Annotated in this window: 55 protein-coding genes and 1 tRNA gene (2 of these 56 cut by a window edge); 28 read left to right on the top strand and 28 right to left on the bottom strand. The window is 66.8% G+C overall.

All coding sequences use genetic code 11. The annotated features are described in order from the left end of the window. On the bottom strand, window positions 1–242 hold the start of the coding sequence (locus tag C4N9_RS12130) for a LysR substrate-binding domain-containing protein (protein ID WP_109533583.1). 685 nt of this gene lie to the left of the window's left edge; 242 of the gene's 927 nt are visible here — the first part of the coding sequence; it begins with the start codon at window positions 240–242; its stop codon lies beyond the left edge, outside the window. 87 nt (window positions 243–329) lie between these two features. On the opposite strand from C4N9_RS12130, the gene C4N9_RS12125 reads away from it, so the two are divergent. Continuing rightward, on the top strand, window positions 330–518 hold the full coding sequence (locus C4N9_RS12125; RefSeq protein WP_109533582.1) for a hypothetical protein: 189 nt from the start codon (window positions 330–332) through the stop codon (window positions 516–518). On the opposite strand, the gene C4N9_RS12120 is transcribed toward C4N9_RS12125, so the two are convergent. The 8 genes from C4N9_RS12120 to C4N9_RS12085 all read right to left on the bottom strand — a co-directional run bounded on the left by C4N9_RS12120 (window position 503) and on the right by C4N9_RS12085 (window position 10,919). Beyond that, window positions 503–1,006, bottom strand: a complete 504-nt coding sequence (locus tag C4N9_RS12120; protein ID WP_109533581.1) for a type III secretion system chaperone family protein — start codon at window positions 1,004–1,006, stop codon at window positions 503–505. The two genes, C4N9_RS12125 and C4N9_RS12120, sit on opposite strands and share 16 nt — an antisense overlap. A 197-nt stretch (window positions 1,007–1,203) precedes the next feature. Continuing rightward, window positions 1,204–2,097, bottom strand: a complete 894-nt coding sequence (locus C4N9_RS12115) for a hypothetical protein (RefSeq protein ID WP_109533580.1) — start codon at window positions 2,095–2,097, stop codon at window positions 1,204–1,206. Window positions 2,098–2,113: 16 nt separating this feature from the next. Next, a complete protein-coding gene (locus tag C4N9_RS12110; protein WP_245902526.1) occupies window positions 2,114–3,613 on the bottom strand; it encodes a hypothetical protein in 1,500 nt (499 codons plus the stop codon). Continuing rightward, complete coding sequence (locus tag C4N9_RS12105) at window positions 3,598–4,689, bottom strand: family 8 glycosyl hydrolase (protein ID WP_109533579.1); 1,092 nt, start codon at window positions 4,687–4,689, stop codon at window positions 3,598–3,600. The genes C4N9_RS12110 and C4N9_RS12105 overlap by 16 nt, the downstream gene beginning before the upstream one ends. Next, the gene (locus C4N9_RS12100) at window positions 4,686–6,923 is read right to left on the bottom strand and encodes a cellulose biosynthesis cyclic di-GMP-binding regulatory protein BcsB (RefSeq protein WP_109533578.1); all 2,238 of its coding nucleotides are present in this window, start codon (window positions 6,921–6,923) and stop codon (window positions 4,686–4,688) included. Before C4N9_RS12100 ends, C4N9_RS12105 begins: the two co-directional genes overlap by 4 nt. Further along, window positions 6,923–9,340, bottom strand: coding sequence for a UDP-forming cellulose synthase catalytic subunit (gene bcsA, locus C4N9_RS12095; protein ID WP_109533577.1), 2,418 nt, complete (start codon window positions 9,338–9,340; stop codon window positions 6,923–6,925). The genes C4N9_RS12100 and bcsA overlap by 1 nt, the downstream gene beginning before the upstream one ends. A 56-nt stretch (window positions 9,341–9,396) precedes the next feature. After that, window positions 9,397–10,134, bottom strand: coding sequence for a hypothetical protein (locus tag C4N9_RS12090; protein WP_146195160.1), 738 nt, complete (start codon window positions 10,132–10,134; stop codon window positions 9,397–9,399). Window positions 10,135–10,460: 326 nt separating this feature from the next. After that, window positions 10,461–10,919: a nucleoside deaminase gene (locus C4N9_RS12085; RefSeq protein WP_245902525.1), complete on the bottom strand. Its 459-nt coding sequence runs from the start codon at window positions 10,917–10,919 to the stop codon at window positions 10,461–10,463. 142 nt (window positions 10,920–11,061) lie between these two features. Between C4N9_RS12085 and C4N9_RS12080 the strand changes: the two genes are divergently transcribed. The 7 genes from C4N9_RS12080 to dtd all read left to right on the top strand — a co-directional run bounded on the left by C4N9_RS12080 (window position 11,062) and on the right by dtd (window position 18,300). Continuing rightward, the gene (locus C4N9_RS12080) at window positions 11,062–12,147 is read left to right on the top strand and encodes a pseudouridine synthase (protein ID WP_109533575.1); all 1,086 of its coding nucleotides are present in this window, start codon (window positions 11,062–11,064) and stop codon (window positions 12,145–12,147) included. A gap of 339 nt (window positions 12,148–12,486) precedes the next feature. After that, the gene (locus C4N9_RS12075; protein WP_342748800.1) at window positions 12,487–13,284 is read left to right on the top strand and encodes a 5-bromo-4-chloroindolyl phosphate hydrolysis family protein; all 798 of its coding nucleotides are present in this window, start codon (window positions 12,487–12,489) and stop codon (window positions 13,282–13,284) included. 40 nt (window positions 13,285–13,324) lie between these two features. Beyond that, window positions 13,325–14,491 carry a toxic anion resistance protein gene (locus C4N9_RS12070; RefSeq protein ID WP_109533573.1) on the top strand — a complete coding sequence of 389 codons (1,167 nt, stop codon included), beginning with the start codon at window positions 13,325–13,327 and terminating at the stop codon, window positions 14,489–14,491. Beyond that, window positions 14,478–15,497 carry a DUF2927 domain-containing protein gene (locus C4N9_RS12065; RefSeq protein WP_146195159.1) on the top strand — a complete coding sequence of 340 codons (1,020 nt, stop codon included), beginning with the start codon at window positions 14,478–14,480 and terminating at the stop codon, window positions 15,495–15,497. Before C4N9_RS12070 ends, C4N9_RS12065 begins: the two co-directional genes overlap by 14 nt. Before the next feature lie 35 nt (window positions 15,498–15,532). Continuing rightward, the gene (locus C4N9_RS12060) at window positions 15,533–16,666 is read left to right on the top strand and encodes an SPFH domain-containing protein (RefSeq protein WP_109533571.1); all 1,134 of its coding nucleotides are present in this window, start codon (window positions 15,533–15,535) and stop codon (window positions 16,664–16,666) included. A gap of 6 nt (window positions 16,667–16,672) precedes the next feature. Further along, window positions 16,673–17,863: a TFIIB-type zinc ribbon-containing protein gene (locus C4N9_RS12055; protein ID WP_245902524.1), complete on the top strand. Its 1,191-nt coding sequence runs from the start codon at window positions 16,673–16,675 to the stop codon at window positions 17,861–17,863. Beyond that, on the top strand, window positions 17,863–18,300 hold the full coding sequence (dtd, locus tag C4N9_RS12050) for a D-aminoacyl-tRNA deacylase (protein WP_109533570.1): 438 nt from the start codon (window positions 17,863–17,865) through the stop codon (window positions 18,298–18,300). The genes C4N9_RS12055 and dtd overlap by 1 nt, the downstream gene beginning before the upstream one ends. Window positions 18,301–19,279: 979 nt before the next feature. On the opposite strand, the gene C4N9_RS12045 is transcribed toward dtd, so the two are convergent. The 4 genes from C4N9_RS12045 to C4N9_RS12030 all read right to left on the bottom strand — a co-directional run bounded on the left by C4N9_RS12045 (window position 19,280) and on the right by C4N9_RS12030 (window position 22,025). After that, window positions 19,280–20,329, bottom strand: a complete 1,050-nt coding sequence (locus C4N9_RS12045) for a GGDEF domain-containing protein (RefSeq protein WP_109533569.1) — start codon at window positions 20,327–20,329, stop codon at window positions 19,280–19,282. After that, the gene (locus C4N9_RS12040; protein ID WP_109533568.1) at window positions 20,329–20,955 is read right to left on the bottom strand and encodes a heme NO-binding domain-containing protein; all 627 of its coding nucleotides are present in this window, start codon (window positions 20,953–20,955) and stop codon (window positions 20,329–20,331) included. Before C4N9_RS12040 ends, C4N9_RS12045 begins: the two co-directional genes overlap by 1 nt. A 96-nt stretch (window positions 20,956–21,051) precedes the next feature. Further along, window positions 21,052–21,744 (bottom strand): HAD family hydrolase, encoded by a 693-nt coding sequence (locus C4N9_RS12035; RefSeq protein ID WP_109533567.1) that lies wholly within the window; start codon window positions 21,742–21,744, stop codon window positions 21,052–21,054. Then, complete coding sequence (locus C4N9_RS12030; RefSeq protein ID WP_109533566.1) at window positions 21,741–22,025, bottom strand: DUF3572 domain-containing protein; 285 nt, start codon at window positions 22,023–22,025, stop codon at window positions 21,741–21,743. Before C4N9_RS12030 ends, C4N9_RS12035 begins: the two co-directional genes overlap by 4 nt. Before the next feature lie 165 nt (window positions 22,026–22,190). Here C4N9_RS12030 and C4N9_RS12025 point away from each other — a divergent pair, with 165 nt between their 5' ends. After that, window positions 22,191–23,579, top strand: coding sequence for a diguanylate cyclase domain-containing protein (locus tag C4N9_RS12025; protein WP_109533565.1), 1,389 nt, complete (start codon window positions 22,191–22,193; stop codon window positions 23,577–23,579). 39 nt (window positions 23,580–23,618) lie between these two features. Here the strand turns inward: C4N9_RS12025 and C4N9_RS12020 are convergent, their stop codons facing one another. The 4 genes from C4N9_RS12020 to C4N9_RS12005 all read right to left on the bottom strand — a co-directional run bounded on the left by C4N9_RS12020 (window position 23,619) and on the right by C4N9_RS12005 (window position 25,996). After that, complete coding sequence (locus C4N9_RS12020; RefSeq protein WP_109533564.1) at window positions 23,619–24,140, bottom strand: periplasmic heavy metal sensor; 522 nt, start codon at window positions 24,138–24,140, stop codon at window positions 23,619–23,621. A gap of 7 nt (window positions 24,141–24,147) precedes the next feature. Continuing rightward, entirely contained in the window at window positions 24,148–24,588 is a 441-nt protein-coding gene (locus tag C4N9_RS12015; protein WP_109533563.1) for a hypothetical protein, read from the bottom strand. Next, window positions 24,585–25,184 carry an RNA polymerase sigma factor gene (locus tag C4N9_RS12010; protein ID WP_109533562.1) on the bottom strand — a complete coding sequence of 200 codons (600 nt, stop codon included), beginning with the start codon at window positions 25,182–25,184 and terminating at the stop codon, window positions 24,585–24,587. The genes C4N9_RS12015 and C4N9_RS12010 overlap by 4 nt, the downstream gene beginning before the upstream one ends. 122 nt (window positions 25,185–25,306) lie before the next feature. Next, on the bottom strand, window positions 25,307–25,996 hold the full coding sequence (locus C4N9_RS12005; protein WP_109533561.1) for an EF-hand domain-containing protein: 690 nt from the start codon (window positions 25,994–25,996) through the stop codon (window positions 25,307–25,309). A 239-nt stretch (window positions 25,997–26,235) separates the two neighbouring features. Here C4N9_RS12005 and C4N9_RS12000 point away from each other — a divergent pair, with 239 nt between their 5' ends. Together C4N9_RS12000 and C4N9_RS11995 are read left to right on the top strand one after the other, a co-directional pair. Then, a complete protein-coding gene (locus C4N9_RS12000; protein ID WP_109533560.1) occupies window positions 26,236–26,634 on the top strand; it encodes a DUF983 domain-containing protein in 399 nt (132 codons plus the stop codon). After that, the gene (locus tag C4N9_RS11995; protein WP_109533559.1) at window positions 26,631–27,350 is read left to right on the top strand and encodes an NUDIX hydrolase; all 720 of its coding nucleotides are present in this window, start codon (window positions 26,631–26,633) and stop codon (window positions 27,348–27,350) included. Before C4N9_RS12000 ends, C4N9_RS11995 begins: the two co-directional genes overlap by 4 nt. 123 nt (window positions 27,351–27,473) lie before the next feature. Here the strand turns inward: C4N9_RS11995 and gltX are convergent, their stop codons facing one another. Both gltX and C4N9_RS11985 read right to left on the bottom strand, forming a co-directional pair. Then, window positions 27,474–28,799: a glutamate--tRNA ligase gene (gene gltX / locus C4N9_RS11990; RefSeq protein WP_109533558.1), complete on the bottom strand. Its 1,326-nt coding sequence runs from the start codon at window positions 28,797–28,799 to the stop codon at window positions 27,474–27,476. Between the two features lie 74 nt (window positions 28,800–28,873). Further along, window positions 28,874–29,599, bottom strand: coding sequence for an alpha/beta hydrolase (locus C4N9_RS11985; protein ID WP_109533557.1), 726 nt, complete (start codon window positions 29,597–29,599; stop codon window positions 28,874–28,876). 60 nt (window positions 29,600–29,659) lie between these two features. On the opposite strand from C4N9_RS11985, the gene C4N9_RS11980 reads away from it, so the two are divergent. Beyond that, window positions 29,660–30,637 (top strand): helix-turn-helix domain-containing protein, encoded by a 978-nt coding sequence (locus C4N9_RS11980; RefSeq protein WP_168192216.1) that lies wholly within the window; start codon window positions 29,660–29,662, stop codon window positions 30,635–30,637. A gap of 35 nt (window positions 30,638–30,672) precedes the next feature. Continuing rightward, window positions 30,673–31,089 (top strand): metallopeptidase family protein, encoded by a 417-nt coding sequence (locus C4N9_RS11975; RefSeq protein WP_109533555.1) that lies wholly within the window; start codon window positions 30,673–30,675, stop codon window positions 31,087–31,089. A gap of 1,227 nt (window positions 31,090–32,316) precedes the next feature. Here the strand turns inward: C4N9_RS11975 and C4N9_RS11970 are convergent. Then, a complete protein-coding gene (locus C4N9_RS11970; RefSeq protein WP_245902523.1) occupies window positions 32,317–32,787 on the bottom strand; it encodes a hypothetical protein in 471 nt (156 codons plus the stop codon). Window positions 32,788–32,864: 77 nt separating this feature from the next. Then, window positions 32,865–33,935, bottom strand: a complete 1,071-nt coding sequence (gene recA, locus C4N9_RS11965; RefSeq protein ID WP_109533553.1) for a recombinase RecA — start codon at window positions 33,933–33,935, stop codon at window positions 32,865–32,867. A gap of 173 nt (window positions 33,936–34,108) precedes the next feature. Between recA and C4N9_RS11960 the strand changes: the two genes are divergently transcribed. Continuing rightward, window positions 34,109–34,705 carry a sulfotransferase family 2 domain-containing protein gene (locus C4N9_RS11960; protein WP_109533552.1) on the top strand — a complete coding sequence of 199 codons (597 nt, stop codon included), beginning with the start codon at window positions 34,109–34,111 and terminating at the stop codon, window positions 34,703–34,705. A gap of 28 nt (window positions 34,706–34,733) precedes the next feature. On the opposite strand, the gene C4N9_RS11955 is transcribed toward C4N9_RS11960, so the two are convergent. After that, window positions 34,734–34,807 (bottom strand) — tRNA-Gly (locus tag C4N9_RS11955). 125 nt (window positions 34,808–34,932) lie between these two features. On the opposite strand from C4N9_RS11955, the gene C4N9_RS11950 reads away from it, so the two are divergent. From C4N9_RS11950 to C4N9_RS11930, 5 genes are read left to right on the top strand one after another with little or no spacing between them, the layout of a single operon-like run. Further along, window positions 34,933–35,382 carry an Lrp/AsnC family transcriptional regulator gene (locus tag C4N9_RS11950; RefSeq protein WP_109533551.1) on the top strand — a complete coding sequence of 150 codons (450 nt, stop codon included), beginning with the start codon at window positions 34,933–34,935 and terminating at the stop codon, window positions 35,380–35,382. A gap of 1 nt (window position 35,383) precedes the next feature. Then, window positions 35,384–35,989 (top strand): LysE family transporter, encoded by a 606-nt coding sequence (locus tag C4N9_RS11945; protein ID WP_109533550.1) that lies wholly within the window; start codon window positions 35,384–35,386, stop codon window positions 35,987–35,989. Between the two features lie 49 nt (window positions 35,990–36,038). After that, window positions 36,039–36,761 carry a polysaccharide deacetylase family protein gene (locus C4N9_RS11940; RefSeq protein WP_109533549.1) on the top strand — a complete coding sequence of 241 codons (723 nt, stop codon included), beginning with the start codon at window positions 36,039–36,041 and terminating at the stop codon, window positions 36,759–36,761. A 33-nt stretch (window positions 36,762–36,794) separates the two neighbouring features. Continuing rightward, on the top strand, window positions 36,795–37,937 hold the full coding sequence (locus C4N9_RS11935; protein WP_109533548.1) for an aminotransferase class V-fold PLP-dependent enzyme: 1,143 nt from the start codon (window positions 36,795–36,797) through the stop codon (window positions 37,935–37,937). A gap of 12 nt (window positions 37,938–37,949) precedes the next feature. Further along, the gene (locus C4N9_RS11930) at window positions 37,950–38,795 is read left to right on the top strand and encodes a DMT family transporter (RefSeq protein ID WP_109533547.1); all 846 of its coding nucleotides are present in this window, start codon (window positions 37,950–37,952) and stop codon (window positions 38,793–38,795) included. A 160-nt stretch (window positions 38,796–38,955) separates the two neighbouring features. On the opposite strand, the gene pobA is transcribed toward C4N9_RS11930, so the two are convergent. Next, window positions 38,956–40,131 (bottom strand): 4-hydroxybenzoate 3-monooxygenase, encoded by a 1,176-nt coding sequence (pobA, locus tag C4N9_RS11925; protein ID WP_109533546.1) that lies wholly within the window; start codon window positions 40,129–40,131, stop codon window positions 38,956–38,958. Window positions 40,132–40,244: 113 nt separating this feature from the next. Between pobA and C4N9_RS11920 the strand changes: the two genes are divergently transcribed. Then, a complete protein-coding gene (locus tag C4N9_RS11920; protein ID WP_210404022.1) occupies window positions 40,245–41,108 on the top strand; it encodes a helix-turn-helix domain-containing protein in 864 nt (287 codons plus the stop codon). A 181-nt stretch (window positions 41,109–41,289) separates the two neighbouring features. Here C4N9_RS11920 and C4N9_RS11915 read toward each other — a convergent pair whose 3' ends face one another. The 3 genes from C4N9_RS11915 to C4N9_RS11905 form a co-directional block, all read right to left on the bottom strand. Further along, entirely contained in the window at window positions 41,290–42,135 is an 846-nt protein-coding gene (locus tag C4N9_RS11915; protein ID WP_109533544.1) for a class III extradiol dioxygenase family protein, read from the bottom strand. 15 nt (window positions 42,136–42,150) lie between these two features. Continuing rightward, complete coding sequence (locus tag C4N9_RS11910) at window positions 42,151–42,510, bottom strand: protocatechuate 4,5-dioxygenase subunit alpha (RefSeq protein WP_109533543.1); 360 nt, start codon at window positions 42,508–42,510, stop codon at window positions 42,151–42,153. A 196-nt stretch (window positions 42,511–42,706) separates the two neighbouring features. Further along, the gene (locus C4N9_RS11905; RefSeq protein ID WP_245902522.1) at window positions 42,707–43,600 is read right to left on the bottom strand and encodes an amidohydrolase family protein; all 894 of its coding nucleotides are present in this window, start codon (window positions 43,598–43,600) and stop codon (window positions 42,707–42,709) included. A gap of 118 nt (window positions 43,601–43,718) precedes the next feature. Here C4N9_RS11905 and C4N9_RS11900 point away from each other — a divergent pair, with 118 nt between their 5' ends. The 7 genes from C4N9_RS11900 (at window position 43,719) to galE (ending at window position 51,051) form a co-directional block, all read left to right on the top strand. Continuing rightward, window positions 43,719–45,005, top strand: coding sequence for a LysR family transcriptional regulator (locus tag C4N9_RS11900; protein ID WP_109533541.1), 1,287 nt, complete (start codon window positions 43,719–43,721; stop codon window positions 45,003–45,005). 149 nt (window positions 45,006–45,154) lie between these two features. Continuing rightward, window positions 45,155–45,544 (top strand): protocatechuate 4,5-dioxygenase subunit alpha, encoded by a 390-nt coding sequence (gene ligA, locus C4N9_RS11895; RefSeq protein ID WP_109533540.1) that lies wholly within the window; start codon window positions 45,155–45,157, stop codon window positions 45,542–45,544. Then, window positions 45,544–46,428 (top strand): class III extradiol dioxygenase subunit beta, encoded by an 885-nt coding sequence (locus C4N9_RS11890; protein ID WP_109533539.1) that lies wholly within the window; start codon window positions 45,544–45,546, stop codon window positions 46,426–46,428. Before ligA ends, C4N9_RS11890 begins: the two co-directional genes overlap by 1 nt. 18 nt (window positions 46,429–46,446) lie before the next feature. Further along, window positions 46,447–47,391 carry a Gfo/Idh/MocA family oxidoreductase gene (locus tag C4N9_RS11885; protein ID WP_109533538.1) on the top strand — a complete coding sequence of 315 codons (945 nt, stop codon included), beginning with the start codon at window positions 46,447–46,449 and terminating at the stop codon, window positions 47,389–47,391. Window positions 47,392–47,480: 89 nt separating this feature from the next. Continuing rightward, window positions 47,481–48,890 (top strand): MFS transporter, encoded by a 1,410-nt coding sequence (locus tag C4N9_RS11880; protein ID WP_146195158.1) that lies wholly within the window; start codon window positions 47,481–47,483, stop codon window positions 48,888–48,890. Between the two features lie 228 nt (window positions 48,891–49,118). Then, window positions 49,119–50,039, top strand: coding sequence for a UTP--glucose-1-phosphate uridylyltransferase GalU (galU, locus tag C4N9_RS11875; protein ID WP_109533536.1), 921 nt, complete (start codon window positions 49,119–49,121; stop codon window positions 50,037–50,039). A 25-nt stretch (window positions 50,040–50,064) separates the two neighbouring features. Then, window positions 50,065–51,051: a UDP-glucose 4-epimerase GalE gene (galE, locus tag C4N9_RS11870; RefSeq protein WP_109533535.1), complete on the top strand. Its 987-nt coding sequence runs from the start codon at window positions 50,065–50,067 to the stop codon at window positions 51,049–51,051. A gap of 84 nt (window positions 51,052–51,135) precedes the next feature. On the opposite strand, the gene katG is transcribed toward galE, so the two are convergent. Then, window positions 51,136–53,301 (bottom strand): catalase/peroxidase HPI, encoded by a 2,166-nt coding sequence (gene katG, locus C4N9_RS11865; RefSeq protein WP_109533534.1) that lies wholly within the window; start codon window positions 53,299–53,301, stop codon window positions 51,136–51,138. Between the two features lie 171 nt (window positions 53,302–53,472). On the opposite strand from katG, the gene C4N9_RS11860 reads away from it, so the two are divergent. Beyond that, window positions 53,473–54,399, top strand: coding sequence for a LysR substrate-binding domain-containing protein (locus C4N9_RS11860; protein ID WP_109533533.1), 927 nt, complete (start codon window positions 53,473–53,475; stop codon window positions 54,397–54,399). 73 nt (window positions 54,400–54,472) lie between these two features. Here C4N9_RS11860 and C4N9_RS11855 read toward each other — a convergent pair whose 3' ends face one another. Then, on the bottom strand, window positions 54,473–54,565 hold the 3' end of the coding sequence (locus tag C4N9_RS11855) for a TonB-dependent receptor domain-containing protein (protein ID WP_109533532.1). It continues 1,998 nt past the right edge of the window; only the last 93 of its 2,091 coding nucleotides appear in the window; its start codon lies off the right edge, out of view — the gene reads right to left on this strand; it ends in the stop codon at window positions 54,473–54,475.

Here is a 54,565-nt window from a genome sequence, read left to right as displayed (position 1 = left end):
AGACCCGCCATGTGCTGCGTGAGACGCGGCAGGAGTTCCGCCAGCGCCTCGGTCGGGGTCAGGCCGTCGGGCTGGCGGATGAAGAGCGGGCGGCCCAGCGCCTCTTCGGCCTTGCGCAGCCGCTGGCTCAGCGCGCCGGGGGTGACGCCCAGCTCGGACGCGGCGGCGGTGAGGCTGCCTGAACGCCCGGCGGCTTCGATCACGCGCAAAGCGGAGAGAGGCAGGGCGTTGAGATGGCGCATTCAGAAAACCTAAAGGCCAGCGCTCGATTCGTCAATTTATGTGCGGCACGGCGTGAGGCAATCTGACAGCATAGACAGGAGAGCAAGATGTTCGGAAAAACCCGTATCAGCCCGCAACGCCCCTGGTTGTGCGACCCGCTCAGCCATCCCGATATCGCGCGGATGACCGAGCGCGAACGCGCGGACCTGCCCTGGGACGCCGCGCGGATCTGCCCCGCGCCGGTCGAGCGACCGGCAGGCAGCGCGCCTGCGCTTCCCTGTCAGGCGCGTCCGTAAGCCTTGGTGATCGCCAGTTTCAGCGCGTCTTCGGGCGCGCGGTCGGCCCAGGCGACAAGCTGGAAGGCCGGGTAGAACCGCTCGCAGGCATTGACGGCGCATTGGATCATCTGGTCGATCTGCTCGCTCGAGGCAATCTGCCCGCCGGTCAGCATCAGTCCATAGCGCCAGACCATCAGGTTCTGTTCGTCCCAATGGGTGAAACCGCCCGACCAGACCAGATCGTTGGCGCGGTTGATGACCTCGTAGAAAGCGGGCATCCGGGCCTCGGGCGGGTCCATCTCGAACGTGCAGATCAACCGCAGCGTTTCTTCGCCGGGTTGCCAGGCGAGCGTCAGGGAATAGCTGCGCCACTGCCCCTCGACCGCCATGGCGATCTGGTCGTCGCCGACGCGGTCGAAGTCCCACGCGCGATGCTCGGCCAAGGTCTCGACGATGTCGATCGGGTGGATCTCATCGACAAGACGTTCGTGCTCGGACAGAGTCATGTCCTGCTCTTTCCTGTTATAGCCCCAACAGGCGCCCTGGCCCCTAGGATTGTGAGACCGGGCAAGGTGCGGCGGTCTGTTGCCACCGTCATTACAAGATATGGTGGTGAAATTTCGGAGTCGTGTAAAGGATCTTTGCCCGGCATGGCACGGGGAAATGCCGGGTTTTTCCGAAATAGATGTGGATAAGTGATCACTTAGGCGGGAGTGATCGCCTCGATCCCGCTCAGAGCGGCCAGATCGGCCCATTCCGTGCCATAGCCCGCATCGAGCGCGCGCAGCCGCTCGCGGATCCAGGGCGGCAGATCCGACTCCCGGTCGCGCGGAGCAACCGTGCCGAAGCGTCGCGCGAAGGCGGCACAGAGAAGCCGCAACTGCCCCGCGCTTCTCGGCGCATGGTCCGGGCGGGCGATGTAGCGCTCAAGCCTGAGCCGCGCCTCGGCGCTCAGATCGGCGGCGGCGAGGTCCAGAAGCCCGGCGGGCGGCAGCGCGGCGTCAGGTCCCACCAGATCGCCCAGTACCTGCGGCCAGACCTGCGGCAGATCCTCGTGGCGCCAGACGCGCAGCCGTGCCTGCGGCATGTGATGGCGGATCGTCATCGCCAGCCTGGCCCAGGGCAGCGTATCATCCGACAAGACCGGCACGCAGGCCTCCTGCGCCTGCGGATCGTCGGGCAACAACGCCGGCAGCACCTGCGAGGGCGCGGCGACGGCCATGAGCAGGGTGATCCGGGCGGTCGGAAAGAGCGAACGCAGGGCAAAGAGCCGGCGCGCCACGTCGCGGACATAGAAGCCGTCGGCGGCCAGCACATCGCGCACCGAACCCAGCAAGCCCGGCGCGCTGACGATCACCTGCCCGGTTCCGTCGCCCGCCCCTTTACCGGCGCCAAGGCGGTCCAGAAGCGCCGCCTCGCGCGCAACGGGGTCCTCGTCGCGGCCCCGGTCCAGCGCGTCGGACAGGCATTCCAGAAAAAACCGGGGCGGCGGGGCCAGGATGCCCGCCGCCCTCAGCGTGGTTTCATTGCGCGCGATCCATTGCGCGATCCGGCCCTCGTCGGTGCCATGGGCACCGATATGCAGGACCAGCTTCATGCGGTCGTCGGCGCCGTCACAGACCGCTCATGATACCGCGCACCGAGGAAATCGCCGAGCGGGTTTCATCGGTCGACAGTTCGTTGTTGAGCCGGGTGAATTCCTCGAGCGCCCGCTGCGGCTGGTCGTTGTTCAGATAGGAATAGCCCCGCAGCATCGCCAGATCGCGGCGCAGGCTGCCCGACAGCGTTTCCAGCGCGTTGAAATACGAGATGGCCTGCCCGTAATCGTTCTGCAGATAGGCGCGCACACCCCGCTGGTCCAGGATCGTCGTCTCGACCTCGACGCGCTGCGATTGCGTCAGGTTGGTCGAGGCGGCCAGCCGCGCGGCCTCTTCCGTCATGTTGAGATTGAGATAGGCTAGCATCATGCCGAAGCGCGAATCGCGCGGCACGTCGCTGCCCAGCGCGCCGCCGCGTTGCGCCACGGCGGTGAAGCCCGCCAGCGCCTCGCCCGTGCGGTCGAGGTTATAGGCGCACCACGCGCGTTCGTAGAGCACGTCGAGCGAGCGCGGCGAGGCGGATTCGGCAAGGCAGGCGCCCCAGTTGCCCTGTTCCTTCAGCGACCGCACGCGCGAGGCGCGGCCATCGCCGCGCAGCGGCAGGCTGGCGACCGGGATGCCGGCATTGGCCACCGGCGCGCTGGCCGAGGGCGCGGGCGCAGAGGGGGCCGGTGCGGTGGGCGCGGGGGCCGAGGCCGAGGTGCTCGCCGTGGTCGACGAACGCCGCGCGGCGCTGCCGCCACGCCCCGCGCGCAGCCGTTCCTCAAGCTGATCGAGCGCCGCGGCGTTCGAGGGTGCGGTCTGCCGGGCCACGGCGAAAAGCTGCTGCATCTCGTCCCAGCTTGCGACGTCGTTGGCCTTTTCCAGCGTCGAGACCGCATCCGCCGAGCGCGAGCACGAGCCCAGAACGCCGCGATAGGTCGTCACCGCGTTGCCGTTCTGGTCGGCATTGGCGTAGAGCTCGGCCAGACGCCACGCATTGTTGATCCGGTCGCAGCGCATCAGCGCGGGCACCCGGCGCACGGCGGCGATGGCGGCATTGAGGTCGCGCGCGCCATAGGCGGCGTCGAAAGCCTGCTGCTGTTCGCCCGTCTCCATCACGCGGATCATCTCGGCGTCCGGGGTCCAGGACGGGACACGCGCGCGCGCCGCGTCAATCAGCGCGCGGGCACCCGCGTAATCCTGCCGTTCCAGCCGCGCCCAGATCGGCTGGGTATCGACCGAGGCGGTCGTGCTCTGCCCCACCGCGCGCAGATCGGCCACGTCGGACGGCGGCGTCCATTGCGGAAACTGCGCGCGCAGGCGGCGCATCTCGGCCTGCACCGCGCGCTGGTCGTTATGGTCGAGATAATAGATCAGCGCGCGCAGATCCTCGGCCCCGGGCGCGTTTTGCGCCATGGCCGGCCCGGCGCAGGACAGGCTCAGCGCAAGGGCGGTCGCGGCACCGGCGGCCAGCGGACGCAGACGCGGCCACAGGCCGGGACGAAAGGCGGAAGGGATCAGATCGGCACGCATTCGGGGCTCACCTGGTTTGCGGCGATCATCGCGAACAATTGCAATGTCGCCGGGTAATAGGGTTGAGAGGGATCGAACGGAGGCATATCCGACCCCACGACGCCGGTCGCCCCGGCGCAGGACACAAGGGCTGCCAGCGCGCGGTATCCCGGATCGTTCGAGGCTTCAAGCACGCTGCCCGACACCGGGTCGACGCGCGTGGGCACCGGGACACCGGGCTGCACGGTGCGGTCGTAGACGCGCATCATCTGCGTCACCGCCGGGTGACGGTTCAGCCCCGACCAGACAAGGTACAGGGGCACGCGCATCGCCTCGTATCCGGCATCGGCCGAGAAGCCTTCGGCCGGGGCGATGCCGCTTTCGGTCATCTGCACCCAGTCGGGCACCGGCCCCGAGGCCGCAAGCCCGCTCAGCAGGGTCTCGGCATGTTGCGCGGTCTGCGCCAGCTCGACCACGCCGGTGGCGGCGGCCACTTCGCGCATGGCGAGGGGCATGATGTAGCTGGGATTGAACACCAGCCGGTCCTCATGCACGAAACCCTGCGCGGCGGGCAGAAAGACGGTGCCCCCCGCATTGCCCAGCGCGGGTGCGATGCAGGTCGCGGCCAGCGCCTGCGCGGTCAGCTGCGCCCGCGCCAGATAGCGGCGGTCGTCGAACCGCGCGGCCGCCCGCACCAGGCCCCAAGCATAGAACAGGTCCCCGTCCGAGGCGTTGTTCAGATCCGGCACCGGCACGGATTCGTCGGGCAGATAGCGCCAGGCCAGAAGCCCGTCGCCGCGCAGCGCCAGATTCGATTCGGTCCACTGGACGATGCGGTTGAACGCTTCCTGATCGCCGAACTCGGTCGCCAGGAGGGCGCCGTAGCCCTGCCCCTCGGAATGGCTGGACTGCCGTTGAAGCGTGTCGACGATCCGGCCATCCGGTTGAAGATAAGCGGTTTTCCAGGCCTCCCAGACCGGTGCTGCCGTCACGGAAAGATCCCCCGTCGTCAGGAAGCCCTGCGCCCCGGCCGCCCCGCCCGAGGCCGCAAGGACCGGCAGCGCGCCCAGAAGCGTCATGAAATCGCGTCGGTTCATTCTTTGTGTTCCCGTGTTGCGATGACCAGTCTAAGCGCGAAAAGTGCCGAGACGAGGGCAAGGAAGAACAGCCCGGCCACGTAGCGGATCGGCATCGCCGAAACGATATTGCCGGTGACATGGCGGATATTGGTCAGCGACAGGCTTTCCAGCAGCACGGGCTGACGGTCGGGGGCGATCCAGCTTTGCCAGTTGCCGTCGCGGTCAAGAACCGAAACCTGACCGCGCGGGCCCTCGGCATTGGTGCGCGCCGCAACGATGCCCGAGGCGATCGCGCTGACATCGCTGCCGGGCGCGCGCACCATCCACAGCTGGTTGGGCCGCGCCGGGTCCAGCTGGATCAGGATCGCCTGCGCGTCCTGTTCGGCCAGCCAGGTCTGCAGATGCAGCCCCGAGCGCGGTTGCAGCCATTCCAGCGTGCGCCAGAAGCCCTGTTGCAGCCATTCCCAGCCCCGCGACAGCAAGGCGGTGTTCTGCTCGGTCTGGTCGCGGAAGCGCAGAAGCGCGTGTTCGGGCGCGGTTTGCGGTGCGAAATCGGTGATCGTGGTGTCGGGCATCAGCGCCGCGTCGATGGCCTGCCGGTTCAGCTGGTAGTGGCCCATCGGCACCGTGCCCAGATCGTCGAGCGCCAAGAGGTGCAACTGGGTGTTGAGCGCCGCCGCCTCGGGGCGCGCCCCGGCGGTCAGGGCAGCGCGCAGCGTCACCACGTCATCGGCATCGAAGGCGCGCTGCGACATGTCGTTCGTGACCACGCTGGCGGGCGTCAGCCCGGCAAAGGCGATCTGCATGTCGGGCAGGTACATCGACGGGCTGAACGGAACGGTCAGGGTCGAATCCTCGCCCAGACCCAGGATCGGCGTGTCGTTGAAGGCGCAGGGCAGATCCGGCGGATTGCCGGGGATCAGCACCTCGAAGCTGAGCGTGTTGATGCCCGCGCGCAGGAAACGCGCCTCGAAACGCACCGGGAATTGCTCGATCAGCTCGCCGCCGCCGCGCCACAGGGGCAACAGGCGCACGTTGGTGTCGTTGATGTGCAGCAGCAGTTCCGAGCCTACGGGCAGGTTCGGAACAAAGATGTAATCGAGCGCGATCTCGGCCTTTTCGTTGGTCAGCACGACGTAATCGTCGGGCAGCCGGAAGCGCGTGTCGATGCGGGTATAATGGTCGTAGATCTCGGTCGTCTCGAACCCGAAATCCGAAAACGGCACAGGCCGCTCGGTGCCGATCAGTGTGGGCTGCGCGTGCTCGGCCAGGCGCGGCAGGGCGGTGTCGAATTCCGGCAGCGCGCGCGGCGGCTCGCCGGGGACGAACTCGACCACCATGACCTGCGCGCCGTCGCCGGCCACGCGGAAGCTCACACGGTTGGCGGCCGACGGCAGGAAGGTGATGCGCGCGGCCGAGCGGGCGTTGCTTTGCACGCTCCAGTACTCGGTGAAGCGGAACGGGATCGGATCGCCGCCCAAGGCACCGCTGATGCGCTGGGTGATGTCCGAGACCCACGCCTCGCGCTGTGCACCCAGTCCGGCGGCGCCGCGAATCTCAATCCCGGCGCCGGTGGCCGCGGCGGCGGCGAGGCCCATCATGAAGCCTTCCTGCCCCGAGATCCCCTCGGCCGAGGCCAGAACGGCCCCCGAATTGGCCAGGTCGATATCCGACCACAGCGCGAACGAGGCTTCAGGGCCGCAATAGATCCGGTGATACTGGACCAGCTCGATCCGGACATCGTTCTGCCCGCTGCGCAATTGCGCGCCGTCGAGCGGGAAATCCAGCGTGCCGAAACCGGTGAAGTTCTCAAGCCGCCCCTCCCCCACCATCGCGCCGTTCACATAGACGCGGTAATGCGAGCGCTCGGGCAGGACGTTGATCGACGACATGGTAGAAACCCGCATCGCGCGGACCTCTTCGGGGCGCGGAATGAACAGCGCGAAATCCAGCGTGCGCCGCTCGCCGTCGAAGCGGATCGCGCTGCCCGCCGGGCGACCGCGCGCGGCGACCGGACGCAGGGGGCTGACGATCGAGGGATCGACGGCCAGATCCTCGACGAAATTCCCGCGATGGCGCTCGGCCTCGACCCGGTCCGAGTTCAGCCGGTCGATCTCGGCTTCCGAGATCACCGGGCTGCCATCCTGATCGGGCGGCAGGGGAATGAAGCCGTTATCCTGCGCGTGAAGCGGCGGCGTCGCCAGCACGAAGGCCAGCCCGGCCGCACCCATGAGGCTGTGAAAGCGCGCCATCAGTAACCCTCTCCGTGCCGGTTGGGGCCGCCCGCAAGCTGCGGATCCTGCCCTGCCGCGTTCTGCGCCAGCGCCGCCTGCAAAAGCGAGATCGGCCTGTCGGCGGCGGGCGGATCGAAGGTCTCGCCGAACGCCATCGCCTGAATGGGTTTGCGCGTCACCGCGACATCCGCATCCTCGCGCGCCTTGGCACGGGCCAGCCGCGCGGGCTCGGCGGCGAGCGCCCGCATCGTCGCGTAGATGCCTGCCAGGGACAGCGTCAGGACATAGTACATCCCGCGCAGCAGCCCCATCTTCTTGTGACGGCTGGCGCGGATCGCCTCCCACGAGGCCGAGTCGCCGAAGATCATGTGCGCGATCGACTCGCGCACGCGCATCGGCTGGCTGGGATCGAACTTGACCCCCAGCGCGACGCTGTCGCCCTCGCGCGTGACCGACATCACCTGCACGCGGATCGCGTTCTCCAGATGCGGCGATTTGGGGAATTCGGGGGTGAAATAGAACGTGTCCGTGACGCGCGGAATCTCGGGTGCGACGCCGTCGGCATTGGGCTTGTTGCGCACGATCATGCGGCAGCCCGAGGTCGAGGCATCGACCACGGTCGCGCCCAGGAAGACCGGGTTCTCGGTGCCGAAAGCCACGATGGCGGGCACGTTCACCGGCACGCGCGGCACCGAGCGGCGTTGCTGGCGCTCGGCAATGGCGCGCAGGGCGGCGCCGACCAGCAGGAAGTTGTAGACCGCCCAGCCGCCCACGACCATGATGATGTTCTGATCGCCCGGGAACAGCACCCAGCGCACCCCCGCCGCCACCACGCCCAGGAAGGTCAGCGCGAAGATGAACAGCATGGGCTTGTAGATCGGCGAGACGAAATCCTCGATCAGGACCTCGTCCTTGGCCGTCACGTTGAACTTCGCGCCGCGCGGGTTCCAGAAGGTCTTGAAGATCGCCGCCGCCAGATAGGGCGCCTGCGCGGTCTCGTAGATCTCGGAGATCAGCGGCCAGCGCACGCGCCCGTAGAGCGCGTTCTGGATCATGAAGTTCACCGCCATGTAGCTGGTCATGTAGACCGCCACTTCCTCGATCGTGGCGACGAAGATCTGCAGCCCGAAGAACAGGTACATCAGCGGTGCGATGATGAAGGTCATGCGCACCAGCGGGAACAGCCAGAACGTCATCGAGTTCAGGTAGCACAGCTTTTGCGTGATGCTGAGCCCGCGGAATTTCAGCGGGTTCTTCAGGATCAGAAGCTGCATCATCCCGGTCGCCCAGCGCCCGCGCTGTTCGATGAAGGAGACGAAGGTTTCCGGCTGCAGCCCCGCGATCATCGCGTGGTCCACATAGATGGATTTCCAGCCACGCGCATGGATGCCCAACGCGGTTTCGGCGTCTTCGGTGATCGTGTCGCCGGCGAAACCGCCGGCCTCGTCCAAGGCCTTGCGGCGCAACAGCGCCGCCGAACCGCAGAAGAAGGCCCCGCCCCAACGGTCGAGCCCCCGGTGCGAGAGATGGTAGAACATCTCGTTCTCGGGCGGGCAGTCTCGGGCGAAGCCGACATTCCGGTCGATCGGGTCGGGGTTGAGGAAGAAGTGCGGCGTCTGCACGAGGAACAGTTTCGGATCCTCGACGAAATAGCCCACGGTGCGGGCCAGGAAATCGCGCGCCGGGACGTGGTCGGCATCGAACACGACGACGATATCGCCGTCGAGTTTCTCCAGCGCCGCCGACATGTTGCCGGCCTTGGCGTGGACGTTCTTCTCGCGGGTCGAGTACATCACGCCCAGCTCGTTGCAGAGCGCGATCAGGTCGCGGCGGCGCTTGCGGGCCTTCTCGGCCAATTCGGGATCGTCGCTGTTGCAGCGCTGGTCGGTGCCGCCGTCATCGCACAGCACCACCGTGCGCTTATGCGCGGGATAATGCATGTTCTTCGCCGCCGAGAGCGTCACCGCCAGCATCTCGGTCGGTTCGTTGTAGGACGGCACGAGGATGTCGACGGTGGGCAGGTCCGCCGCGGCCACGCGCGGCGGCAACGAGCGCTTGACCGGGTCGGCGGTCATGAAGGCCGACAGGAAGAACACGCCGATGGCGTAGGTTTCGACCAGAAACAGCACCAGCGCGGGGATGAAGGACAGGACGTCGCTGACCGGCGGCAGGGTTTCGGTCACGCGCCACGCCCAGTAGCGCAGGACCAGCGTCGAGGCGATCGACATCATGGTGAATCGCGCGACCATGTTGTCCGAGGCGACGGGCTTGAGCATCGCCACCGTGACAAAGGCCGCGATTCCCAGCGTCGCCTGGACCTGGATCGATGTCGGAACGCTGACCAGCCCCGCAACCAACGCCAGAAGACCGAACCAGAACAAAAGGTTGGCTCGGTCTTTCAGCGTCAGTTTTCGTGTTCCGATAATTCTACTCATAACGACATCCCTGCTGCACCGCTTACTCGTTAACCACGAAAAATGTCCTTAATAGGTCAGCTCCGCGGCGCAGCATGGGGCGAAAGTGTGTAAATCGTGCCCTGGGCTCCGCCGACCGCAAGGGCGCGGTCGCTCATCGGCGAAAGCGCCTCGTCGACGCTGCCGTTGACGCAATTGCGCATCACCACGTCGAGCGCCTGCGTACCGCTGGGAAGCGGGCGCGCGCCCACGCCGATCCGGCGCAGGACCAGCACGCAGACCGTGCTGGGTCCGGCGCTTTCGGTGGCGTAGACATAAGATCCCAGCGAGTCGCTGCCCGAGCGCAGGCTGGATTCCGTCAGCCGCTCGAAGGGGGTGGGCAGGCCGCCGAAACGCGTCGCGATCTCGTCGAAATCTAGCCGCGTCAGTTCCGCGCTGCGCTGGGTCTGCGCGCGCACCAGAAGGACGTTGTCGCCCCGCACGGCGGTGTTGTTGGGCAGAACGATCCGCTGCTCGACCGCGACGCCGAGATTGCGCTCCAGCACGACCAGGGCCTGCGGCGCGTTGACCATCGCGCGGGACGGATCGACCACGGCGAATTGCACCGTGCTTTCCAGCGTCTCCATCTCGGGGTTCCGGTCCGAGTTGAAAAAGCGGTAGATCCCGCCCGCAGCGGCGTCGCCCGATTGCTGCGCGCAGCCTGCCAGAACGGCCAGAGCGGCCAGCGCTCCGACCAAGGGAGCGCGCAGGCGCTTCCGGCCAAGACGCTCGGTCGCATGACGAAACGGGGCTTTCGCCCGAGAATTCTGGATCATTGTGCCTGCTCTGCCATTGCCGGAACACGGACGACCACGCAACCGACCGGCCCGTCATGGGACCGCCCGTGCCAGCGGGGCGCACCCTGTGGGCGCGCGCACGGATCGCGTTTCTGCCTGTGCCTCGGTCTGTGCCTCGGTTTTTTCTTTTGCGTCAAAGAGTAATAAATTCGGCCAAATCGCGCAATGCACTTTATCCCCAGCCCTCGCCCGGGTGGGTTTCAGGCGGCTCGCTCAGCGGGCGAGTCCATAAATTGCGCCATCGGGGCGCTCAGGGGGCAGACCTTGTGCGCAAAACGGGCAGCTCGTGCCCGCCCCATCGCGCTCTATCCCCTAAGCGCGGCAAAAAAGTCACGCAACAGGCGCGACGCCTCCGCCTCGGCGATGCCGTCATAGACCTCGGGCGCGTGGTGGCACTGGGGATGCGCGAACACCCTTGGCGGTTGCGCCACGCCGCCCGATTTCGGGTCCGAGGCGCCGTAGTAAAGCCGCGCGATGCGCGCAAATCCGATGGCGGCGGCGCACATCGGACAGGGCTCGAGCGTCACCCACAGCGCGTGTCCCGGCAATCTTTCGCTGCCACGCGCGGCGCAGGCCATGCGTAGCGCCAGGATCTCGGCATGGGCGGTGGGGTCGCTCAACTCCCGCGTGCGGTTGCCCGCCTGCGCCACGATCCCGCCGTCGGGCGCCGTGATGACCGCGCCCACCGGCACCTCGCCACGCCGGGCGGCGGCGCGGGCCTCGTCCAGCGCGACCTGCATCGGAGAGAAAAAGCCGGGCTTCATGGTCGGGAATACCGAGCCTTCATTGACATGGCGCGCATGACGCGGTTGATGGGGTCTGGATGCCCGCAGATGCGCGGCAAAGCAAGAGGGCACGCCCTCGCCCCTCAGCCCCCCCGAAGACAGGCTCGCCCCGGAAGGCCCGATGACCAGACCGCCCCACAAACCCGCAGCCCCTGCCCGGCCCGGCGCCAAGGCCGCGGCCAAGCCTGCTGAATCCCGCACCGGTGACCGCATCGCCAAGGTGCTGGCGCGTTCGGGCGTGGCGTCGCGCCGCGCGGCCGAGGCGATCATCGCCGAGGGACGCGTCACGGTGAACGGCGAGCGCATCGACAGCCCGGCGCTGAACGTCACGCCGCGCGACAAGATCGCCGTGGACGGCAAGCCGCTCGGCGCCAAGGAACCCACCCGCGTCTGGCTTTATCACAAGCCCCTTGGCCTCGTGACCAGCGAGCGCGACGAAAAAGGCCGCGCCACGGTGTTCGACAGCCTGCCCGAGGACATGCCGCGCGTGATGTCGGTGGGGCGGCTTGACCTCAATTCCGAGGGGCTGTTGCTGCTGACCAATGACGGCGAACTGAAGCGGCGGCTCGAACTGCCCTCGACCGGCTGGCTGCGCAAGTACCGCGTGCGGGTGAACGGCACCCCGACCGAGGCCCTGCTCGCCCCGCTCAAACAGGGCATCACCATCGGCGGCGAGCGGTTCCAGCCGATGCTGGTGACGATCGACCGCCAGCAGGGTGCGAATGCATGGCTGACCGTAGGGATCCGCGAAGGCCGCAACCGCGAGATCCGGCGCGCGATGGAAAGCGTGGGGCTCAGCGTCAACCGACTGATCCGCGTCAGCTACGGGCCGTTCCAGCTGGGCAATCTGGAACAGGGCGCGGTGGAGGAACTGCGCCCGCGCGTCCTGCGCGACCAGCTGGGCCTGTCGGCGGACGAGGTCCCGGCGGGCCGCGCCGCGCCCCCTGCCCCGTCTTCGGCTTCGCCCTCAGGTTCGGGGAAACCCGCCGCCAGACCGCCCCGCAAAACCGCAGACGGCAAGCCCGAGCGTCGGTCCTGGGGGTCGAAATCGCATGGCGGCGCGCGCAGCGACGACGAGCTGGAAACCCGAAAGCCGCGATCGTGGGGCAGCAAATCCGCGCGCGGCAGCATGGAGACGAAGCCCACACCGCGCGTCAGCAAGGATAAGCCCAAGGGCGGTACACCCCGCCCCGGCCCCAAGCGCTAGGGCCGTTCCGTTCTTCCATTTCGCGCCTGTCGTGTCTTATAGTTTCGAAAATCGCCTCTTATATCGGGGTTGGACACATGCCCGCGCCCCTTGCCCAAGCCGGCAGCGCGGCAGGAACGAGACGGGGACAACGACGTGACAGCGACCGGCCTTCAGAAAACCGCCTATGCGCTGCTGGTGGCGCTGATTGTCTATTCCTGGTTCATAGGGGGCTGAGACATGGCACGACGCTTTGGCGGCCCCAACAGCCCTGGCGGTGATCCGCGCCCCGGCTCCGGGCGAGCGCCGTCGACCAGATCGCGCCCGGTCCGGCGCCGCGTGATCACGGCGGGCGCCCGGGTGAATTTGCTCTTCGTTCTGCCGTTCCTGTGGGCCTTCAGCGCGTTTTTCCGCGACCCCGCCGGGATGGCGCAGCATCTGGCCGTGTTCGCGCTGCTCATGCTGGCCGCGTGGCTGACCCGTGAAGGGGTGATCGCGCAGGACGCCTATGACGCGCGCAAGGTCGCGCGCCGTCCGGCCATCCCGCGCAAGATCTTCGGCTCGGTCGTGACCGGGCTGGGCCTTGCGGTGGCCGGACTGGGCAGCGGCTTTGGCCTGGTCACGCCGGTCATCCTGGGCGTTCTGGGCGCCGGGCTGCATCTGGTGTCGTTCGGCCCCGACCCGCTGGGCGACAAGGGGATGGAAGGCATCGACGAATTCCAGACCGACCGCGTCGCGCGCGCCGTCGAAGGCGCCGAAACCTATCTGCGCGCGATGTCGGATGCCATGCTGCGCGCCCGCGACCGCAAGTTGCAGGACCGGCTGAGCGACTTTCAGGGCCATGTCCGCGAGCTTCTGCGCGCGGTCGAGGACGATCCGCAGAACCTGACCTCGGCCCGGCGCTATCTGAGCGTCTATCTGCAGGGTGCGCGCGACGCGACGGTCAAGTTCGTCGATCTTTACGAACGAAACCGCGACGAGACCGCGCGCGCGGATTACGTGGCGCTCCTTGACGATCTGGAACAGAATTTCATGCTGCGTACCGAGACACTGCGCGATTCTGACCGCCAGGAACTCGATATCGAGATTGACGTCCTGCGCGAACGGCTCGAACGTGAAGGGGTCCGCCCGGCCATCCCCGCTTCCCCCGCACGCTGATATTTCAAACCGCCGCCATTTTTCGGGAAAGGATCCCACGATGTCTGAACAGGTTCGCCAGCAGGCCACGCAACTGACAAGCGCGATCGAAGAAGCCGCCCTCGTGCGCCTGCCCGACCCGGGCGGCGAACTGGCTCCGCTCGATCAGGCCGACGAACCCGTCGCCGCCGAGATCCGCACCCGGATGAACGAGATCGACATGGGGTCGACCAGCTCGATCATCGGCTTCGGTGCCCGCGCGCAACTGGAATTGCAGACGATCAGCCAGGCGATGCTGAACGATGTGCGCAACAAAGACGTGGGTCCGGCGGGCGACAGCCTGCGCCAGATCGTCACCACCATCCGCGGCTTCTCGGTGAGCGAGCTGGACACCCGTCGCGAACGGTCGTGGTGGGAGCGTCTGACCGGCAAGGCGGCGCCGCTGGCGAATTTCATGGCGCGCTACGAAACGGTGCAGGGTCAGATCGACAAGATCACCGAAACCCTTCTGGGCCACGAGACAGTGCTGTTGAAGGACATAAAGTCGCTGGACCTGCTCTATGAGAAGACGCTGGCCTTCTATCAGGAACTGGCGATCTACATCGCGGCTGGCGAAGAGAAGCTGAAGGAACTCGACGCGACCACGATCCCCGCCAAGGAGGCCGAGGTCGAGGCGGCGGCCGAGGACCAGAAGATCGTCGTCGCGCAGGAATTGCGCGACCTGCGCGCCGCGCGCGACGATCTGGAGCGCCGGGTGCACGATCTGAAACTGACGCGCCAGGTGACGATGCAGTCGCTGCCCTCGATCCGGTTGGTCCAGGAAAACGACAAGTCGCTGGTGACGAAGATCAACTCGACGCTGGTCAACACCGTGCCGCTCTGGGAAACGCAGCTGGCGCAGGCGCTGACGATCCAGCGCTCGCGCGAGGCGGCGGAATCGATCAAGGCGGCGAACGACCTGACCAACGAGCTGCTGACGAAGAACGCCGAGAACCTGCGCGAAACCAACCGCACCGTGCGCGAGCAGATGGAGCGCGGCGTATTCGATATCGAGGCGGTCAAGCAGGCCAATGACGCGCTGGTCGCGACGATCCAGGACAGCCTGCAGATCGCCGATGAAGGCAAGGCCCGGCGCGCCGCGGCCGAGCAGGAATTGCAGACGATGGAAGGCGAATTGCGCGATTCTCTGGCGGCGGCCAAGGCCCGCGAAAACGGTGCAGCAGCGTAGCCCCACCCGGACGGACCGGGCGAAGACCGGCGCGGCGCTCGCCGCGCCCACGCGGTTGCGGCTGCGACCCCGGCTGCGGCTTCCCGCGGCTCTCGTGCTGGGTGCCGCGCTGGTGTCGGGCTGCGCGCTGCTGCCGCCCGACACGCCGGTCGAGCCGCCGCGCGCCGCGCCCGAGCGGCCCGCCGAAGTGCTGCCCGACGACCCGCTCTCGGACGACCTGCGCGCCTATTATGCCGATATCGAGAACGAGCGACGCGCGGCGCGTCTGATGCGGACCGATGACGGCGCCGAAGACGTGGTGATGACCCCCGCCCGGCTGGCCGAGATCTATATCCAGGTCGCGCTGCACGAAGAGCAGAGCGGCGGCTTCAACCGCGCGGGCCGTCCCAGCGTGCTGCGCCGCTGGGTGGCACCCGTGCGCTACCGGATGGAATTCGGCGCCTCCAGCGGGCGGCAGGCCCGGGTCGACGATTTCCGCACCGTGCGCGAATTGGCGGCACGGCTGAGCACGGCGTCGGGTCATGCGATCTCGGTCGAGCCGCTGGGCCAGTCCGACGGCAATTTCCACGTTCTGGTCCTGTCCGAGACCGAGCGCCGGGACGCCGCCGCGCGCATCCGCGAGCTGGTGCCGGGCATCAGCGACGGCGCCGTTCGGCTGATCACCGACATGCCGCGCGAAACCTTCTGCCTGGTCATGGCCTTTTCGCGCGACGGCTCGGCCGAGTATTCCGAGGCGCTGGCGATCGTGCGATCGGAGCATCCCGACCTGACCCGCACCGCCTGCTACCACGAGGAACTGACGCAGGGGCTGGGACTGGCCTCGGATTCAAGCCGCGCGCGCCCGTCGATCTTCAATGACGACCAGGAATTCGCCCTCATCACGCCGGTCGACCTTTTGCTGCTGCGCATCCATTACGATCCCCGGTTGCAGCCCGGCATGACAGAACGTGAGGCCCGGCCGATCATCTTTACCATTGCGTCCGAACTGATCGCGGGTGCAAGTTGACCGCAGATTTGAAGAAGTTAGTGCAGGAGTGAACCATGGTCTTCAATTTCCTCAAGGGCCAGTTCATCGACGTCATTGAATGGCTCGACGACAGCCGCGACACGCTCGTTTACCGGTTCGAACGTTACGGCAACAACATCATGATGGGCGCCAAGCTGACCGTGCGCGAAGGCCAGGCGGCGGTGTTCATCCACGAAGGGCAGATGGCCGACATTTTCGGCCCCGGTCTTTACGAGCTTGAAACCAACAACATGCCGATCATGACCGCGCTTCAGCATTGGTCGCACGGCTTCAACTCGCCCTTCAAATCCGAGATCTATTTCGTCAATACCCGCCGCTTCCCGGGCTTGAAATGGGGCACGCAGAACCCGATCATGCTGCGCGACCCGGAATTCGGCGCGCTGAGGCTGCGGGCCTTCGGCAGCTACGCGATCCGCGTGACCGATCCCGGCAAGTTCATGACCGAGATCGTCGGCACCGACGGCGAGTTCACCGAGGACGAGATTTCCGGCCAGATCCGCAACATCGTCGTGCAGAAGGTCAGCCAGTCGCTGGCCGCCTCTGGCATCCCGGCGCTGGATATGGCGGCGAATACCGGCGATCTGTCGAAGATCGTGTCCGAAGCCATCGCGCCCACGCTGACCGAATACGGCCTGTCGATCCCCGAGCTCTATATCGAGAACATCTCGCTGCCGCCCAATGTCGAGAAAGTGCTCGACCAGCGCTCGTCGATGGGGATCGTGGGCGATCTGAACAAGTATACCCAGTTCTCGGCCGCGCAGGCGATGCAGAACGCGGCCGAGAGCGGCGGCGACAATGCGATGGGCGCCGGCATGGGCATGGGGATGGGCATGGGCATGGCGCAGGCCATGGCCAACGCGATGGGGGGCATGGGCGGCAATCAGCAGCAGCCCCAGCAACCCGCTGCCTCGGCCCCGCCACCGCCGCCCCCGCCCCCGGCGGCCCCGCAATTCCACGTCGCGAAGAACGGCCAGACCACCGGCCCGTTCAGCACGGCACAATTGCAGCAGATGATGGGACAAGGCCAGTTCGACCGCGACACGATGGTCTGGACGCAGGGCATGGCCGGCTGGGAGAAAGCCGGCGACGTGCAGGCGCTGTCGAGCGTCTTTGCCTCGATGCCGCCGCCGCCCCCGCCCGCGGGGTAAGCCGCCATGTGCCCCTCTGACGCCACGCCGCCCCCGCCCCCCGGGTCGCCGACCACGGCCCCCCCGTTCCCGCCGGTACCCCCGCAGGACGAAAGCCCCGAGTCTGCACTCAGCGAAGAGCACCGCTTTCCTTGCGAGAATTGCGGCGCGCAGCTGCGCTTCTCGCCCGGTCAGCGCAGCCTGACCTGCGAATATTGCGGCCATGAACAGGACATCCCGCATAGCGAGCAAGAGCGCGACGCGGCGCTTGAAACCTATGACCTGCGCGAGGCGCTCGCCCACCATCTGCCGCCCGAGGCGATCGAGGAGCACCGCCTGCTGAGCTGCAACAATTGCGGCGCGCAGGTAGATTTCGATCCCGCCCAGCATGCCGCGCAATGCCCGTTCTGCGGTTCGCCCGTGGTCACGGATACCGGCACGCATCGCCAGATCAAGCCCGGCGCCGTCCTGCCCTTCAAGCTGGATGAAAGACAGGCCCATGCGCAAATGCGCAAATGGCTCAAACGGCTGTGGTTCGCGCCCGGCGAGCTGAAGAAATACGCGCGCTCGGACGGGTCGCGGCTGGACGGTCTGTATGTGCCCTACTGGTCTTTCGACAGCGATACGAAGTCGCGCTATACCGGCGAGCGCGGCGATGCGTATTACGAAAACCGCACGGTGATGCGCGACGGCAAGAAGACGACCGAGCGCGTGCGGAAGATCCGCTGGAAACGCGTGAGCGGGCGAACCGCGCGCGATTTCCGCGACGTGCTGATCATGGCCTCGCAATCGCTGCCGCGCAATTACGTGCGCGCGCTCGAACCCTGGATGCTGGGCGAACTGGCGCCCTACACGCCCCAATTCCTGTCCGGCTTCCGCGCCGAGGGCTACACGGTCGAACTGCCCGATGGCCACACGCTGGGCCTCAAGCGGATGGACGACGTGATCCGTCAGGACGTGCGGCGCTCGATTGGCGGGGATGAACAGCGCATCCATTCGGTCGATACCGATCACAACAACGAGCGTTTCAAGCATGTGCTGTTGCCGATCTGGATGGCAGCTTATCAGTATCGCGGCAAATCCTATCGTTTCGTGGTGAACGGCCAGACCGGCAAGGTTCAGGGCGAGCGCCCGTGGTCGAAATGGAAGATCGCCTTCGCCATTCTGGCGGCGATCGTGGTGGTGGTCGGCGTCGCGCTGATCAACCAGAACCGCTGATGCGCGCGCTGGTGCAACGGGTGACCGGGGCCTCGGTCTCGGTCGAGGGGCGCGAGATCGGGGCGACCGGCCCGGGCCTGATGATCCTGATCTGCGCGATGCAGGGGGACGGTCCGGACAAGGCGCGCGCGCTGGCCGAGAAGATCGCCAAGCTGCGCATCTTCCGCGACGAAAGCGGCAAGACCAACCGCTCGCTGTTGGATGTGGGCGGCGGCGCGCTGGTCGTGTCGCAATTCACGCTGGCCGCCGATACCTCGCGCGGGAACCGGCCGGGCTTTTCGGCCGCAGCCCCACCCGACGAGGGGCGCGCGCTTTACGAGCTGTTCGCCGATCACCTGGCGGCGCAGGGCGTGACCGTCGGACGCGGCGAGTTCGGTGCGGAAATGGCAGTGTCGCTGGTCAATGACGGGCCGATGACGATCTGGATCGAGACCTGAGCCCTGAAGCCGGCGGGCCGATCCCCGGGATCAGGGCGTCTGCGTGCCGGGCATGACCCGGCGCGGCATCATGCGGCCCGTGCCTGGGGGGCGCTTGAACCCGGGCGCTGCGTGACATGGGCATTGTCGCGCGGCTTTGGCGTATCGTGACCGGCAGCCGGATCCTGGGCATTTTGTCGTCCGTTCTACCCCGCTTCACGCAATCCCGGCTGGCGTCCCGGGATTGATGCGACCGGACCTTAGAGAGGCGCCTCCTTGGCCGGTTTTCCGCGCATCAACTCCATGGCGCGGATCGTGACGGGGACACGTCCGCCGCGCACAGGTTGCAATAGGCCTTCGGTCCCGGCCCTTGCAGCGGCTGTTTCCTGCGCTGAGAACCCTGACAAGGCGCCCAGCCTCCGTGCGGCAGACCACTGACCCGGACCCCGAAACGAGCCGGGTTTCGGCCGTGCCGCGGCGGTTGCGAGATACCGCGCGTTGCGAGCGGTGCCGTTGCGCCGCGCCGGCCCTGCGTCGACCGGTGAGCCCCACCGTTCCAAACGCATAGCGGTTGCGACCTCAGCGCCTTTCCCGTGACCCGCCGACGTCGCCCCGCCCCGGCTTTGTGCGAGTCGCGCCCTCGTTGCCTGTTCTTGGTACCTCCCCCTTTGCAGCCCCCTGTTGCCTGCCAGTCCGACCCCGGAGGATGTCGGACCCTCCCCTGCCGTGTCGGTACCGTCTGCCCCCTCTTCGCTGCCCGCGCGTTGGGCGGCTCAGGCGGTATTTCGCCCTATCCTGCGCCCCCCGGTGCGCCGCGTTCGGCAGCGCGCAAAAGCCGTCACGACAGTCCGCAGGGCCTTAGCCGGTCGCCCCGAAGATGGGACGAGTGTTCCGCCGGCTTGGCGCCGGACGGCCCTTCCCCCGGACCCTTCTGCGCGGATTGCGCCGCGAGATCGGGGTACCCGAATAACGTCGCCAGAGCGGAGCAAGGCGCACGGCGTCACCGGGACTGCCGACGCTCGGTAGCACGTTGTTGCGGTCCCGCGACAAGTTCGCGCGTTTCGCTATCGGAGACCCACAAGGTCAGCCGCGAGCGTCCGGAATGCTTCGAGGCGTAGAGCGCGACATCCGCGCGGGCAAGCGCCGTGTCGCCGCGGATCGGCCGGCCCGCGGGCACGATCGCCGCACCGATCGACATCGCGACCGGACAATTGCGGCCTGCGAAAGTGATCGGCCGGGCCATTTTGCCGAAGATGTCCCGGCCCAGCCGCACGAGCGACGCGGCGCTTGTCGCCCCGGCGATCAGCAGGACGAATTCGTCCCCGCCGACCCGCGACACGCTGTCCCCGGCGCGCACCGCGTTGCGCAGGATCGCGGCGGTGGCGCGCAGCACATGATCGCCCGCGGCGTGGCCCATCGTATCGTTGACCTGTTTGAAGAAATCGAGATCGGCATGCAGAAGGGTGAACCCCGTCCCCGCCGCCAGCAGCCGCGCAAGTGCGTCCTCCATCGCGCGGCGGTTGCCCAGCCCGGTCAGCGGGTCGGTGTAGGCCTGGATCTCGGCCCGGGCCTTGGCCGTTTTCAGCCGGTCGGCCATGCGCCGCAGCTCGCCCATGACGGCGGTTTTCGCTTCGAAGAGATAGAGGAGTTCGATGGCCAGATCGGTGCCCGCGAAATCAGCGGCCGAAAGGCCGTGGTCGCGCACCGCCTCGCGCAGCCCGACGCCAAAGGACAGGTTGATCAGCACTCCGCCATTACCCGCGACCGGAACGGGCACCCCCTTGAACGTGGTATGGGGCGAGGCGCGCAGGGTCAGCAACAGGCTGGGCCGGCGCAGAAGCGCGGCGCGCGTCACCTCGCGCGGGCTGTGGCGCAGGAAGAAGACCTCGTCGATGCGTTTGCCCATCGCGGCGGGGCCCAGAAGCTTGGCCAGTGTCGGCCCGGCCTCGGCCAGGCGGCAGGACGCATCGAGCGACAGGAAAACCGGCATCAGCCGGCCCAAAGCGTCCGGCGTGAGCGTGAACCCGGAGGGCCGCAGGTCCCCGTCCATCACAGAAGTTCCGTTGCCAGATCGAATTGGCGGGCTGCCTGATGCGCCGGATCGTGGACCCGGATCGTGATGATCTCGAAACAGGTCCGGTCCCCCGTCGGGCAGGTGCAGCCCTGCGTGTCGCAATGGTCGAGAACAGCCAGCACGCCGTAATCATCGGCCATGGCACGCAGGACGCCCAGCATGACATGCCCCAGCCCTGGCCAACCCGGCCCGCAGGTCAGGGCGAAACTGTCTTCGGCGGTGCAGGAAATCGACAGGACCGGCATGTCGAGATCGGGCACCGCAAGAGCGCTGCGGCCCTGCAATTCATCGAGCGAATAGAGGAAATCGGTGAAGGTCACGCCGCCGAAGCGCAAGAGCCGGCGCAGGTTTTCCATCCGTTCGCTTGAGACAAGATAGGTCCCGAGGTCCTCGAGCAGCGATTCCTGTGGTCGGCGCAGGGTTTCGCCGGCGGCGGCCAGGATTTCCTGCGTCCAGCGGTCGTCATAAATATTCATCGCCTCGAACCCGTCGGGATCGAGGCGGTGGCGCAGCCCCGCGCGGGCGAGAACGTCATCCCAGGTTGCGCGCCCGAACGAATCGCAGAGAAAGGTCTGCAAGGCCTTGTTGATCAATCCGTGCATTGCCGCCGCCCGTGGAGCCGTTGCCCCGAGCGTGATGGCAAACTTCTAACAAATCGCAAACGCAGCCGGCTAGCGCCCGCGCCACCGGGGTTTCTCTCAGTCGAGCGACAAAAGCGTGGGCAGATGGCCGATATCCGGGCGCACCGCGTCGGCCAGATCATCAAGATCGGCCTCGGTCGCAACGCCCGTCAGCACCGCCAGCGTCCGCATCCCCGCCGCGCGCCCGGCCTGCAGGTCATGGCGCGAATCGCCGACCATCAGGATCTCGTCCGGCCTGAGGCCGCATTTCTCGGCAAAGGCCAGCAACATGCCCGGCGCGGGTTTTCCGCCATGGCCGGAATCGAACCCCGCGATTACGTCGAAGAGATCCGCCTCGGCGGCGAGATGGCGGCGGGCCACGGCCTCGTAATCATTGGTCGCGACCCCCAGCCGCAACCCCGCCGCCCGCAACCGCGTCAGAAGCGGGCGCAGCGGCACGGCGGGGGCAAGCGGCGCCCGAGCCGCTTCGCCGGCGACCAGCTCGGACAACGCCGCGCGGCTCATCCGGGCATAGGGGGCGAGAAGGCCGACCACCTCGTCGCCGGTCCCTGCGATCACGGGCGAATCCGCGTGGAAACGCCCGGTCTGCAAATCGAAGCGCAGCGCCTCGGCCATGGAGCGCGCGCGCCCGGTCTCGGCCCCGGCGATCCGGCGCAGAAGCTCGCGCGCCCAGTTGCCCCAGGTCGCCTGAAAGTCGAACAGCGTGCCGTCCTTGTCGAAGAGGATCCCGCGCAGGCCCTGAAAGCTCATGTCCAGTGCACCTGCTCGCCGCCCGGCAGGGCCGCGCGCGCCTGTCCGGGGGTTTCGGGCGGAACCCCCAGATCGGCGCAGGCGTCGAGCAGCTGGCGCTCGTCGCTCATCAGGAATTCGATCACCGCAAGCAGGAAGGCGGGGTCGTTCAACCGCTCGCGCAGATGCGCCGGCGATTCGCCCGACCAGGCCAGAAAAGCGGAAATCCGCGCATGATCTTCGGCCAGCCAGCCCAGAATGCGGGCGGCGAAGGCTTCCGCGGCCTCTTGCGATGACAACATTCTCCGGCGTCTCCCCGATTTTGAAAGGTTTCGTTAACCATTCAATGCGCAGTCTGAGTAGCGTTCGCAAGAGATCGGGTTCAACTGAAAACCCGTCAGACATCCCGTCGCCCGCGAATGCCCAAAAGAGCCATAAGAAGCCCGGTTAAATGAGCGGTAAACACGATGAACGAAAGCATTCTCATTGTTGATGATCTGGCGACGAACAGGATCATCCTCAAGGTCAAGCTGAACGCGGCCTGTTACCAGACGCTCCAGGCCTCGACCGGCGCCGAGGCGCTGCGCCTTGCACGTGAGAAGCAGCCGAAGCTGATCCTGCTGGACATGGTCCTGCCGGACGTTCCGGGGATCGAGATCTGCCGCCGAGTGCGGGCCGATCCGGCGACGCGCCATATCCCGATCGTGATGATTACTGCCGCGTCCGATCGGGTCAGCCGCCTTGCCGCGCTGGAGGCAGGCGCGGACGAGTATCTGACGAAGCCCTTGAACGACGTCGTGCTGCTGGCGCGGATCCGCTCGATCCTGCGCGCGCGCCAGAACGAAACGGAGATGCAGCTGCGGCTGGAAACCTGGGGCGAATTCGACCTGTCCGAAGGGGAGACGCCGTTCACCCGGCCCGGCAGGGTCAGCCTGATCGCCGCCGATACAGCCACAGCCGGGCGCTGGCGGGACGCGCTGGCGCCGCATGTGAGCGCGCGGATGGACATCCTGTCCCCCAGCGAGGCGCTTTCGCCCGCGCTCGACGGCCTGGCCCCCGATCTGTACCTGATCGCCGAGACGCTTGGTTCGTTCGGTTCGGGGCAGAGGCTGATCGCAGATCTGCGCGCGCGCCCTGCCAGCCGCCACGCGGCCATTGCCTTCGTGTTGCAGCGCGCCGATCCCGACGCGGCGGCGATGGCGCTGGATTTCGGCGCGACCGATCTGTTGAGCGACCCGTTCGATCCGCAGGAAACCGCGCTCAGGATCGCGATGCATGTGAGCCGCAAGCAGCGCGCGGACAAGCTGCGCCGCGCGGTCAGCGACGGGCTGAGGCTGGCGGTGACCGATGCGCTGACGGGGCTCTATAACCGCCGCTATGCGCTGTCCTATCTCGACCGGCTGGCCAACCGGGCGCGCCTGAACGGCACACGGTTCGCGGTGATGGTGCTCGATCTCGACCGCTTCAAGACGGTGAACGACACCTTGGGCCACGCGGCGGGCGACCGGGTGCTGGAAACGCTCGCCCAGCGCCTGCGCGAGAACCTGCGCCCCAGCGACCTGATCGCGCGGATCGGCGGCGAGGAATTCCTGGTCGTCCTGCCCGACGTGACGATCGACAGTGCCTCGCGCACGGCTGAGCGGCTATGCCGCGCGGTGGGCGCTGCCCCGGTGGTGCTGGGCGACGCGCACGAACCGGTGGAAGTGACGATCTCGGTTGGGCTGGCCATGGGTCCGGCCTTGTCCGTCCATGACGACGGCGAAATCGGACGCGAGACGCTGGCGAGGGCGGATGCCGCGCTGTTGGCCGCCAAGACCGACGGGCGCAACCAGGTGACGATCGGCAGCGCGGCTTAGGGCTGGCTTGGCGGGGCACCCGCCGCCCCTCGCCCGGGTTCAGTCGTCGTGGCCCCGGCGTTCGCCGTCTTCTTCGTCCCAGTCCTCGGCCAGGCGGTCGGCCATCGCGCGCCGCTGCGCCGGGCTCATCGCCGCAAGCTGACGCGTGAAGGCTTCGTTCGCGGCTCCGAGGCGCTGTTCGATCATCGCCCGATCGCCCTCGAGCAGCGCGACGAAGGCGTCCGCATCGAAGGGCTCGCTGCGCAGGGCGGTCAGCAGGCGGTCATTGACCTCGCGGGCCCGCGCGCGGCGTTCCTCGCGGCTCAGCCGCTCGCCGCCGCCCCGTTCCCGCACGAAAGCCCGCATCTCGCGGCGCATCTCGTCGGGCATCGCGCGCCACATCGCGCGCATGTCCACCTGCCCCGGCGGCGGCGAAAAGGGTTTGTGGCGGATCGCGCCGCCCACCAGAACGCCGATCACCAGAACGTTGACCATCACCGACGCGATCAGCGCCAGACGCAGGCGGCGCAGCCGACGATCGGGTCGCGGCGGGCGGGGCGTGGGGTTTTGCGGGTCACTCATCGCGGTCTCAATCCGTTTCGCTGTCGAGCAGCGTCAAAAGCTCGGCGCCGGTATAATCCAATACCGTCCCCTCGGAAGTCCATGCGGCGACGCCCGGCGCGACACCGGACGCCCCCTGCCAGAACGAACTGACCAGATCCGCGGTCGGCCCCGGCGCGGCAATGCCGATCCAGAGCCCTGCCAGACCCGCGGCGCCCACTCCGGCAAGCGACGGCGCGCCGCCGAAATCGGCCAGCAGCGCCCGGATCCGGGCGCCCCACGATACGCGGACGGGCAGCGGCTGCACCCGGCGGGCATCGGCCAGCAAAGCCTCGCGCAACGTGACGGGCAAAGGCCCGGCTGCCGCATCGCGCGCTTCGGCAAACAGCGCATCGAGCGCCGCGTCCGCGGGCGCGTCGGCCCGCGCGTCGAACGGATCCCGGTCTTCCCGGTTTCGATCATCACTCATCGCTCATACCCCAATTCGTCCCGCCGCCCGGCCAGAAGCTGGGCAAGGCGGCGTTTTCCGCGCGCGGTCAGGCTTTCGACCGCCTCGACCCCGATCCCCATCGCCGCACCGATCTCGGGATTGGTCAACCCTTCGAGATGGCGCAACACCACGGCGACCCGCTGGCGGTCGGGCAATTGTCCCAGCGCCGTGTCCAGCGCGATGCGCCGGTCGGCCTCGATCATGCCCTCGGCCGCGCCCGGGGACGGGTCATCGGGCTCGGGGATGCTGTCGAGCGCCACGCCGCGCCGCTTTCGCAGCCGGTCGGTCGCCAGATTGGCCGCCACCCGGTGCAGCCAGGTCGAGGGCTTCGCCCCGCCTGGCTGCCAGTCGGGGGCGATCTGCCAGAGCCGCAGCATCGCCTCTTGCGTCACGTCCTCGGCCTCGGCCTGATCCTGCAACAGCCGGTAGGCCAGGCGCAGGACGCGCGGCGCCAGCCGGTCCAGCAACAGCCGCGCCGCCGACGGATCCCCCTCGGCGTAGCGGGCCAGGAGCGCGTCGTCGCTCAGGCCGCCCGGATCGGTCTCACCGGATCCCGTGCTGGGGGACAAGGTCATGCTGGCTGTCGTATCCCGTGGCATCAAAGGTCGAAACAAGCGCGGCAAAGCCGAAGGAGTGGCCCGGGCGCCGCCTGTCGCGAACATCCCGACGGGTAGCGCCCGGGCCGGGTTCATGCAACTCAGTTCCGGACCGGACGCTGCGCCATCCAGGTCAGCATCGCCTGCGCATGGGCCAGCTCATCGGGGCTGATCTCGCCGTTGCGGTCGGCATCGATCCGGGCAAAGCCCATCATGCCGCGCCCGCCGGCGCCCTGATCGTCGCCCGTCCGCTCGCCCCGCATCGGGCGCTCGGCCATCCGACCTTCACCCCGACCTTCGCCCCGGCCTTCACCCCGGGCGTCGGCGCGGCCCTCTCCCCGGCGCTCGCCGTCCCAGCGGCCGCGCCGGTCGTCGTCATCCCGACGACCGTGATGCCCGCGCATCCCGTGCCCGCCGTCATGGTCGCCCATCATGCCGAAGTGACCGCCCATCCGGCGCCCGTCGCGCATCGCGCCGCGCTCGTCGGCCATGACCGTCATGCCGGCGATCATCTCGTCGCGGGTCAGCGCGCCATTGCCATCGGCATCGGCGGCCTCGATGATCGCGTCGACGCGGGCCTCGATCCGCTGCGCGCGCATCCCGTCGCGCAGCGTCCCGGCATAGGCCGTCCATTCCTCGGCGCTGATCGCGCCCGAGCCATCGGCATCGGCGGTGGCGAAATCCAGCACCGGCGGTGTCGGACGGGCGGGCGCGCCCGCGCTCTGGGCAAAGCCCGCGACCGGCAGGGCAGCCAGGATCAGGGCGACGGCAGTCAGGGTCTTGGTGTTCATCGTGCTCTCCTTTGGATCAGAGCGCCCTGCGAGGGTTACGAGGTATCGGCGGCGCTTCGATATCTGTCTAACGGGCGGTTCCGGACATTCCGTCGCAGCCCCGGGCAGGTTTTTTGCGCAGAGCTGAACTTGACCTGCATCTTTGCATCGCCCATCTTTGCGGCATTCATCCCAGATACCGCGCGGACGCGATTTGCCGCCCGCCCCCGTGACGCCGCCAAGCGGCAGACAGGCCCGCCATGACCCTGAGTGTTACCACGACCGAACCCGTCGACGACCGCCCGCTGGGCGCGGCCCTGCGCCGTGGCTGGATGCGTCGTTGCCCGCATTGCGGCACGGGGCGGATCATGAAGGGTTATCTGAAGGTCGCCGATGCCTGTCCCGATTGCGGCGAGGATTTTCACCATCACCGCGCCGATGACGGCCCCGCCTATCTGACGATCCTTGTCGTGGGCAAGGTGATCATGGCGCTGTACCTGGCCGTGTTCCTGGCGTTCCGGCCCGAACCCTGGGTCATGATCGCCCTGTGCTGGGGCGTGGCGCTGGCCATGGCGCTGTTCCTGTTGCCCCGCTTCAAGGGGGCGCTGGTCGCGCTGCAATGGTCGCGCCGGATGCACGGTTTCGGGGGCGACATGTGAGCGCGGACGCCCCGGAACACGGCCCGGCAGCGCGCGTCCAAAGCCCGCCCATTCGCGATGCCGCCACCATCGTTCTGGTGCGCGACGGGGACACCGCGTCTCCGCGCGTGCTGATGGGGCAGCGGGGCGCGGGCGCGGCTTTCATGCCGTCGAAATACGTTTTTCCGGGCGGCGCCATCGACCCGGGCGACCGCCGGATCGCTCTGGCATCGCCGCTGCCCGCTTCGGAGATCGCCCGTCTGTCGCAGCAGCCGGTGACCAAAACCTGCCCCCCGCCCGAAGCCATGGCCGCCGCCGCCGTGCGCGAATTGTGGGAAGAATCGGGGCTGAGACTGGGGCGACCCGGCCCCTGGATCGGACCGGTGCCCGAGGACTGGGCCGGGTTTGCCGAAACCGGACTGGTGCCCGCCGGTGACGGGTTGCGCTTCATCTTTCGCGCCGTGACGCCGCCGGGTCGCCCGCGCCGCTTTGATGCGCGGTTCTTCCTCGCGCGGGCCGAGGATATCGTCGGCGATCTCGACGATTTTTCGCGCGCCACGGACGAGCTGAGTCACCTGCACTGGATTCCGCTGGCCGAGGCCCGCGCGCTGGACCTGCCCTTCATCACCGAAGTGGTGCTGGCCGAAGCCGAGGCGCTGGTGCTCGAAGGGCTGCAGGATTCGGTGCCGTTCTTCGACAATTCCTCGGGCGAGTCGGTGTTCCGCCGCCTGGCCTGAACCCCTTGGCCGTCGGCGGCGCGGCGGGCGTGACCGGGACGCAGACACCGGCGCTGGCCTCGACCTGAACGCAAAACGCCGCCCTTCGGGGCGGCGTTTTTCCCATCTGCGGCGCGGCGGCGCTTAGTTCTTGCCCGGCACTTTCTGCAGAAGCGGCATCAGCGTGCCCATATCCGGCCCGTGGCTCATCCCGGTCAGTGCCTTGCGCAGCGGCATGAACAGGCCCTTGCCCTTGCGGCCCGTCGCCTGCTTGACCGCGCCGGTCCAGTCCGACCACGCGGTCGGGCCGTAAGGCGGCGGCGGCAGCAGGGCCATCGCCTCGGCGATGAACTCGGCATCCTCGGGCGCGACCTCGGGCTCGGCCCCGTCACGGCACAGCGTCCACCACGCATCGACATCCTGCAGCCGGGTGACATTCTCGCGCGCGACACCCCAGAAGGCCGGGGCGATGTCGTCGGGCACGCCGATCTGCGACAGGTGGTCGGCCACGGCCTCGTAAGGCAGCGCCTGAACATGCGCGCGGGTCAGCGGCCACAGATCCTCGGCATCGAACTTGGTGGGCGCCGAGCCGAATTGCGACAGCTCGAAACCGTCAGCGATCTCGTCGAGATCGGCGCGCAGTTCGACCGGCTGAGAGGACCCGAGACGAGCCATAAGGCTGAGCAGCGCCATCCGCTCGACCCCCTGCTCGCGCAGGTCCCGCAGGCTGAGCGTGCCCAGCCGTTTCGACAGGGCCTCACCCTGCGGGCCGGTCAGCAGCGAATGGTGGGCGAATTCAGGGGGCGTGCCACCGATCGCCTTGATGATCTGGATCTGCGTCGCGGTATTCGTCACATGGTCGCCGCCCCGGACGATATGCGTGACGCCCATATCGGTGTCATCGACCGACGACGCGAAAGTATACAGCACCTGCCCGTCCGCGCGGATCAGCACCGGGTCCGAGACCGAGGCCGCGTCGATGGAAATGTCGCCCAGAATGCCGTCGGTCCATTCGATCCGCTCCAGATCGAGCTGGAAGCGCCAGTAGCCCTCGCGCCCCTCGGCGCGCAGCTTCTCGCGGTCGGCATCGCTCAGCGCCAGGGCCGAGCGGTCATAGACCGGCGGCTTGCCCATGTTGAGCTGCTTCTTGCGCTTGAGATCCAGTTCGGTCGGGCTTTCGAAGCACTCATAGAACCGGCCCGCCGCGCGCAGCTGGTCGGCCACCTCGGCATAGCGGTCCAGCCTTTCGGACTGCCGCTCGACCCGGTCCCATTCCAGGCCCAGCCATTCCAGATCGCGCTTGATGCCGTCCACGTATTCCTGCTTCGACCGCTCGCGGTCGGTGTCGTCCAGACGCAGGATGAACTGACCGCCCGTCTTGCGGGCGATCAGGTAATTGAACAGCGCCGTGCGCAGGTTGCCGATGTGCAGATAGCCGGTGGGCGACGGGGCGAAACGGGTGACGGTCATCGTGAACTCCTGTTGGCGCTGTCTTGAACCAGCCGCCGTGATTTGTCCAGTTCGTCGCCCCCTTCGCCCGTCTCTCAGTCGCGCCCGGCTTTCAGGATCCCCGCCGCCAGCGCCTTCGGATCGGTGAAGCACAGCTCGTGGCTGCCGGGGATCGCCACCAGCCGGAACAGGCCCAGCTTTTCCGACAGCCGCGGATGCCAGCCCAGGCTCTGCGGCAGCGCGCAATCCTCGGTGCAGAGCAGGTAGGATTTCGGCAGCGCCATCTCGGCCGGGTTCTTCGACAGCGCGATCTTGTCGGTGAAGGTCGCATAAGGATGCGGGTTCAGCACCCCGAACGCCCGCTCGGCCAATGCCAGATCGGCGTCGTTGATGAAAGCCTCGCGCCAGATCGGGAAGGGCAGCATCACCGTGTTGTCCGCGCTCGCCGCCGAGACCCCGTCGAACAAGGCGACGTAATGCGGCGGCACCATGTCGTTGAGCGCCTCGCCGTCATTGGGGACGAAGGCGTTCCAGTAGACCAGCCTGCGGATCCGGTCCGCCGCGCGGTCGGCCACGCCGGTGATCACCATCCCGCCATAGGAATGGCCCAGCAGCACCACGTCGCTCAGATCGTTCTCCGACAGGTAATCGACGATCGACGCAATCGCCGCATTCAGCCCCACATCCTTGCTTTCGCCCGGACGGTTGCCGGCGATGGTGGGGCAATGGACGATATGGCCCTCGGCGCGAATAGCTTCGGCCACGGGTTCGAATTCGGTGCCGGTATGCCAGGCGCCGTGAACCAGAACATAGGTCGTCATGAGCATTCCTCCCTCAGCTTTGACTGGACGCAAGCCTGCCAGTCGGGGCATCATCGCGCCATGACCCGATCCGCCGCTCCCGTGACCGAAAGCGCCAGCCTGCCGCGCGTGTGGGATACCCGCGACGTCGCCCGGGGCGAGGCGTTCGATTACTACCGCGAGGGGATCTGCGCCGCCTTCATGCCGCTCCGGCCCGAGCTGGGCCGCGACGCGCGCGCCGAGTTCCGCGCGGGCGTGCATTCCCATGACATGCCGGGCGGCGAGCAGGCGGGCGCGCTCAACATCGTCTCGGCGCGCAGCCATACGGTTCTGCGCACCGGGGCCGAGATTGCCGCCTCGCCCATGCCCTGCTGGTATGTGAACCTGCAACTGGGCGGGATCTGCGCGATCACGCAGGCCGGGCGGACGATGGCGCTTCGTCCGGGCGAGGTGGGGCTCTTTGACTCCGACGCCCCCTTCACGCTGGACCATTCCCGCCGCTCGGGGCTGCGCGTGGCCTCGCTCATGGTGCCGAAATCCGCCGTCGGGTCCGCCTTCGCGCCGGGCCCGCACCGGCTGTCCGATCATCCGGTCTATGGGGCGCTCTGCCTCGAAGCCGCCCGCGCGCTCACCGATACCGCCCAGCGTCACGGCGCGCTGGCCGGGCTGCACGAGGTCTTCCTGAAGCTCGTCGCGCTGACCGCCGAGGATGCCCCGCCTGCACAGGACAGCGCCGCGTTGCGGATCCGCGCGTCGATCCGGGCGAACGCGACGCGGCAGGGCTGGTCTCTGGCCGATTGCGCGGCCGAGATCGGGATGTCCGCGCGCCAGATCCAGCGCCTGCTCGCCGCCGAAGAGGACGGTTTTGCTGCCGCGCTCAGCCGCGAGCGTCTGGCCCGCGCCGCCCGGCTTCTGCGCGACCCGCATCACGCACCGCTCAGCGTGAGCGACATCGCCTTCGCCGTGGGCTATGGCGACCCCGCCCCCTTCGCCCGCGCCTTCCGCGCGTTTTATGGCACCAGCCCGGGCGCATGGCGCCGGGGCGACGGCTCTGTCTGAGACGTAACGGCCCCCCTCACCCTGTCCGAGCCCCCATGACGACCCCGGATTTCTGGCGCGCCCGCGCCGCGCCCAGCCTTGACGACATCGAAGCCCTTGCCGAGGCCGCGCGCGCGGACCTGCCCAGCCCGTTCGCCGAGGCCGCGCGGGGCGTCATCCTGCAGGTGGCCGAGATTGCCCCGGATGACATGCTCGAGGCGCTCGGCATGGACGACCCGCTGGACCTGACGGGCCTTTACGAGGGCATCCCGCTGACCGAGAAATCCCTGTTCGACGTCGCGGTTCAGCCCGACATGATCTGGCTTTTCCGCGCAGCGATCCTCGATGAATGGTGCGCGCGGGGCGACGTGGCGCTGGACGCGCTGGTGACGCATGTCTTCGTGCACGAACTGGCGCATCATCTGGGGTGGTCCGACGACGACATCGCCCGCATCGACCGCTGGTGGGAATGAGGACCGCCAACGCGATGGTCGCCCTTGCGCGGTGCGACGGGGCCAGGCCCGTTGATCTTGATGCAGTGGTCCGGGCAACGACGCCGAGGATGTCCTCTGGGTGACGGTCGTCTCCGGCAATCCAACGCCTCAATCTGGCTGCCCCGCATTTCAGGCGCCGGGCGAGACGCTTGGGCAATTGCCTTCCTCACCGGAAAACCGCTCCATCGCACCGCGAACGCTGTCCCATCGCATCGGCACGGGCTTTGTCCCGCGTCCCTTGAGGTGCTGTTCAACCTCTCGGGACCACGAAAAGGGTTAAGCTTAACGCTTCAATCTGGGTCGCTTTCTGCCGTTTGGGCGCGCGTAGCACCTCTTCAGACGACCACGCGCGCGCCCGTCGGTCGCAAGCAGGTTAACCCTGTTTTTCTGTGGCGCCGTCGGTCTTTCGCTTGTTGACCACGGTGGACTCTTGCGGCCCAGCAGCGCCATTCCCGACTTTCCCTGTTCGGGAGACATGCGCGTGCCATGGGCTGTGAACCAGTAACCTTTCACGAATCAAACGTCCCGCTTCCGGCCCGGTTCGCGCCCGGTACGGTAGGCTGCTGATCTTCGGTGCGTTAATCCGCCCCCCCCTCGCGTGGCCACCCAGCCAGAGAATTGGTCGCGTCTTGCCGTCGCTCGCCGTCACCCGATGCACCCTGGGTGTCAATCTTGACGTGGCAGCTGCGTGTGCGCCTCGCTACTGCTGTCAACAGGAAAGGGCGCTGGAACGTCTCAGGTTTGATTTATCCGGACCATCAACCGAAGATCGCTTTGGCCTCAGGGGGCCGGACTCCGGTTCACCAAGCCGCGCCGTCCTGGGCGCGGGTCCACTCCGCCCCACGATTGGGGTTAACCTTAACGCTTCGGTCCGGAGCCACGACTCCACTCCCGGTCAGCGCTGCCGCCCGTCAAAGCGCCCTGTCGCGGGAAAGCCTGCCGGAACGACGGCAAGCGCCGGGCATTGCCTGACCGAGACCGGAACCATTCGCCCTGCCCTGCCTGCCAGCGCCCGATAGGCGTGTACCTTCAGGGGTTACGCCGGTAAAACCACAGCCGTCGATGCCGGTTCTTTTGCGACACGCGTCCTTCACGGACATCAATTTGGGTCATCCCGGCGCAGGCTCGAAACCCATGACCGCCCCGGCGACGGACATGCGCGGCAAGTCCGGACCGCCCCGCCACCCGGTCCTCAGCGGAATCCTGTCAGCGACACTTCGTCAAGAGATCGCCGTTCTGGATCTCCCCGTCCCGCTCGACGCTGCACAGGATGCCGCGCAGACGGTGGCGCCGATTGTCGGGCGCGTTGATCCAGTCGCGGGACGCGGCCCCGTAACGCGCGTTCCATTTCACGCAGGCATCGTTGAAGATTTCCGACACGCGCAAGACCGCGCTGCCCGCCTGCAAGAGCGTAGCCTCGGGAAGGTTCTCGTGGCCCAGATCCATGTCGACGACGAAGGTATCGCCCGGATGCAGCACGGTTTCCCGGTCCCGCCAAACGAGGTCGAGCACCCGGCGCGACAGGATGCAGATCTGGATCCCCGGATGCGGCCTGCCGTCGGGCAGCCGCAGCCAGGGTTCATTCAGCCAACGCTCGCCGGGAATGCCCTGCTCACGCGTGACCTCGATCCGGTCGACGAAGCGTCGACCATTGCGCACGGGACGCCGGCAAAGCATTCCGATCTCCGCACCATCCTTGGGCGCGGACAGGATATCCGGCAACGCCGCGTCCAGTTCAGCGCGGCTGACGAAGGTCACTCTTCGAGCACATCGCCGTCGTCGCTGCTGCCCATCTGGAAATCCAGACCATTGGCGGCGCGAATCTTGTCCTCGATCTCGTGGGCGATCTGCTGATTGGCTTTCAGGTAGTTCTTGGCATTCTCACGCCCCTGCCCGATCCGTTCGTCGCCATAGGAATACCACGAGCCCGATTTCTCGACGACGCCGGCCTTGACGCCGATATCCAGAAGCTCGCCGGTCTTGGAAATCCCTTCGCCATACATGATGTCGAATTCGACCTGCTTGAAAGGCGGGGCGACCTTGTTCTTGACCACCTTCACGCGGGTCTGGTTGCCGACGATCTCTTCGCGGTCCTTGATCGAACCGATCCGGCGGATATCGAGCCGCACGGAGGCGTAGAATTTCAGCGCATTGCCACCGGTGGTGGTTTCGGGCGAGCCGAACATGACACCGATCTTCATGCGGATCTGGTTGATGAAGATCACCATGCAGTTCGAGCGCGAGATCGAGCCGGTGAGCTTGCGCATCGCCTGGCTCATCAGGCGGGCATGAACGCCGACATTGCTGTCGCCCATATCGCCTTCGAGTTCGGATTTGGGCGTCAGCGCGGCGACCGAGTCGACCACCACCACCGACACCGCGCCCGACCGCACCAGCGTGTCGACGATTTCCAGCGCCTGTTCGCCCGTATCGGGCTGCGAGATCAGCAATTCGTTCAGATCGACGCCCAGCCGCTTGGCATATTGCGGATCGAGCGCGTGTTCGGCGTCGACGAATGCGCAGACGCCGCCCTTCTTCTGCTCTTCCGCCAGCACATGCAGCGTCAGCGTCGTCTTGCCCGAGCTTTCCGGGCCGTAGATTTCGATGATCCGCCCCTTGGGCAGACCGCCGATCCCCAGCGCGATGTCGAGACCGAGCGACCCCGTCGAGGTCGATTCGATCTCGGCCACGGGGTTGTCGGCGCCGAGCTTCATGATCGAGCCCTTGCCGAACTGCCGCTCGATCTGCGCCAGCGCCGAATCGAGCGCTTTCTGCTTGTCCTGAGAGCGTTTGTCTTGCATGTCGAGAAGGCTCGCGGTTGCCATGGTCTGACCTCTTATTTCACAGCCCGGAGGGGGCAGCAATACTGCGTCTGTTCTTATCTTGTTCTCGCGCAATATGAGCACAAAACCGGAACATTTCAAGCTTTATTGCGGGTGTTTCAACTTCGCCTGCATTTGGTTAATAAACCGTTCAGAACGACGTTGCGCGGGTCTCTATGCTAGTATTCTGGAAACAGCGGCTTGTGCTGCTGGCGACCCCAAAGACGGGCTCCACGGCCATCGAGGCCGCGCTCGGGTCTCTTGCCGCCCTTTCCGTGATGCAGCCCGCCGCGCTCAAGCATACCGATGCGCGCACGTGGCAACGCTACCTGCGCCCCTATCTGCGCGAGATGGCGGGCGGCGATTTCACCGCGCTGGCGCTGATCCGCGAGCCTGTCGACTGGCTGGGATCGTGGTATCGCTCGCGCCTGCGCGACGACAATCTGGACATGCATGCCGGCACCCGGGGCCTGAGTTTCGCCGATTTCGCCGAAGCCTACCTGCACGATCCGCGCCACTCACTGGCCGATGTCGGCTCGCAAGCGGATTTCCTGAAAGGCTTCGACGACGCGCCCTGTGGTGTCGACCGGCTGTTTCGCTACGAGGATATCGGCGGCTTCGTGGCGTATCTGGAGGACCGGCTCGATTTCGCCATCGAGCTGCCGAAAGAGAACGTCTCGCCCGAGGGCGACCGCGACCTTCCCGACGCGCTTCGCGCGCGGCTGGCCGAGCGCATGGCCGAGGATTACGCGCTATATGACAGCATCGCCTGACGCAGGATCTGCACACTATCGGGGATCCTGGAGCGGGTAGCGGGAATCGAACCCGCACCATCAGCTTGGAAGGCTGAGGCGCTACCATTACACCATACCCGCCAGGTTCCGAAGGGATAGCGTCTTGTGCGCGCAAGGGCAAGGGGGCGCGGGTCGGTCTGACGGATGCGGTGTCGGAACCGATATTTTGATCGCCGAATCATTAAATTGCCGTTAATATTTCAGCCATGGATGATATTGACCGCAAAATTATCGACCTTCTTTCTGCCGATGCCCGACGGGCGCTGGCCGATATCGGCCAGAATGTGGGCCTGTCGACGTCGGCCGTGAACGACCGGCTCCGCCGCCTCACGGCGCAAGGCGTGATCCGGCGCTTCACGCTCGAAGCCGACCCCGAGGCGCTGGGCCTGCCGGTCCTCGCCTTCGTCTGGATCGCCCTGCCCGAGCAGGCGGACGAGGCCGCGTTCCGCGCGCTCGCCGCCGACGATCCGGCGATTCTGGAATGCCATCACGTCACCGGCGCGTGGTCCTACCTGATCAAGCTGCGCACGCAGTCGCTGGCCGGGCTCGAGGCTTTCCTCGCCACGCTGAAGGCGCGGGGCATGGTGGCGCGGTCGGAAAGCGTGCTGGCCCTGTCCTCGGCGGTGCCGGACACCTTCGTGCCGAAAGCCCGGTGACATGCTGTTTCTCAAAGCCCTGATCCTCGGCCTTGCCGTCGCTGCCCCACTGGGCCCGATCGGCGCCCTGTGCATCGCGCGCACGCTGCAGGCGGGCTTCGCCGCCGGATTCGCGGGCGGCTTCGGCACGGCGCTGGCGGACGCGGCCTATGCGGGCGTCGCCGCCTTCGGCTTCGCGGCGCTGGCAGGCGTTCTGGACAGCGGCGCGGGTTTGGTGCGGATCGCGGGCGGGCTGTTGCTCGTCGCGCTGGCGATCCGGGGCTGGCGCCAGGCGGGACAGCCCGCCCGGGCCGCGCGCGCCGATGCCCGGACGCTGGTCGCGACGGCCGCCACCACCTTCGCGCTGACCATCGCCAACCCGGCAACGATCCTGTCCTTCGTGGCGATGTTCGCGGGGCTGGGACTGGCCGAGGATCCGGGCATCGCCCAGGCGGCCGTCGCGGTGTCGGGCGTGTTCCTGGGCTCTCTGGCATGGTGGGCCTTCCTGTCGGGCGCCGTTGCCGCCACGCGCAGCCGCCTGCCCGCCGGTTTCGCCTTGTGGGTCGCGCGCGGCTCGGCGGTGATGCTGGCCGGTCTCGGCGCCTGGGCGCTCATCGGCGGGCTGTGACCGCCACCGGGGCTGGACGCAGCCCCGTCGGGCAAGAGAAGCTGAGACCATGAAACGCCTACTCGCCCTCCTGCTGGCTCTCGCCGTGCTGACCGGCGGTGCCTACCTGCTTTCCAAAGCGCGCGGCTTCCAGCTGTTCGGCACGGTCGTGGCCCGGGTCGAAACCGGGCAGCCGCTGGTTGCGCTGACCTTCGATGACGGCCCGGTGCCGGGGCAGACCGAGCAGCTTCTGGGCGTCCTGGCCGGGCGCGGCGTGCGCGCGACCTTCTTCGTCACCGGGCGCGAGGCCCGGCTGCACGAGGCCGAGTTGCGCGCGCTCATCGCCGCGGGGCACGAGATCGGCAACCATTCCTTCAGCCATGAGCGGATGGTGCTGGTGCGCCCCGCGTGGGTCGAGGACGAACTCGCCCGGACCGACGCGGCGATTCGCGCGGCAGGTTACGAAGGGCCGATCCCCTTCCGCCCGCCCTTCGGCAAACGGCTGGTGGTGTTGCCCTGGGTGCTCGACCGGCAGGGGCGGGTCACGGTGATGTGGGACGTCGAACCCGACAGCGACCCCAATGCGGGGGCCGAACGCATCGCGCGCGACGCGATCGCGACCGCAGAAGCGGGCTCGATCATCCTGTTGCACGCGATGGATGACAGCCGAGGAGCGACCCGCGACGCGCTGCCGCAGATCATCGACGGGCTGCACGCACGGGGATTCCGGCTGGTCACGGTGTCCGATCTTCTGGCTGCAGGCGACATTGCGCCCGCTGCCCGCGCGCCATAAGTTGCCCCCTCGCGTTCAAACACGGAGAATCCGATGCCCGCCCTCCACGACCATATCGATCCCGGCGGACTCGACGAGTTCTCGGTCGTCTTCACCGACCGTTCGCTCAACCATATGTCGCAGCGTTTTCAAGGCGTCATGCGCGACATCTCGGAGATGTTGAAAGAGGTCTACAACGGCAGCGCCGTGGCGCTGGTCCCCGGCGGCGGGACCTTTGCGATGGAATCGGTCGCCCGGCAATTCGCGCGCGGCAAATGCCTCGTGGTGCGCAACGGGCTGTTCAGCTTCCGCTGGAGCGCGATCTTCGACGCGGGCCAGCTCAACAGCGAGACCGAGGTGATGAAGGCCCGCCCCGCCGGAAATGGCGTGCAGGCCCCCTTCGCCCCCGCCCCGATCGAGGAAGTCACGCAACGGATCCTCGCCGAGAAACCCGAAGCGGTCTTCGCGCCGCATGTCGAAACCTCGGCCGGGATGATCCTGCCTGACGCCTATATCAAGGCGCTGGCCACCGCCGCGCACGAGGTGGGCGCGCTGATGGTGCTGGACTGCATCGCCTCGGGCGCGGCCTGGGTCGACATGAAGGCGCTGGGCGTCGACGTGCTGGTCTCGGCGCCGCAGAAGGGCTGGAGCGCGTCGCCCTCGGCGGGGATCGTCGTCATGGGCCCCCGCGCGGAAAAGCGGCTCGAGGCCACGACATCGGACAGCTTCGCGCTGGACCTGAAGAAATGGCGCGCGATCATGAAAGCCTATGAAGACGGCGGGCATGCCTATCACGCGACGATGCCGACCGACGCGCTGGCGGGCCTGCGCGACGCCATGGTCGAAACCCGCGAGATGGGCTTCGACGCGGCCAAATCGGCGCAATGCGCGCTGGGGAAAGGGGCGCGCGCGCTGCTCGAAGCCTATGGCTACCCGCCACTTGCCGCCAATGGCTTCGGCGCGCCGGGCGTGGTGGTCTGCCATACCGACCGCGCGGATCTGCAGAACGGCTCGGCCTTCGCGGCGGCGGGCTTCCAGATCGCCGCGGGCGTGCCGCTGATGGTGGACGAGCCCGAAGGCTTCCGCACCTTCCGCATCGGCCTGTTCGGCCTCGACAAGCTCAAGGACGTGCCCGGCACGCTCGCCCGGCTCGACGCGGCGCTCAAGGCCGTGGCCGAGCCCGCGACCGGCGCCTGAGAACGCGCGGCGATGCGGCTCTTCGCGCTCAGCGCGCTGGTGATGACCGCCTTCGCCGCGAATTCGCTCCTCAACCGCGCGGCACTCGGGGCGGGGCTGATCGAAGCCCTGCCCTTCGCGCTGATCCGCGTGGCATCGGGCGCGCTGGTGCTGATCCTGCTCGCGCGCGCCTTCGGCCCACGCGGCGCACCCTTCCGGGCGGGCCGGGCCCATCTCCTGCCCGCGCTCTGGCTCACGCTCTATCTCGTGGGCTTCTCCGTCGCCTATCTTGCCCTCGATGCGGGGATCGGCGCGCTCGTGCTCTTTGCCACGGTGCAGGTCACGATGCTGGCCGGCGCCACGCTTGCGGGCGACCGCCCCTCCCCGCGCCGCCTTGCCGGGGCCGCGCTGGCGCTGGCCGGGCTTGCGGCGCTGCTGCTGCCCGGAAGCGACGCAATCCCCTCCGTCTGGGCCGCCCTGACGATGGGCGCAGCCGGGCTGGGCTGGGGCCTCTATTCCCTTGCGGGACGGAGCGCGCGCGACCCGCTGGGCGCCACTGCCGGCAATTTCATCCTCGCCACGCCCCTCGTCGCGCTGGCCTGCCTTCCCGCGGGGCTCGGGAATGTCACGGCGGGCGGTGTCGGGCTCGCCCTCCTGTCGGGCGCCGTCACCTCGGGTCTGGGCTACGCGCTGTGGTACAGGATCCTGCCGGAACTGGGCGCCGCCCGCGCCGCCGTCGCGCAGCTGACCGTCCCGGTGATCGCCATCGCCGCCGGCGCCTTGCTCCTGGCCGAGACGCTGAGCCCAGGCGCCATCGCCGCCTCGGTCCTCGTGCTGGCGGGCGTCGCGCTGGCCATCCTGCCGCCGCGCCAGCGCTAGCGGCGACAATGGGGGCACTGCCCCCCTCCTGGCCTCCGCCCTCCCCGAGGATGTCTCCAGCACAAGGATGCCGCGTCAAAGCTGCGTTCACCGCGTCTTTGTTCCTTAAATATCCCGGGGGTCCGGGGGCTGGCCCCCGGTGCCTGGACGTCGCGCCCGCTCAGAACGGAAGCCCCACGTAATTCTCCGCCAGCGACGCCAAAGCCACATCCGACGAGAACAGGTAGGCGAGTTCGGTTTCCTGCAGCTTCTGATCGTAGCCCGGCGTCTCGGGGAAGCGGTGCAGAAGCGAGGTCATCCACCAGCTGAAGCGCTGCGCCTTCCACACCCGCGCCAGCGCCTTCTGCGAGTATTGCTCAAGCCCGGTATCATCGCCCTTCAGGTAATGATCCATCATCGCGTGGTAGAGATAATAGATATCCGACGCGGCCGAATTCAGCCCCCGCGCCCCCGTCGGCGGCACGATATGCGCTGCATCGCCCGCCAGGAACAGACTCCCCCAACGCATCGGCTCGGTCACGAACGAGCGCAGCGGCGCGATGCTCTTCTCGATCGACGGCCCGGCTTCAAGCCGCGCCGCCACCTCGTCCGGCAGCCGTGCCTTCAGCTCGTCCCAGAAGGCCTCGTCCGACCAGTCCTCGACCTTGTCCGACAGCGGCACCTGGATGTAATAGCGGCTCAGCACCTGGCTGCGCAGCGAACACAGGGCGAAACCGCGATCGGATTTCGCGTAGATCAGCTCGGGGTTCACCGGTTTGGTGCGGCTGAGCACGCCCAGCCAGCCGAACGGGTAGAGCTTCTCGTACTCCGTCAGCACATCGGCGGGGATCGATTTGCGGCTGACCCCATGGAAGCCGTCGGCGCCGATGACGTAATCGCAATCGATGCGGACGATCTCGTCGCCATCGCGATAGGTGACCCACGGCTTGCCCTCGGTATTCAGGTCATGCAGCACCACGTCCTCGACATTGTGGATGACGTGGCCGCCCGCCGCCGCGCGTGCGTCATAGAGATCGCGCGTCAACTCGGTCTGGCCGTACACCACGACCGACGAGCCGCCTGAATGGCGTTTCAGATCCACACGCCGCAGCACCCCGTTATCCGAGATCTCGAACCCGTCATGGATCTCGCCCTCGGCATCCATGCGCGCGCCGCAGCCCGCCTCGCGCATGAGCTCGGCGAAACCGTGCTCCAGCACACCCGCGCGGATCCGCCCCAGCACGTATTCGCGCGAATGCTTCTCCAGCACGATCGTCTCGATCCCCTTGCGGTCCAGAAGCTGGCTCAGCATCAGGCCCGACGGACCGCCTCCGATAATGCAGATCTGGGTCTTCATCGCTGTCTCCTCCTCTTGCCAGCTGCCGAAAGGGCGCCGGAACAGCGGCCAGAATAGAAAAGGCGCCTGCGAAATGAATGGATCGGACCGGCGAAAACTTGTACGATTCGGGCATGAGCGATCCCATCCTTTCCGCCATTCCGAACTTCAACCTCTTCGGCGAGGCGGGCGACCTGCCCGACGTCGTCCATTGCGAGACGATCGAAACCCGCTCGCGCCTTCACGATTGGGAACTGGGCGCGCATCGCCATGCCCGGCTGCACCAGCTGCTTTACCTGCAATCGGGGGGCGGCCAGGTCAGCCTCGAAGACAAACGCTACGCCCTGCCGCCCGGCACACTGGTCAACGTGCCGATCGGGCTGGTGCATGGCTTCACCTTTCAGCCCGAAACCTCGGGCCTCGTCGTCACCTTCGCGGCCGAAATGCTGGACCAGACCCTGCGCGCAGGCGAAGGCGTCCGGGAAATGCTGGCAATGCAAACGGTTATGCCGGCGCCCGCCGCGGTGGTCGAAAGCCTGCGCGCGATCTTCACCACCTTCTCGGGGCGCGATTTCGCGCGCGCGCAGATCCTGCGCTCGCTGGCCGGCCTGGTTCTGGGACAGGTCGCGCGCGCCATCGACGCCGAAGGCGGCGGCGCGCATCGCCCGGCGCAGACCGCGCTGCTGGCGCGGTTTGAAAGCCTGATCGACGCGCATTTTCTCGACCGCTGGACGGTCGCCGATTATGCCCGCGCCCTGGCGATCAGCCCCGCGCATCTGTCGCGCGTGGCGCGCACCCATACCGGCCGCCCGGCATCGGGCCTGATCGAAGAGCGGATGATCCGCGAGGCACGGCGCAATCTCGTCTACACGAACTTGCCCGTTTCGCGCATCGGCTACGCACTGGGTTTCGAGGATCCTGCCTATTTTACGCGCGTCTTCACCCGCGCTACCGGGCTCTCGCCGCGAGCCTTCCGGCGCAAACTGACCGAGGCGTGATCTTCACTTTGCCGAAAAATACTCCCGGGAGGATTTTCAAGGAGGGCGGAAACCCTCCTTGAAGGGGGGCGGGAGGATTTTCAAGGAGGGTGGAAAACCCTCCTTGAAGCGGGGGGTCCGGGGGGCGGCAGCCCCCCGGCTCTACCGGCATGGTCCCCTCATCACACACCATCCCCGGTGCTCAGGCGCATTCCAGCAGCAACGTGCCCGCCGCCGTGTTCGAGATCGGGATATGGTAGTTGCGGGTGATCTCGTTGACCTCGTCGCCCAGCGCGCCGCGCATCATCATCCACATCAGGAACTCGGTCCCCTGCGCGCCCGCCTGTTTCACCAGTTCCTGACGGGTGATCTTGGTCAGCTCTTCGGGGTTGTGGACGATGTTTTCCAGACAATACTGGTCGAACTCCTTGTTGATGAAGCCCGCGCGCTGACCGTCAAGCTGGTGCGACAGCCCGCCCGTGCCCAGAACGACGATCTTGGCGTCCTCGGGGAAGGACAGCAGCGCCTTGCGCAGGGCCTTGCCGAAGTTCAGCGCGCGGTTCAGCGTCGGGATCGGGTGCTGCACGGTATTGGCCGAGATCGGCACCGCGCGCGGCATGTCGGGATTGTTGGGCGCGCCCGGCCAGAACAGCTGCATCGGCACGACGAAGCCGTGATCCACCGCCAGTTCCTGGCACGAGGTGATGTCGAACTCGTCCGCCACGAGGCTTTCGATGATGTGCCACGACAATTCCGGCGCGCCGGGGAACGGCGGCAGCGCGGGCAGGCCCCAGCCTTCGTCCTCGTTGCGGTATTCATGCGCCGCGCCGATGGCGAAGGTCGGCATCCGGTCCAGAAAGAAACCCAGCCCGTGATCGTTGTAGATATTGATCACGTAATCGGGCTTGTTGTCCTGAATCCACTGATGGACCTTCGGATAGCCGTCGAAGAAGGGCTTCCAGTACGGATCGTCGTAGAGCTCCTTCTGGATCGCGTTGCCGACCGCCGGAATATGCGAGGTGGTGATGCCACCGAGAATGCGGGCCATTGGGTTAACCTCCCCTTACGCCTGACTGGCGAGATATTGCTGGAATTCCTCGGTGGTGCGGCCGGTCTGCAGACCGCCGACATCCTGAACCGAGAGCTTGAAGATGCCGGCAAGCTTGGCGAGGTAATAGATATTCCCGCCCGCATCGATCATGGCGAGGATATCGCGCGACCGGATCGCGGCTTTCTGCTCCTCGTTCAGGCCGTATCTGGCCATCCAGCCTTCCTCGTCGGCCTTGAAGGCTTCACGGTTCTCGGCCTTGTTGAAATCGTAGCACATCTTGTTCAGCGCATAGCCTTTCATGGCCTGCTTGCCGTCGAACAGGACGGTACCGGGGATGTCGATATGATAATCGTAGCCGGGCATGTCGTGCATGGCGGGTCCTCCTTCGCTCATGCCCGACTGTCTCATGTGCGCAATCGCGCGTTTTTGACCTGAATCAAATCGGGCGCGCGCGGGACGGCAATCGAATAGTCGCGACGGAAAACTTATGCGCCGGGGGCCACCCCGTCACAGGCAAAAGGGGCGCCCTTTCGGACGCCCCTTGATAGTCGTGTTCCGGTTCCGACGGTCAGTCGGCCCAGTAAAGCCGCATCGGATTGTCGACCAGCAGTTTCTGGCGCTGTTCCTCGGTCCGGGTGATGCGCAGGATGTAATCGACCAGCAGCCCGTCGTCCGGCATGTGCGACTTCATGTTGGGATGCGGCCAGTCGGTGCCCCACAGGACCCGGTCCTCGAATTTGTCGACGATCGCCTGATAATAGGGAACGACATCGTCATAGGGCTCGCCCGCCTTGGTCAGGCGCTCGGGGCAGGTTACCTTGGTCCAGATATTCTCGTTATTCGCCATCAGATTGATGAAGCGCTGAAAATCCGGGTGATCGACGCCCTTGGTCACGTCGGGGCGGCCCATATGGTCGACGACGATGATCCCGGGCAGCTTGGCGAGGAAGGGCTCGAGCCCTTCCAGATCCTGCGCCTCGAAATAGACGACGGTGGACCAGCCGAATTCCTGGATCTTGTCGGCAATGCCCAGGAAAACCTCGGGCGGGGTGGCGTCGACCAGACGTTTCACGAAGTTGAAGCGCACGCCGCGCACGCCGCCTTCGTGCAGCTCCTTCAGTTCCTCGCGCGTGATGTCCTTGCCGACCGAAGCCACGCCGCGCGCCTTGTCGCCCGCGGCGATACAGGCATCGACCATTGCGCGGTTATCCTTGCCGTGGCAGGTCGCCTGCACGATCACGTTGCGCTCGAAGCCGAGGTAATCGCGCAGCGCGAACAACTTGTCCTTGCCCTGATCGCCGGGCGTATATTTGCGTTCCGGCGCATAGGGGAATTCGGCCGAGGGGCCGAAGACGTGGCAATGCGCGTCGACCGCGCCCTTGGGCAGAACGTAATCGGGCTTCTTGGGATTGGGGTGAACCACAAGCCAGTCGGCATCCATCGGTTGCGGTTGGGTCGTCATGCGCGCATCTCTCCCTGGACAGCGGGCCTTGCCTTCGCGGCGCACCATGCGCCAGCCGGGGGCAATTGCCTATTTCGAAAGCCGGCCCTAGAATAACTTTTGGCTATTGAGGCGCAAGATGACCGAGGCGTTGCCGAACCTCCGGCACATGCGGGTGTTTCTGGAAACCGTCCGTTCCGGCTCGGTCTCGACGGCGGCCGAGCGCTGCCGCCTGTCGCAGCCCGCCGCGACGCAGGCCATCGCCCGGCTGGAGGCCGATATCGGCACGCCCCTGCTCGTGCGGCGTACCCGTCTTTTCACCCCGACCGAGGCCGGCGCGCTGTTCGTCAACCGGGTCGAAGCGGCGCTGACGCATCTGCATAACGGCGCGCGCGCCGCGCTCCGTAGCGGGCTGCGCGAGGCGCCGGGCCCCCGCACCGGCGGCCCGCGCCCGGCTTTCGACCATCTGGTCACCGCGGCGCAGCTTCGGGCGATCATCGCGGTGGCGGGCAGCGGCAGTTTTACCGTCGCGGCCCAGCAACTGGGGCTGTCGCAACCCACCGTGCACCGCGCCGCGCGCAGTCTCGAAGACATTGCCTGCGTACCCTTCTTCCAGACCACGGTCAGCGGGGTCGAGCTGACCTCGGCCGCGCAAGCCTTTGTTCTGGGGGCGAAACTCGCCTCGGCCGAGATCCGGCAGGGATTCGAGGAAATTGGCCGCGAACTGGGCAATGATCGCGGCACCTTCACGCTGGGCTCGCTGCCGCTGGCGCGCAGCTCGATCGTCCCCGCCGCCACCCATGCGCTGATATCCGAGACGCAGGGCGTGCAAGTCCGCGTGGTCGATGGCCGCTATCCCGAGCTTCTGCGCAGCCTGCGCGAGGGCGATCTCGATTGCCTGATCGGTGCGCTGCGCAGCCCCTCGCCCGCCGACGACGTCATACAGGAGCCGCTGTTCGACGATGCAATGGCCATCGTCGCCCATCCCGACCATCCGCTGGCGGGCAGGAAAGGCGTGACGCTGGAGGACACGCTGGCCTATCCATGGGTCGCGCCGCCCAAATCCACCCCCGCCGGAAGCTACCTGTTCGAGACGCTGCGCATTCAGGAACGCCCACAGACGCCGGTGCGCGTCGTCTCGTCGTCGCTGGTTTTCCTGCGTGGACTTCTGGCGGCGGGCGACTATGTCTCGATTGTATCGTTGCACCAGGTGGCCACGGAACTCTCGGACGGGCATATCGCGCCGCTCGACGTCGCGCTCAGCAACAACTGGCGCAGCATCGGGTTGACGTATCGCCAAAGCTGGCGCCCGACGGCGACGCAGGCGCGGTTCATGGACCTGCTGCGCGCCGCCGCGCCGGTGGCACAGGCGCCCGCCGAAAGCGACGATGCGGCGCGGCGCACGGCCGGAGCGCGAGAGGGATGAATAGCTTTTTTCAATGGCCGGCGTCGGGATTCAATTGGCCTGTCCGGGCGCTTCCATGTATACATCGCGCGATCGGGTGCCCCCCGGCGCGATTGATCGACAACCGCGCGACGGATCCCGGAGCGCCACGATAAACGGGAGAAAAAGCAATGCAAAAGGACTACGAGGATATCCCCGGGACCTTTGTCTTCGACGCGGATCGTTCGCGTGAGGGCTATCATCTGAACCAGTTCTGCATCTCTCTGCGCCTGCAGAAGAACCGCGAAGCGTTCAATGCCGACGAGGAAGCCTATCTCGACGGTTTCCCGATGACGCCCGAGCAGCGCGACGCCGTGCTCAAGCGCGACTGGAACCGCCTGCTCGAGCTGGGTGGCAACATCTACTATACCTCGAAACTCGCCGCCAATGACGGCATCAACTTTCAGAACCTCGCCGGCCTGATGACCGGCATGGGCGTCGAAGCCTACCGCGACATGATGCTCGCCGGGGGCCGCTCGCCCGAGGGGAATCGCTACAAATCGGAATGGGAGGACAAGTAATGGCCCGCATCGTCGCAGGAGTGGGATGCTCGCACGTCCCCGCCATCGGTGTCGCAATGGACACCAAGATCACCGACCAGCCCTACTGGCAGCCGGTCTTCAAGGGTTTCGAATTCTCGCGCAAATGGATGGCCGAGGAAAAGCCCGACGTCGTCTTCCTGGTCTATAACGACCATTGCACGGCCTTCGACGCCTCGGTCATCCCGACCTTCGCGCTGGGTTGCGCGGCGACCTTCACGCCCGCCGACGAAGGCTGGGGTCCGCGCCCCGTTCCGGTCGTGCACAACCACCAGAAAATGGCGAGCCACATCGCCCAGTCGCTGGTGCTGGACGAATTCGACATCACCATCATGAACGAGATGGAAGTCGATCACGGCCTGACCGTGCCGCTCAGCGTCATGTACGGCGACAAGACGCCCGAGGACGACTGGGGCGTGAAGGTGATCCCGCTGGCCGTGAACGTGGTGCAATACCCCGCCCCCACCGGCAATCGCTGCTACAATCTGGGCAAGGCGATCCGCAAGGCCGTGGAAAGCTACCCCGAGGATCTGAAAGTGATGATCTTCGGCACCGGCGGCATGTCGCACCAGCTGCAATACAAGCGTGCAGGCCTGATCAACCCCGAATTCGACACCATGTTCCTGGACAAGCTGACCTCGGATCCCGTGGGCCTGTCGAAGATGCCGCATGTCGACTACCTGCGCGAAGCGGGCTCGGAAGGCGTGGAAATGGTCATGTGGCACGTGATGCGCGGCGCTCTGGACGACGAGGTCGTCGAGGTGCACCGTCACTATCACGTCCCCGCCTCGAACACGGCGGTGGGTCACATCATCCTTGAGAACAAGGATTACCACGACAGCCGCGGCAAGGTCGCCGCCGAGTAAGCAACAGGGAGACGAGACATGCGTATCTGTGTCGCCGGCGCCTATGGCGCCTTCGGGATCAAGCATCTCGACGCGCTGGCCGCGATCGAGGAAGTGACCGTGACCTCGGTCATGGGGCCGACCCGTGAAAAGATCGACGCCCTCGCCGCCGAACGCGGGATCGCCCATGCCGCCACCGATCTCGACGAGTGCCTTGCACGCGACGATGTCGACGCGGTGATCCTGGCCACGCCCACGCAAATGCACGCCGAGCAGGCCATCGCCTGCATGAAGGCGGGCAAGCCGGTGCTGATCGAGATCCCGATGGCCGACAGCCTCGAGGATTCCGAGGCGATCTGCAAAGTGCAGAAGGAAACCGGTGTTCTGGCCATGGCCGGTCAGGTCCGGCGCTTCAACCCGTCGCATCAGTGGATCCACAACAAGATCGCCGCGGGCGAGCTGAAGATCCAGCAGATGGACGTGCAGACGTATTTCATGCGTCGCTCGAACCTGAACGCCAAGGGCGAACCGCGCAGCTGGACCGACCACTTGCTGTGGCACCATGCCTGCCACACGGTCGACCTGTTCCAGTATCAGACCGGCGAAGTGGTCGATAAGGCCTTCGGTCTGGAAGGTCCGCATCACCCCGAGCTGGGCATCGCCATGGACATGTCCATCGGCATGAAGACGCCCAAGGGCGCGATCTGCACCCTGTCGCTGTCGTTCAACAATGACGGGCCGTTCGGCACGTTCTTCCGCTATATCTGCGACAACGGTACCTATCTGGCACGCTATGACGATCTGTTCGACGGCAAGGAAAACCCGATCGATCTGGACGGGGTGGCGGTGTCGAACAACGGCATCGAGCTGATCGACCGCGAATTCATCTCGGCCATTCAGGAAAAGCGCGAGCCGAACGGTTCGGTGCATGATGTGCTGGCGGCGATGAAGACGCTCGACAAGATCGAGAAAAGCTTCGGCTGAGGCGCTTCACGCCGCTCGATTAACGTGTTAATGAAAGGCGCCGCCCCGACCGGGCGGCGCCTTTTCCCGTTCTTCGTCAGGAACATCGCGTGTCCGACGCAGCCCCGAACCCGTCTGCCCCGACTGCCCCTGCACAGCCGCTGATGCTGCTGCCGCTGATCGGCGTGCCGGTCTTTCTGGCCATCGCGAACCAGACCATGGTCTCGGTCGCACTTCCCGATATCGGCGCCGATCTGGGACAGCTCAGGCGCCTGCCCTGGCTGGTGATGGGCTACATGATCGCGCTGACCGTGGCCGGGCCGCTTTACGGGCTTCTGGGCGACATGATGGGGCGCAAACGGATGATGATGGCCGCGCTGACGGTCTATATCGCGGGCGCGCTCCTCTGTACGGTGGCGGGCAATATCTCGGTCCTGGCCGCGGGCCGGCTGGTTCAGGGGCTGGGCGGCGGCGGGCTGATGGCGCTGAGCCAGGCGCTGATCGCCGATCTTGTTGCACCGCGCAACCGCGGGCGGGCGCAGGGCAACCTTGCCGCGATTGTCATGCTGGCCTCGACGCTGGGGCCGTTCATCGGCGGGATCCTCGTGGCGACCCTGGGCTGGCGCAGCCTGTTTCTGGGCACCGTGCCGCTGGCGCTGCTGGCGATGGTGCTGCTGGCCCGTCAGCCGATCCCCAGCGCCTCGGAGCCCCCGGACCGGGCCTTCGACCTGCGCGGCTTCCTTGCCCTGCTGACCCTGGTGCTGGGTGTGACCGCCGCGATCGAGCTGATCGGCGACGCGCATCTGCGCTGGGTGGCGCTGCTGGGTGCGCTGATCGGCGCGGCGGGTCTGGCAGGGCTGGTCATCAGCGAGAAACGCGCGCGCAATCCCTTGTTTCCGCCGGCCCTGTTCCGGGTTCCGGCGATCAACCGCGCCTCGGTCATGGTGTTCTGCCACGGCGCGGCGATGGTGTCCCTGATCACGACGATCCCGCTGTTCCACGCGATCCTGCGCGGCGACGGCGCGGTGGCGACCGCCTCGGCGATGCTGGCGCTGACCGTGTCGCTGGGTGCAGCCGGGTTCGTCACCGGCAACCTGATCACGCTGACCGGGCGCACGCTGCTGTTTCCCTCGCTCACCTTGCCGCTCTGCGCGGGCGCGATCCTGATCCTGGCCATGCAGGGCGCGACGATGGGGCGTCCGGCGCTGATGGGCACCTATCTGACCGTCGGGCTGACGCTGGGCACCGTCATGTCGGTGATGAACACCGTGGTGCAGAACACGGCGCCCGACCGCACGCGCGGGCGGGCGGGCCGCCGGGGCGATGACCTTCTTTCGCTCCAGCGGCGCGGTGGTGGGCACGGCGCTGACCTCGCTCGTGCTGTTCGTGCTGGCCCCCGGCGGCACCGAGGCGGGCGCGGTGCTGGGCCGTGCAAGCGCCGCCGATGCCGCGCAGCTTGCGGGCTGGCAAAGCGCCTTTGCCGCGACCTTCGCCACGATTGCCGGCTTCATCGTGCTTGAATGGGTCATGGGATTGATGAATCCCGCACGACGGCTAGATTGAGGGCAGACCGACGCGCGCGGCGCCCCTGCCGCGCGTCTTTGTTGCGCCGTGATGTGCCCGATGGCGCGATGAAAGCCGATTGTTGCCGCGTCCCGGCCCCTGCAGGACATGCCTGTTGCCGATGATGGGCCGGAGTCGTAGAACGAGGGCGCCCAAACAAGTTTCAACGACGGATTGCGAAGATCATGACAAGAATTCGGAAAGCAGTGTTCCCGGTTGCAGGTCTCGGAACGCGGTTCCTGCCCGCGACGAAAGCGATGCCGAAAGAATTGTTGCCGATCATCGACAAACCCATCGTCCAATACGCCGTCGAAGAGGCGATTGCGGCCGGCATCACCGACATCATTTTCGTGACGGGCCGTCCCAAGCGCGCCATCGGCGACCATTTCGACGCCAATCTCGAGCTTGAGTTCCAGCTGTCCCAGAAGGGCAAGCACAAGGAACGCGACATGGTGCGCAACATCATCCCCGAAGGCATCAACTGTATCTTCATCCGCCAGCCCGAACCCAAGGGCCTCGGCGATGCCGTGCTTTGCGCCGCGCCCGCCGTGGGCGATGCGCCCTTCGCGGTGCTGCTGGCCGACGACCTGATGAAGGGCAGCACCCTGCCCACCGCCGAGATGGTCGCCGCCTACGAGCAGAACCCGACCAATTATCTGTGCGTGACCGAGGTCGAAGACGACGTGGTCCACAAATACGGGATCGTCAAACCCGGCCCCAAAGGCCCCGATGGCCGCGTCACCGTGGCGGGTCTGGTCGAGAAGCCGAAGCTGGAAGACGCACCCTCGCACCTGGCCTCGATGGGCCGCTACGTGTTCAACGCCGAGATCTTCGATATCCTGCGCAAGCTCGAACCCGGCGCGGGCGGCGAGATCCAGCTGGCCGACGCCATCGACATCCTGGCCGACCAGGGCAAGGTCGCGGCGATGGAAATGTCGGCGCATCGCTACGATTGCGGCTCGAAATTCGGCTATCTCAACGCCATCGTCGATTACGCCATCGACCACGAGGAATTCCGCGACAAGTTCTATGACCTGATGCGCGAGCGTCTGGCCGAACGGGACGGGGCTGCACCGGCCTCGTCCTCGTCCAAAGCCGGTCGCTGAGCGACCGCGCGGAGGACAGGGCGGGATGACGAAACACGTTCTCGTCACCGGGGGTGCGGGCTATATCGGCTCGCATGCCTGCAAGGTCTTGGCGGCGAAGGGCTATGTGCCTGTCACCTATGACAATCTTTCCACCGGCTGGGCGCAGGCCGTCAAGTTCGGACCGCTGGTTCAGGGCGACCTGATGGACCGCGCCGCGCTGGACCGCGCCTTTGCCGAGTACCAGCCGGTCGCCGTCATGCATTTCGCCGCCTTCAGCCAGGTGGGCGAGGCGATGTCCGACCCGGGCAAGTACTGGCGCAACAACGTGATGGGGTCGCTGTCGTTGGTCGAGGCGGCGGTCGCGCATGGCGTTCTGGACTTTGTCTTTTCCTCGACCTGCGCCACCTATGGCGAACAGGATGGCGTGCTTCTGACCGAAGATTGCCGGCAGGAACCGATCAACGCCTATGGTTCGTCGAAACGCGCGGTCGAGGAGATTCTGCGCGACTTCCGCGCCGCGCATGGCCTGCGCACGGTGATCTTCCGCTATTTCAACGTGGCGGGCGCCGACCCCGAGGCCGAGATTGGCGAATGCCACCGTCCCGAAACGCATCTGATCCCGGTGATGCTGGAAGCCATCGACGGCCAGCGCCCCGAACTGGTGATCCATGGCGACGATTACGATACCCATGACGGCACCTGCGTGCGCGACTATGTCCATGTGATGGATCTGGTCGAGGCGCATGTGCTGGGCCTTGAATGGCTGCTCGACGACAAGGGCAGCCGGGTGTTCAACCTCGGCACCGGGGCGGGATTCACGGTCAAGGAAGTGATCGGCCATGCCCGCGCGGCGACCGGCCACAAGGTGCCCCACCGTTACGGGCCCCGGCGCGGCGGCGATGCGACCAGCCTTGTTTCAGGCAGTCACGCGGCGCTGACCGAGCTGGGCTGGGACCCGGCGCGCTCGTCTCTGAAGACGATGATCAAGGACGCCTGGACCTGGCACAAGACCGGCGGCTATCCGGGCTGAGATTGCGGCGCAGGCCCACCTCAGACACAAAAGCAACGGGCGCGGTCTTTCGACCGCGCCCGCTTTCGTTCATACGACCGGATCTCAGACCTTCAGGTCGAAGCGGTCGGCATTCATCACCTTGACCCAGGCCGCGACGAAATCATCGACGAATTTCTGGCCCGCATCGTCCTGAGCGTAGACTTCCGAATAGGCCCGCAGCACCGCGTTCGAGCCAAAGACCAGATCCACGCGCGACGCCGTCCATTTCACCGCGCCCGTCTTGCGGTCGCGGATCTCGTAGGCATCGCCCGCCGGATGCCACGAATAGGCCATGTCGGTCAGGTTGACGAAGAAATCGGTGGTCAGCGCGCCTTCGCGGTCGGTGAACACGCCGTGCTTGCTGCCGCCGTGGTTGGTGCCCATGACGCGCATGCCGCCCACCAGACAGGTCATCTCGGCCGCGGTCAGGCCCAGAAGCTGCGTGCGGTCCAGCATGATCTCTTCGGGCGAGACGACATAGGCCGCCTTCTCGAAGTTGCGATAGCCATCGGCGGCGGGCTCCATCGCGTCGAAGCTGTCCGCGTCGGTCATCTCGTCCGTCGCATCGCCGCGGCCGGGCGCGAAAGGCACCGTGACGTCGTAGCCCGCCGCCTTCGCCGCCTGCTCAACCCCCAGATTACCCGCCAGCACGATCACGTCCGCAACCGAGGCCCCGGTTTCCGCCGCAATCGGCTCCAGCACCGACAGCACGCGCGCCAGTCGCTCGGGCTCGTTCGCGGCCCAGTCCTTTTGCGGTGCCAGACGGATGCGCGCACCATTGGCCCCGCCCCGCATGTCCGAACCGCGATAGGTGCGCGCCGAATCCCACGCGGTCGACACCATGTCAGACAGCGACAGGCCCGAGGCCGCGATCTTCGCTTTCACCGCCTCGACATCATAATCGGTCGAGCCCGCGGGAACCGGATCCTGCCAGATCAGGTCTTCGGCCGGAACTTCCGGGCCGAAATACCGCACCTTCGGCCCCATGTCGCGGTGCGTCAGCTTGAACCACGCGCGCGCGAAGGTTTCCTTGAAGTAGTCCGGATCCGCCATGAACTTCTCGCAGATCGCGCGATAGGCCGGGTCCACCTTCATCGCCATGTCGGCATCCGTCATCATCGGCATCCGGCGCTTGGTCGGATCCGAGGCGTCGACCGGCATGTCCTCTTCCTTGATGTCGACAGGTTCCCACTGGTTGGCGCCGGCGGGCGATTTGCGCAGCTCCCATTCATGGCCGAACAGCATGTCGAAATAGCCCATGTCGAAGACCGTGGGATGGGTCGTCCATGCGCCTTCCAGACCCGAGGTCACGGCATTCGCCGCCTTGCCGCCCATGTTGGGGTTAGACCAGCCCATGCCCTGCTCGGTCACGTCTGCCGATTCCGGGTCAAGACCCAGAAGCTCGGCATTGCCGTTACCGTGGGTCTTGCCGACGGTGTGGCCGCCCGCGGTCAGCGCGGCGGTTTCCTCGTCGTTCATCGCCATGCGCGCGAAGGTCTCGCGCACCTGCGCGGCGGTGGCCATCGGGTCGGACTTGCCGTTCACGCCCTCGGGGTTGACGTAGATCAGGCCCATCTGCACGGCGGCCAGCGGGTTTTCCATCGTCTCGGGCTTGGTGACGTCCTCATAACGGTTGTCGGACGGCGCCAGCCATTCCTTCTCGGCGCCCCAGTAGACGTCCTTTTCGGGATGCCAGATATCCTCGCGCCCGAAGCCGAAACCGAAGGTCTTCAGGCCCATCGATTCATAGGCGACGTTCCCGGCCAGGATATACAGGTCCGCCCAGCTGACGCTGTTGCCGTATTTCTTCTTGATCGGCCACAGCAGGCGCCGCGCCTTGTCGAGGCTGACGTTATCGGGCCACGAGTTCAGCGGCGCGAAGCGCTGGTTCCCGGTGCCGCCGCCACCGCGACCATCGGCCAGACGGTACGACCCCGCCGCGTGCCACGCCATGCGGATCATCAGCCCGCCGTAATGGCCGTAATCCGCCGGCCACCAGTCCTGGCTGTCGGTCATCAGCGCGCGCAGATCATCCTTGAGCGCCTTAACATCCAGCTTTTCCAGCTCTTTGCGGTAGCTGAAGGACGGACCCATCGGGTTCGTCTTGGTATCGTGCTGATGCAGGATGTCGAGGTTCAGCGCATTGGGCCACCAGCTTGTCACCGATTTCCCCAGAGCGGTATTGCTGCCGTGCATCACCGGGCATTTGCCCGCGTCATTGCCGTCCATGTGGCTCTCTCCTGTTGCCGTCGACCGAAGACACGACCGCGCCCGCCCCGGATCCGGGACGTCGTGCAGCGCGACGGGCGGAACTCCTCCCGGCCTTCGTTAGAATCACTCTAGCAAAGGGTTTTGATTAGTTTAAGTTTGATCTCCTGATAGCCCTGATAAGATCCCCTTATGATCAACCTGTCCCTCAAGCAGTTCCGCTATTTCGAGGCCCTCGCCCAGCATGGCCATTTCGGCCGAGCCGCCGATGCCTGCGCCATCTCGCAACCCGCTTTGTCCATGCAGATCAAGGACTTAGAAGAATCCCTCGGCACCGCCCTGTTCGAGCGTGGCGCGCGCCAGGTGCGGCTGACGGCCTTTGGCGAAGAGTTCTCGGACCGTGTGCGCGGAATCCTGCGCTCGGTCGATGAGCTGGAAGATCTGGCGCGCGCCTCGCGCGAGCGGCTGGTGGGCCGGCTGCGGCTGGGCGTGATCCCCACCATCGCGCCCTATCTGCTGCCCTCGCTCATCGGCACGCTGACCCGGCAGAACGCCGATCTCGACCTGCATGTGCGCGAGACGGTGACGCCCAAGCTGCTGGCTGAACTGCATGACGGGCGGCTCGATACCGCCATCGTCGCCCTGCCCGTCTCGGAACCCGCCTTTACCGAGGTTGCGCTGTTCTCCGAGGATTTCGTGCTGGTCCGGCCCAAGCCCGAGGCGAACCTGCCCGTCCCCACACCCGACTTGCTGCGCGAGATGCGGCTCCTGCTGCTGGAAGAGGGGCATTGCTTCCGTGATCAGGCCCTGAGCTTCTGCAAGCTGCAGACCGCCCTGCCGCGCGAATTGCTCGACGGCTCGTCGCTGTCGACGCTGGTGCAGATGGTGGGCGCGGGTATCGGCGTGACGCTGATCCCGGAAATGGCAGTCGCGGTGGAGACCCGCTCGGCCGATGTGGCCATCGCGCGCTTCCCCGATCCGCAGCCCCGGCGCACGATCGGCATGATCTGGCGCAATTCCAGCCCGCTGGCCAAGCAGTTGGGAGAAATCGCCGAGGTGGTGCGCGAAACGGCCGGGGCTCTGCCCGGCCGCATCGGTGACCTGTCCGCCCCGGTCTGACCCTGACCGGAGCGGCGTGTCCCGCGCGACGCCCCGAGGGAGCAGGCCACCGCGCGGATCTCGGAAGCGGGACTCAGAAGTTGAAAGTCCGGCCCAGTGTCAGGCGCACGTCGCGGCCCTGACGCGGGTTGGAGAAGGCGAAGCCGTAGCCGCCGACATCCAGCGC

It is taken from the genome of Pararhodobacter marinus, from assembly GCF_003122215.1.
In the GTDB taxonomy this organism is placed as follows: domain Bacteria; phylum Pseudomonadota; class Alphaproteobacteria; order Rhodobacterales; family Rhodobacteraceae; genus Pararhodobacter; species Pararhodobacter marinus.
Note: the sequence above shows the minus strand (reverse complement) of the source record. Positions and strands in the feature narration are given on the sequence as shown.

What these genes read in the sequence shown, in the direction of transcription:
- C4N9_RS12125 (WP_109533582.1), top strand. Translation starts at nt 330, where the DNA reads ATGTTCGGAAAAACCCGTATCAGCCCGCAACGCCCCTGGTTGTGCGAC.
- C4N9_RS12120 (WP_109533581.1), bottom strand. Translation starts at nt 1,006, where the DNA reads ATGACTCTGTCCGAGCACGAACGTCTTGTCGATGAGATCCACCCGATC.
- C4N9_RS12115 (WP_109533580.1), bottom strand. Translation starts at nt 2,097, where the DNA reads ATGAAGCTGGTCCTGCATATCGGTGCCCATGGCACCGACGAGGGCCGG.
- C4N9_RS12110 (WP_245902526.1), bottom strand. Translation starts at nt 3,613, where the DNA reads ATGCGTGCCGATCTGATCCCTTCCGCCTTTCGTCCCGGCCTGTGGCCG.
- C4N9_RS12105 (WP_109533579.1), bottom strand. Translation starts at nt 4,689, where the DNA reads ATGAACCGACGCGATTTCATGACGCTTCTGGGCGCGCTGCCGGTCCTT.
- C4N9_RS12100 (WP_109533578.1), bottom strand. Translation starts at nt 6,923, where the DNA reads ATGGCGCGCTTTCACAGCCTCATGGGTGCGGCCGGGCTGGCCTTCGTG.
- bcsA (WP_109533577.1), bottom strand. Translation starts at nt 9,340, where the DNA reads ATGAGTAGAATTATCGGAACACGAAAACTGACGCTGAAAGACCGAGCC.
- C4N9_RS12090 (WP_146195160.1), bottom strand. Translation starts at nt 10,134, where the DNA reads ATGATCCAGAATTCTCGGGCGAAAGCCCCGTTTCGTCATGCGACCGAG.
- C4N9_RS12085 (WP_245902525.1), bottom strand. Translation starts at nt 10,919, where the DNA reads ATGAAGCCCGGCTTTTTCTCTCCGATGCAGGTCGCGCTGGACGAGGCC.
- C4N9_RS12080 (WP_109533575.1), top strand. Translation starts at nt 11,062, where the DNA reads ATGACCAGACCGCCCCACAAACCCGCAGCCCCTGCCCGGCCCGGCGCC.
- C4N9_RS12070 (WP_109533573.1), top strand. Translation starts at nt 13,325, where the DNA reads ATGTCTGAACAGGTTCGCCAGCAGGCCACGCAACTGACAAGCGCGATC.
- C4N9_RS12060 (WP_109533571.1), top strand. Translation starts at nt 15,533, where the DNA reads ATGGTCTTCAATTTCCTCAAGGGCCAGTTCATCGACGTCATTGAATGG.
- C4N9_RS12055 (WP_245902524.1), top strand. Translation starts at nt 16,673, where the DNA reads ATGTGCCCCTCTGACGCCACGCCGCCCCCGCCCCCCGGGTCGCCGACC.
- dtd (WP_109533570.1), top strand. Translation starts at nt 17,863, where the DNA reads ATGCGCGCGCTGGTGCAACGGGTGACCGGGGCCTCGGTCTCGGTCGAG.
- C4N9_RS12045 (WP_109533569.1), bottom strand. Translation starts at nt 20,329, where the DNA reads ATGGACGGGGACCTGCGGCCCTCCGGGTTCACGCTCACGCCGGACGCT.
- C4N9_RS12040 (WP_109533568.1), bottom strand. Translation starts at nt 20,955, where the DNA reads ATGCACGGATTGATCAACAAGGCCTTGCAGACCTTTCTCTGCGATTCG.
- C4N9_RS12035 (WP_109533567.1), bottom strand. Translation starts at nt 21,744, where the DNA reads ATGAGCTTTCAGGGCCTGCGCGGGATCCTCTTCGACAAGGACGGCACG.
- C4N9_RS12030 (WP_109533566.1), bottom strand. Translation starts at nt 22,025, where the DNA reads ATGTTGTCATCGCAAGAGGCCGCGGAAGCCTTCGCCGCCCGCATTCTG.
- C4N9_RS12025 (WP_109533565.1), top strand. Translation starts at nt 22,191, where the DNA reads ATGAACGAAAGCATTCTCATTGTTGATGATCTGGCGACGAACAGGATC.
- C4N9_RS12020 (WP_109533564.1), bottom strand. Translation starts at nt 24,140, where the DNA reads ATGAGTGACCCGCAAAACCCCACGCCCCGCCCGCCGCGACCCGATCGT.
- C4N9_RS12015 (WP_109533563.1), bottom strand. Translation starts at nt 24,588, where the DNA reads ATGAGTGATGATCGAAACCGGGAAGACCGGGATCCGTTCGACGCGCGG.
- C4N9_RS12010 (WP_109533562.1), bottom strand. Translation starts at nt 25,184, where the DNA reads ATGACCTTGTCCCCCAGCACGGGATCCGGTGAGACCGATCCGGGCGGC.
- C4N9_RS12005 (WP_109533561.1), bottom strand. Translation starts at nt 25,996, where the DNA reads ATGAACACCAAGACCCTGACTGCCGTCGCCCTGATCCTGGCTGCCCTG.
- C4N9_RS12000 (WP_109533560.1), top strand. Translation starts at nt 26,236, where the DNA reads ATGACCCTGAGTGTTACCACGACCGAACCCGTCGACGACCGCCCGCTG.
- gltX (WP_109533558.1), bottom strand. Translation starts at nt 28,799, where the DNA reads ATGACCGTCACCCGTTTCGCCCCGTCGCCCACCGGCTATCTGCACATC.
- C4N9_RS11985 (WP_109533557.1), bottom strand. Translation starts at nt 29,599, where the DNA reads ATGACGACCTATGTTCTGGTTCACGGCGCCTGGCATACCGGCACCGAA.
- C4N9_RS11980 (WP_168192216.1), top strand. Translation starts at nt 29,660, where the DNA reads ATGACCCGATCCGCCGCTCCCGTGACCGAAAGCGCCAGCCTGCCGCGC.
- C4N9_RS11975 (WP_109533555.1), top strand. Translation starts at nt 30,673, where the DNA reads ATGACGACCCCGGATTTCTGGCGCGCCCGCGCCGCGCCCAGCCTTGAC.
- C4N9_RS11970 (WP_245902523.1), bottom strand. Translation starts at nt 32,787, where the DNA reads ATGCTTTGCCGGCGTCCCGTGCGCAATGGTCGACGCTTCGTCGACCGG.
- recA (WP_109533553.1), bottom strand. Translation starts at nt 33,935, where the DNA reads ATGGCAACCGCGAGCCTTCTCGACATGCAAGACAAACGCTCTCAGGAC.
- C4N9_RS11960 (WP_109533552.1), top strand. Translation starts at nt 34,109, where the DNA reads ATGCTAGTATTCTGGAAACAGCGGCTTGTGCTGCTGGCGACCCCAAAG.
- C4N9_RS11950 (WP_109533551.1), top strand. Translation starts at nt 34,933, where the DNA reads ATGGATGATATTGACCGCAAAATTATCGACCTTCTTTCTGCCGATGCC.
- C4N9_RS11945 (WP_109533550.1), top strand. Translation starts at nt 35,384, where the DNA reads ATGCTGTTTCTCAAAGCCCTGATCCTCGGCCTTGCCGTCGCTGCCCCA.
- C4N9_RS11940 (WP_109533549.1), top strand. Translation starts at nt 36,039, where the DNA reads ATGAAACGCCTACTCGCCCTCCTGCTGGCTCTCGCCGTGCTGACCGGC.
- C4N9_RS11935 (WP_109533548.1), top strand. Translation starts at nt 36,795, where the DNA reads ATGCCCGCCCTCCACGACCATATCGATCCCGGCGGACTCGACGAGTTC.
- C4N9_RS11930 (WP_109533547.1), top strand. Translation starts at nt 37,950, where the DNA reads ATGCGGCTCTTCGCGCTCAGCGCGCTGGTGATGACCGCCTTCGCCGCG.
- pobA (WP_109533546.1), bottom strand. Translation starts at nt 40,131, where the DNA reads ATGAAGACCCAGATCTGCATTATCGGAGGCGGTCCGTCGGGCCTGATG.
- C4N9_RS11920 (WP_210404022.1), top strand. Translation starts at nt 40,245, where the DNA reads ATGAGCGATCCCATCCTTTCCGCCATTCCGAACTTCAACCTCTTCGGC.
- C4N9_RS11915 (WP_109533544.1), bottom strand. Translation starts at nt 42,135, where the DNA reads ATGGCCCGCATTCTCGGTGGCATCACCACCTCGCATATTCCGGCGGTC.
- C4N9_RS11910 (WP_109533543.1), bottom strand. Translation starts at nt 42,510, where the DNA reads ATGCACGACATGCCCGGCTACGATTATCATATCGACATCCCCGGTACC.
- C4N9_RS11905 (WP_245902522.1), bottom strand. Translation starts at nt 43,600, where the DNA reads ATGACGACCCAACCGCAACCGATGGATGCCGACTGGCTTGTGGTTCAC.
- C4N9_RS11900 (WP_109533541.1), top strand. Translation starts at nt 43,719, where the DNA reads ATGACCGAGGCGTTGCCGAACCTCCGGCACATGCGGGTGTTTCTGGAA.
- ligA (WP_109533540.1), top strand. Translation starts at nt 45,155, where the DNA reads ATGCAAAAGGACTACGAGGATATCCCCGGGACCTTTGTCTTCGACGCG.
- C4N9_RS11890 (WP_109533539.1), top strand. Translation starts at nt 45,544, where the DNA reads ATGGCCCGCATCGTCGCAGGAGTGGGATGCTCGCACGTCCCCGCCATC.
- C4N9_RS11885 (WP_109533538.1), top strand. Translation starts at nt 46,447, where the DNA reads ATGCGTATCTGTGTCGCCGGCGCCTATGGCGCCTTCGGGATCAAGCAT.
- galU (WP_109533536.1), top strand. Translation starts at nt 49,119, where the DNA reads ATGACAAGAATTCGGAAAGCAGTGTTCCCGGTTGCAGGTCTCGGAACG.
- galE (WP_109533535.1), top strand. Translation starts at nt 50,065, where the DNA reads ATGACGAAACACGTTCTCGTCACCGGGGGTGCGGGCTATATCGGCTCG.
- katG (WP_109533534.1), bottom strand. Translation starts at nt 53,301, where the DNA reads ATGGACGGCAATGACGCGGGCAAATGCCCGGTGATGCACGGCAGCAAT.
- C4N9_RS11860 (WP_109533533.1), top strand. Translation starts at nt 53,473, where the DNA reads ATGATCAACCTGTCCCTCAAGCAGTTCCGCTATTTCGAGGCCCTCGCC.